Origin of the sequence: Mucilaginibacter angelicae (genome assembly GCF_042434235.1) — a bacterium.
Classification (GTDB): domain Bacteria; phylum Bacteroidota; class Bacteroidia; order Sphingobacteriales; family Sphingobacteriaceae; genus Mucilaginibacter; species Mucilaginibacter angelicae.
The window spans coordinates 1-57,671 of the sequence record NZ_JBHLTS010000007.1 but is presented as its reverse complement, the minus strand read 5'-3'; the positions used below and the strand labels follow the sequence as shown (position 1 = coordinate 57,671).

Here is a 57,671-nt window from a genome sequence, read left to right as displayed (position 1 = left end):
ACGGTTGAGTCATAAACAGTTTTAACGCGAACCCAGTAAGCGTACTCTTTTTTATTAGGGGCAGCAGTGGAATCAGTTACCGAAGTGTATTTACCTTTCAGTTTATTGTACTCACGCACCTCCTCGGTAGTTTGGGTAAAATCGGCTTTTCCGCCGGGGCCGCCTAAAAAGTTCCAGCCATGGATATCATCAATATAACCGTTATGATCGTCATCAATGCCGTTTCCCGGAATTTCTTTTTTATTTACCCATAACACAGTTTTCAGGTCGGTTTGCAGCGTATCGGCACCGCTATCGATAGTTGCAACAACAACGGGCTTGCTTTTTTTGCCTTGTACAAACAAATAAGCCTGCTTTAAACTGATGCCGTAAAAGCCGCTCTCCTTTAAATCAAGCAGGTGCCATGCTTTTGGCGGGGCAGGTTCGGCCGCGGGTATTTGCTGTGCCGATGCTGGTAAATTAATTAATAATGCTGCTGATAAAGTGGTTGCGCTTACGTACTTACAAAAATTGAACATGAACTCGTTTAAATATTAATGTGCCTTTATACGGGTAAAGACGTTGACAGATCGTTTTAGTTTAATTATTTTATTGTCTATTTTTTGCCTGAACTCGAATTTGTCGAATTCATGAATTAACAGAATGCTAAGCAAATTCTATAAATTCTTTAATTCGTTTAATTCCGGTTCAGACAAATCCGAAATCGAACATCCGAAATCCCAAATCCATCAGGGCGTTGCCTGCGGCCGGGCTATCCGCTCATACGCCTGCAGAGTCCACCCCGATACCCATCGGGGCATTAGCCACGTGGCCGGTATCCGCTGCTATCCCTAACGCTGTCTGAACCGGGATTTGGGTGGATTGTGGGGATGGACAGGATTTTATTTCTTGTCCTGCTTATAAAAATAAGACAAGCAAATCCCATAAATCTTAAAAATCCCCCCAAATCCCGGTTCAGAAATTTACAAATCAAACTTTATCCCCTGGGCTAAAGGCAACGTTTTTGAATAGTTAATAGTATTGGTTTGCCGCCTCATATAAACTTTCCACGCATCCGAGCCTGATTCACGGCCGCCGCCGGTTTCCTTTTCGCCGCCAAACGCACCGCCTATTTCAGCTCCGGAAGTGCCGATGTTAACATTGGCAATTCCACAATCAGAACCAGCGTATGATAAAAATTGTTCTGCCTCACGCAAATTATTGGTCATGATGGCTGATGATAACCCCTGCGGAACACCATTCTGCAAATCTATTGCTTCCTCAATAGTGCTGTATTTGATCAGGTAAAGGACAGGGGCAAAGGTTTCATGCTGCACTATCTTAAAGTGATTTTCAACCTCGGCAATACAGGGCTTTACATAACAGCCCGATTCATAGCCCGTACCTTCCAGCTTGCCGCCCTCAACCACAAAATTGCCGCCCTCGGCCTTGCATTTCTCAATCGAATCAAGGTATAAGGCAACCGCATCAGTATCAATGAGCGGCCCCATGTGGTTATGCTCATCAAGTGGGTTGCCTATCCTGATCTGCCCGTAAGCGCTAACCAGTTTTTGTTTAAATGCATCGTACACACTTTCATGAATAATGAGCCTGCGGGTACTGGTACAACGCTGACCGGCAGTGCCCACCGCGCCAAACACTGCGCCAATGAGCGACATATCTAAATCTGCATTTTCGCTGATGATAATGGAATTATTACCGCCAAGCTCCAGCAGGCTTTTGCCCAGCCTTGCGCCAACTGCCGCGCTCACTGCTTTGCCCATGCGGGTTGAACCGGTGGCAGATACTAACGGAACGCGTGTATCAGCCGCCATCAGTTCGCCAATGTTACGGTCGCCAATTACCAGGCATGAAACGCCATCTTCAATATTATTCTTTTTAAAAACGCCCTGTGCTATATGCTGACAGGCAATAGCGGTTAATGGCGTTTTTTCGGATGGTTTCCAGATACAAACATCACCGCAAACCCAGGCCAGCAGGGAGTTCCAGCTCCAAACCGCTACCGGGAAGTTAAATGCCGAAATAATACCAACAATCCCCAGCGGGTGATATTGCTCATACATGCGGTGTTCGGGCCTTTCGCTGTGCATGGTTAGGCCATACAGCTGGCGGCTCAGGCCTACGGCAAAATCAGCAATATCTATCATTTCCTGCACTTCGCCCAGGCCTTCCTGCAGGCTTTTGCCCATTTCGTATGATACCAAAGTGCCCAGGTCCTGCTTGGCGGCACGCAAGGCTTCACCAATCTGGCGTACTATTTCGCCGCGTTTGGGCCCCGGGGTTTTACGCCAGGTTTTAAATGCTTTGGCTGCTCGTTCAACCGCCTGGTTATAATCAGTTTCGGTTGCCAGGCGTACCGAAGCTATCTTTTTACCGTCAACCGGTGATGTTATATCTTTTACGGCGGCACCGGCGCTGCTGCCCCAGGTGCTGCCTGTACTAAAGGCATCGTTTATATCGTTTATATGTAAACGTTTTAGGATATCTGAAATATTAGGTTCCATAATTGTTACTTTTGCCAAAGGTAGAAATCTTTAAGGCAATTTTTTACCATCGTTCGTTCATTGGCCGTTTGATTAATTGGGGTTAATTATCAGCACATTGTATTTAACAGTTGTTAACAATGTTTGAATGTTGAAAACTAAATTGCATTTTGGATGCTTACTTATTGTAATTTGAACTCAATAAGTCTTTACAAGGCAATTTGTCAACCTAAAGCGGATGTTCTGCAAACAAAATTGAATGGAAGAAGAATTTGAATTTGGTTTTACCGAAGATCCAAAGTTTTCGGTAGAACGGTACGAGGAAATGATCAGAAATCAGGACTTGTACTTTTTTGATGCCCAGGCGTTTGAGAACATTATCGACTACTACATCGAAAAAAATGATCCGGCCAGGGCATTACAGGTAGCAGAGTACGCGAGAAACCAGCACCCTTTTGCGGCAATTTTCCTGATCAAACAGGCCCAACTGCTTGTGGTAAGCAACAAAGTTCCGGAGGCTTTTGCAGCCCTTGAAAAAGCTGCCATGCTTGAAGCATCTGACGCGGATATTTATATCATCCGTGGCAACCTGTACGAAAGCCTGGAACGTTATGCCGAGGCACTGGAAAACTACGAAAAGGCCCTTGACCTTGCCGAAGAGACCGACGAGATCCTGCTGCACATTGCCTACGTTTACCAAAACATGGGCGATTATGATACTGCCATAACCTACCTTAAGCTTTGCCTTAAGCAAAATATGGAAAACCAGGATGCCCTTTACGAGCTGGCTTTTTGCTACGACGTAATGGACAATCAGCAGGAAAGCGTGCAGTTTTACCAGCAATATATCGATAACGAGCCATACAGCTACGCGGCATGGTATAATTTAGGCAATGCCTATACCAAGCTGAGCCTGTTTGAAAAAGCTATTGATGCATATGACTATGCCATATTAATTAAGGACAGCTTTGCATCGGCCTATTTCAACAAAGGCAATGCGCTGGTTAACCTTGAAAAATATGCAGAAGCCATAGAAGTATACCGCCATACCTTTGAGTACGAGCAGCCCAATGCCGATACTTATTGCGCCATTGGCGAATGCTACGAAAAGCTGGAGCAGATGGACGATGCCCGCGCTTTCTACAAAAAATCGGTTAAAATGGATCCGAAGCTGGCCGATGCCTGGTTTGGGATTGGTGTTACGCTTGATTTTGAAGAACGCTATTTTGAGGCCCTGCACTTTTACAAAAAAGCGCTTGATCTGGATATTGCGAATGCCGATTACTGGTTTGCTATAGCCGATGCCGAATATAAGCTTGGTCATCTTACCGAGGCCGAGCAGGCTTACGAAAAAGTGGTTGAGCTAAACCCGCTTGATATTGACGCGTGGCTTGATTATTCGTCGATACTTTATGAGCAGCAAAAGCTTAATGAAGCTATCGAGATCATAGCACAGGCTATTAAAAACAACCCCGAAGCAGCTGAGCTTTACTACCGTATGGTAGCTTACCTGTTTGCCAAAGGCGAATACAACGAAGCCCTTAACAACCTGGAGTATGCTTTAGCAGCCGACCCGGAAAAACATTATATCCTGTTTGATTACCTCCCCCAATTGCAAAAGAACAAAGTAATTGTGGATATCATTAACAGGTATACTAAATAGATGTGCAAATAGGTACGATGTGCAGATTTCAGATGTGCAGATATGCAGATGAAAAAGCAGATGGCTTGATGATCCAATCAAGTTCATCTGCTTTTTTTGCTTTACCTTACTAAATATCTGTATAATTCTCAATCTGCACATCTGAAATCTGCACATCCGCACATCTATAATCTGCACATTCAAACTTTAAGATCATTTAACATTTGAAATTTGCACATCTGCACATTTGTTGCGACCTTTGTTTCATTAGAACTTTTAGTTATAGGCTATAACAAATACTTACAATGAACTACGCTATCAATCATCTTCCTGAACGTACAGCTAAACCGCGTGATAAAGGCATTACCATGGTTATGGATAAAGGCCTTAGTTTGCGCCAGGTTGAAGATTTCATTGAAGTTGGCGGTCCCTATACCGATATTGTAAAGCTGGGATGGGCTACATCATACGTTACCCCTAATCTCGATCAAAAATTAAAACTTTACCGCGAAGCCGGGATCCCGGTTTATTTTGGCGGTACCTTGTTCGAGGCTTTTATTGTACGTAACCAGTTTGATGACTACCGCCGCTTATTGGATAAATATCAGCTGGAACATTGCGAGGTATCTGACGGATCGATCACTATTGAGCATGATATTAAATGCAACTACATCAGCGAGCTGGCCAAACAGGTAACCGTAATATCTGAAGTAGGTTCAAAAGATGTTCAAAAAATCTTCGCCCCATATAAATGGATTAAACTGATGAATGCCGAAATTGAAGCCGGCTCATGGAAAGTTATTGCCGAAGCACGTGAAAGTGGCAACGTGGGCATCTATCGTGATTCGGGGGAGGTACGCCAGGGTTTGGTTGACGAGATCCTGACCCAGATTCCCGAAGGAACTATCATTTGGGAAGCCCCGCAAAAAGCACAGCAGGTTTGGTTTATTAAACTGATTGGCGCCAATGTAAGCTTAGGCAACATTGCCCCGGCCGATATCATCCCGCTGGAAACCCTGCGCCTCGGTATCCGCAGCGATACTTTCGACCATTTTTTAGAGATGTAATTGTTGACTGATCTTAATATAACAATTAACCAGGCCTCCGGAGTAATCCGGTGGCTTTTCTTTTTAGTTATAGCAACCCACCTCTCCACATTTTAGCGCAAGTCTTGTGTTGGGGACAATGAGCGCGGATGACTTGTGCTTCCGTGAAAGGTACCTCTCCGCCGCATTTTAGCGCAAGTCTTGTGTTGGGGACGGTGAGCGCGGATGACTTGTGCTTCGCTATGATGAATCCCGTTATACATTTACAATGTCTTGTCCTAAAGGCACAAGTCATCCCGACACTGCCAGCCACACAAGACTTGCGCCAGCAGGGGCTTTTCTTTTTAGTTATAGCAACCCACTCTCCACATTTTAGCGCAAGTCTTGTGTTGGGGACAATGAGCGCGGATGACTTGTGCTTCCGTGAAAGGTACCTCTCCGCCGCATTTTAGCGCAAGTCTTGTGTTGGGGACGGTGAGCGCGGATGACTTGTGCTTCGCTATGATGAATCCCGTTATACATTTACAATGTCTTGTCCTAAAGGCACAAGTCATCCCGACACTGCCAGCCACACAAGACTTGCGCCAGCAGGGATCCCAAAAGTATAGTACTTAGTTTTGAAGTATTAACAGATGATCTCAAGGATCCATCTCAACTAAATCTGTTCGTAGTCAATAAAAAAGCGACAAAATCTTAATTTCGAAATACAAGATCACATTCCGCCCCTTCAATTCTTAGTTATTAACACAGCAAGTAACTGAAAAACAGCAAATTTAAATCCTGTAAACCCCATCCGCCGCAATTACTGTTTACCCTGTGGAAAACTCCGGCTATTATGCTATTTAGCATACTAATAGATTTGAGTTAAAACCCCTGAACCTTTTTTAGTGTTGCAACTACTCAGTTAATTTTATCATAATCTGTACAAGCTATGGCTAAAAACATTACCAGGAAGGCGCCCGCAACAAGCGGGGGGAAGGGACTCAAAGCAGAACGCTATTTCAGCAAAGAAGGCACTAACGTTTATGACCTGTTTAAATATGAAAAACGATCGTCGGTTATCCGCAACCCTTCCGGCGATGCTGTGTTTGAGATGAACGATGTTGAGGTACCTGCGGGCTGGTCGCAGGTGGCTACTGATATCCTTGCTCAAAAATATTTTCGTAAAGCAGGCGTACCACAACCCGACGGCACAACCGGATCCGAAAAAAGCATTAAACAGGTTGCCCACCGCATGGCCAACTGCTGGAAAGACTGGGGCATGCGGTATGGTTATTTTGCCAGCCCAAAAGATGCTGAGATTTTTTATGATGAAATTGTTTACACTATAGTTGGACAACTGGCTGCGCCAAACTCCCCGCAGTGGTTCAATACCGGTCTGCATACCTCATACGGCATCACAGGCAAGCCGCAGGGGCATTATTATGTCGACCCGATAACAGAACAACTGAGCAAATCAACCTCGGCTTATGAACGCCCTCAGCCGCATGCCTGCTTTATCCTTTCTGTTGATGACGATTTGGTAAACGAGGGCGGCATCATGGACCTTTGGGTCCGCGAGGCCCGCATTTTTAAATACGGATCGGGCGTGGGTACAAATTTCTCTAAGATCCGCGGGGAGACTGAAAAATTATCTGGCGGTGGTTACTCATCAGGCCTGATGTCCTTCCTGAAAATTGGCGACAGAGCGGCTGGCGCCATCAAATCGGGCGGAACAACCCGCCGTGCAGCCAAAATGGTTTGTTTGGATCTCGACCATCCCGAAATTGAGGGCTTTGTGAATTGGAAAGTAGAGGAGGAAAAGAAAGTAGCTGCCCTGATAGCTGCCGGTTATTCATCCGACTATGAGGGCGAGGCCTACCGCACCGTATCCGGCCAAAATTCAAACAACTCGGTACGCATCCCCAACAGCTTTTTTACAGCGCTTAAAACAGGTTCAGCCTGGAATTTAACCAGCCGGATGAGCGGCAAAACGGTTAAGTCCATCTCATCACAAAAACTGTGGGACGATATCGCTTTTGCAGCCTGGGCCTGTGCCGATCCCGGCGTTCAGTTTGATAGCACCATTAATGAATGGCATACCTGCCCTGAGGGTGGCCGCATCAATGCGTCCAACCCGTGTTCGGAATACATGTTTTTGGATAACACGGCCTGTAACCTGGCGTCCATTAACCTTGCCCATTTCTTTAATCCGCAAACCCGCGTGTTTGATGTAAAAGGATTTGAGCATGCCTGCCGTATGTGGACTATCGTACTGGAAATTTCGGTATTGATGGCACAGTTCCCATCCAAAGAAGTAGCGCAGTTATCCTATGATTACCGCACGCTTGGTCTTGGTTACGCCAATTTGGGCTCGGCATTGATGGTAAATGGTATTCCTTATGACAGCGATGGAGCACGTGCTATAGGTGGCGCTATCACCGCTATCATGACCGGCACTGCCTATGCCACCTCGGCCGAAATGGCCCGTGAGCTGGGTGCTTTCAGTCGTTATACTGATAATAAAGGTCACATGATGCGGGTGATGCGCAATCACCGTTATGCGGCTTATAATTCTACTGAAAACTATGAGGGTTTAGAAATAGCCCCTCCGGGTATCGACCAAAAACATTGCCCTGATTACCTGCTTTCGGCCGCCTGCAATGCCTGGGACAAGGCAGTTGAGATGGGCGAAAAATATGGTTACCGCAACGCCCAAACCACTGTTATTGCCCCAACCGGCACCATCGGCCTGGTAATGGATTGCGATACTACCGGTATAGAACCTGACTTTGCGCTGGTGAAATTTAAAAAACTATCGGGAGGCGGTTACTTCAAAATTATTAATCAGGCGGTGCCCGAAGCTTTGCGCAATTTAGGTTACCGTGAACATGAGGTTACCGCTATAGTTAACTATGCCAAAGGGGCTGCAACTTTAAATGGGGCACCACATATCAATATAGATACCCTTAAAGCCAAAGGTTTTACCGATGATGAGCTGGAAAAATTGGATAAGGGATTGGTATCTGCCTTCGAGATCAGCTTTGCCTTCAATATCTGGTCGCTGGGCGAGGAATGTTTGAAACGGTTAGGCATCAAGCCTGAGCAATATAATGCGCCTGATTTTAATGTGCTGCGAACACTTGGCTTCAGCAAAAAACAGATTGCCGAGGCTAATGAGTACATCTGCGGCACCATGACCATTGAGGGTGCACCGTACCTGAAACAGCATCATTATCCTATTTTTGATTGCGCCAATAAATGCGGGGCAAAAGGAGAACGCTATATCCACGCCCATGGCCACATCAAAATGATGGCTGCCGCGCAGCCTTTTCTTTCGGGAGCTATTTCCAAAACCATTAACCTGCCAAACGAAGCCAAGGTTGACGAGATTAAAGATTGCTATGAGCTTTCGTGGAAACTGGGCTTAAAAGCCAATGCACTTTACCGGGATGGCTGTAAACTATCTCAACCGCTCTCAACCAAATCGGATGTTAAAGAAGAAGCCGACGAAAAACTGGATACCGTTGAAGAAGTATTGGGTGAAGCTGCCAACGTAAAACTAAGCGACCTTACCCCCGAGCAGGTTATTGAGGCCGCCATGGCCATCATGGAAAAATCGAAGGACACCAACTTTATGCGCCAGCTTTCGCGCGTGGTGCAAAAGAAACACCTGCCCTATAAACGCCGCGGTTTTACACAAAAAGCCAGTATCGACGGGCAAACCGTGTTTGTACGCACCGGCGAATATGAAGATGGTACTTTGGGCGAGATCTTTGTGGATATGCATAAAGAAGGGGCAACTTTCCGTTCGTTGATGAACTGTTTTGCCATTGCAGTTTCTATCGGCCTGCAATACGGCGTACCGCTTGAGGAGTATGTAGAAAAATTCACTTTTACCCGTTTTGAACCGGCCGGCATAGTCGTAGGCCATACCAATATCAAAAGTGCAACCTCCATTATCGACTATATTTTCAGGATGCTGGGCTACGAGTACCAGGACCGTACCGACCTTGTACATATCATAACAGATAAGAACGGTGTATTAGGAAATCCACAAATGGGCGATGAAGATTTTAATGTAGATGAAACCAATGTGTATCAGCCATCTACCCATAATCAGGTATCTTTGGATAATACTTCCAATGCTCAAAGAAAAGGTTTATCTTTCGATGTTAGTATGGGTGTGCAAAGCGACGCGCCAAGTTGTAACGTTTGCGGGCACACCACAGTACGTTCAGGCACTTGCTACAAATGCTTAAACTGCGGCAACTCAATGGGCTGCTCTTAATAAATACGGATTTTTTCAATCAGTTATAAATAGTTAATTATGTGACAGCCCCGTCCCTCAGACGGGGCTTGTTTGTTTTTAGATTGTGGCTATTTACGCCAGCGCTGTCCGTAGACTCCGTCTACGGACTATTATGCCTGTAGTTTGCAACTACAGAAAGCATTATTCATGCCTGTAGTTACAAACTACAGGCATAGTGATTCGAGGTCAGAGACCTCGAATAGCAGTGGGCTTTTTTATTTTTTGCAACATGATTTTTCAAGTATTGTCATAACAAATCAAAAACTCCCTCTTCAGGAGGGCAGGGGGCATTATTTTTATAACTTAGCTTTTATGAACTCTATCCTACACATATTAAATGGCGATGCCGCCTTAGATGGCTTTGATCAAACAGGGCTCGATGGCGATGTTATGGTTTGGCGCGAGGTATTTTCTGAAGGGCCCCTGCAGGAGGATATCCTGTCGGGCAGTTTCTGGAACGCCCGCCGCGCCTGGATCAGTAAAACATTTGATGGAAATGGGGATACTGATGAGTATCAGCATAAAGTATTGGATGAGCTTGGTAAACTGAACAGCCAGTATAAAGAGATTAACCTGTGGTTTGAGTTTGATTTGCATTGCCAGGTAAACCTGCTGGGTGTGCTGGAAATGCTATCGCTCAAAACCGATATGTCAGCCCCGGCCATTTATCTCATTTGCCTGGCCGATTGCGTTCAGTTCGATAATAAAAAAGGACTTGGCGAACTAACCGGCGAACAGTTTGAAGAACTATATGATGCCCGCGAACGCCTTAACGAGTGGGAACTTGGCCTTGCCTGCGATGCCTGGAAACTTTATGTAAATGGCAACCCCGCCGAGCTGGAAAAATGGCTTAATGAAAATACATTTTGGGGCGGGATCCCATTGCTTAAACCTGCATTAAAAGCCCACTTAAAACGCCTGGAAACCAATGCCGATGGCCTAAGCTATATCGAGCAAAAGCTACTGGACATTTACAATGGAGGTGCTAAAACCAAAATAGCTATTTACACCGCCTTTTGGAAAACCGAAAGCATATTTGGCATGGGCGATCTGGAGATTGATATCTACCTGGATAAATTAAAGGAAAAGGGGTTGATAGCGGTTTGAAACCTAAGTTCCCTCCCTTGGGAGGGGTGCGGTTGATTGTGTAGTGGCAGGGAGGGGTTTATACGCCCTGCCCATTAATAAGTAAAAGGAGATAAACCCCTCCCTACACCCTCCCAGGGGAGGGAATCGCACAAGCCCCTATCTTTTAAATCCTTACGGCACCGTGACCGCTATCGTAGGCGATCGCTCACTTTCATTCTTCATCCTGTCCAACGCCGTAACTACGTAGAAATAGGTTTTACCCTTAACAACGGTATTATCGTCATAGCCCAGCGCTGCATCATACTTGATCTTCAGGATATTTTTCGGGTTATCAATATTGATCTTTTCACCATCATTAAAGCGATAGATCACATAGCCATAAACCGGTTCTTCATCTTTAGCGAGGGTTGGCATAAGCCACCTCACTGATACACCTTTACCTGCAGCCCTGGCAGTAACCTGCTGGGGGGCATTGGGAGGTATCGAATCGCGCCATAACATTACCGGCGGCAGGGCCGGGTACTGGTAATAATTATCACGTAACGAATCGGTAAAACCAAGCGGGTTGCTGGTGAGCGAGTTGGAACTAAAATAAACGCTGCCCTGCACCCTCGGGTTATCCCGGATTAAACCTATCTGCTGGGGCAGCTGCCCCGGGTTTCTGAAAGCCTGTACCTTGCGCTCATTAATGCGGTAAGCGGCCTGCCCAATATACAGGTGCCTGCCATAGGTGTTATCACTCCACCAGCTTAATAGTTTTTGAAAATCAGCAGCGCGATTGCCTATCTGCCAGTAAAGTTGAGGGTTAATATAATCTATCCAGCCTTCCTTTATCCATTTGCGGGTATCGGCATAGTTTTCATAATATGACGAACCTCCGTTTGTTTCAGAACCCTCATCGTTTTGGGCTTTATTGGCCCAGATCCCAAAAGGACTGATCCCGAATTTAATGTTGGGATCATGCGCATGTACGCTATCGGCAATCATTTTTATCAGCAGATCAACGTTGTGGCGGCGCCAGTCTTTAATATTATCATAACCTTCGCCATACTGTTTAAAGGTTGCATCGTCGTTTATTTTTTGCCCGGCAATGGGGTATGGGTAAAAATAATCGTCCATATGCACGCCGTCTATATCGTAATTGTCCACCACATCCAGTATCACCTGTACAATATAGTCGCGCACTTCGGGCAAGCCGGGGTTAAATGTTTTTATCCCGCCATAGGTAAAAAACCACTCGGGTTTTATTTTGGTGATATGTTGCGGACTAAGTGCTGCAAAATTACCATCAAACGTTGCGCGGTAAGGGTTAAACCAGGCGTGCAGCTCCATGCCACGCTTATGCGCTTCGGTAATGGCAAACTCAAGCGGGTCGTAATTTGGGCTGGGGGCCTGCCCCTGTTTACCTGTTAAATATTTTGACCATGGTTCGCGGCTTTTAGCATAAAAAGCATCGGCAGCAGGCCTAACCTGCAGCATAACTGCATTAATCCCGGTTTCCTGGTGCGAATTTAAGATATCGATAAGCTCCTGTTTCTGCCTTTCAGATGGCGATTTGGAGTTGGTTGGCCAGTCGATATTAACCACCGTAGCTATCCATACCCCCCTGAATTCGCGCTTTGGCTGCATTTTTACATCAACCGGGGCCGGTACCAGTTCCGCCGGCTGCGCATTAACTGTTAAACTTGTAAACAGGATTATAATCAGGAGTATGAACCTTTGGTATATATGCATTAAATAGAATTATATTGAAAGCTGCAAAGATATAAACTCATAACGTAGCAGGTTTATTATGAAGTATAAAAATTGAAGCCTTATTGTGTTTTAAACATATTGTATTTATTTTAGCCCCACGCCTAACACAATTGATGTAATAATTTTTTGAAAAATCATATTTTTAGTGTTTTAACGTTGAATATGTTAACCATTAAGAATAAACACACCTGTATATACTTGCAGGAAAGCGCTTTACATCAATTAACAGTTGATATTTCGCCAAAAACTAAACACTATAGCTAAGCGTTTGTTATACCACTTGCTTAACTATGCTAAAACTTAACATTTAATTGCTATGGAAAACCAATCTGGGCAACAACAACCTAAGAAAAACTCAAACGTTATTTATTTTCTTATCGTAGTAGTACTTGCTTTATTGGGTACCGATGTGTACCTGTACCTGCAAAAAAACAACTCCGATAAAAAAATAGTTTACCAGCATGATGAGCAAACAAGGCTGCAAACAGAACTTGACAGTCTTGAATCGCAGGTTGAACAGGTCACTGCAGGTAAAACCAAGATGACCGCCGCGCTAACCGCCAAAAACGACTCGTTAAAGTCGACCATTAAAATTCTGAGGGCTAAACTGGCTAAAGGTAAGCTTACCGCACAGGAACTTGCCAAAGTACAGGAGGATGTAAAACAGCTCCGCTATTTTGTAACCAAGTACACCGCCGACATTGACGAGTTGAAAAAACAAAACACCAACCTCACCAATGAGCGGGACACTTTAAAAACTAACCTGGCAACGGTTGCCAAAAAGGTAGATACGCTCTCCAAACAGAACGAGGATCTCGGGGCCAAGGTTAAAGTAGCCCAGGCACTCAAGCTGGCAACATCAGATGTAGTAGCCTACAAAATCAGAGGAAGCGGTAAAGAGGTTGACGTTACCCGCGCAAACCCGGCTAAAAAGCTGAAGATCAATTTCACCGTAGCAAGCAATACTTTGGCAACAAAAGCCATGCACGATATCTATGTACGTGTGATTGACCCAACCGGCAACCTGATCACAGCACCCGATTCGGGTACTTTCAGCGCCGATGGCCAGGATTTGCAATACACCTACAAAACCTCAATTGATTTTAAAGACGATGGCACACAATACACCATCGACTGGATAAACCCAACCTTGCCATTCCAAAAGGGAACTTATACCATTATGCTTTATGCTGATGGCGGCACTATGGGTAAAACAGGTGTAACGCTTAAATAAGTACTGATTTTACTGAAAATAACAAAGGAGCCCGGTTTGCAGCAGCAAACTGGGCTTCTTCTTTTAATTATGCCGTTTTGAAAAAGCGCTTTAAAATCATGTCATTGCGAGCGATAGCGTGACTGAGTTTTAAAATCCGACGGGCTCTGAAGAAGAAATGACATTAACTTATTGTCATCCTGAGGAACGAAGGATCTTCTTCGCCCTGCATAGCGGCCCTGTATATTGCAGAAGATTCTTCGCTATAGCTCAGAATGACAAGTGTTTTTTAAATATGTCATGGGTAGCCCGTCGAAGCTCAGGGCCTTTTAGTAGTATCGCTCATCTTCATGCTGATGCTGGGCAGATGCACCGGCAGCAGCAAAAAACACGACGACAAGCATAATATATGCTTTCATAGTAGTGTAGGGTTATAAATTAAAAAAGTTGTACTCCAGCCTGATGAGGTACATGTTTTTAGTATTCCGCTGCATATCGTTATAGATAGGCGTACGGTACGAGAAATCAAGCCGGCAGGTACTGTTAAAGATGAGCTGCAGGGCAGGAGCAACATCCAGGTAGCTTTCCCCATGCCCCGGGTTTGTTTTGCCTAATAGCTCACAATATAAATTAAGGTTTACCTGCTTGTAATCGCGGTAATTGCGCGGCAGCAGCAAATAGCCTCCTGATAACGTATAGGCGGCAGCATTACGCACCCGCTCCTGGGGGACTTCATAATGGCCACTGTTATTAAACGCACGCAAATAGCTTACCGAACCCGAAAGCGCCAGCTTATGCAGCAGTTGAGTAAAAATCACACCACCCTGTGCACCGCTGTTATCACCCTCTAAAGTAATTTCCCTATTAACTATGGGGTTATTGATGCTTGACAGCTTGGCAAAAAATGCGCCCCTGAAATGCCGTTGAACGGTATCGATAGACAGAAACCGGTATTTGGCGTACACACTGCCCCCTTCAAAATGCTGATTGTTGCTGTAATAGTCAGACATGTAAACCGATCCGTGAACCATGAGGTGACGGCTAACGCCATACATGGCTTCAATGGTACTGCGATTTTTGTATGTAGGAGTAAAGTATCCCTGGTTTTCAACACGGATGCCCAATGAGCCGGTTGCCATATTGCTGGCAGGCTCTGTATTTACATACAATTCCTGCCCCAATACGGAGCGGGCCATTGCCATGAGGCAAACAGCCAATAATATCCTCTTCATAAAAAATAAAGTTAAATGAAGGGCTTAGATAGCTAAATGATAAATACGACCGCTTGCAGGGGCGGCGTCGGTAACCTGGCCAAGGTATTTTTTTGATACCGATTTTGGCGCAAAGCCATTATCAACTACGGTAAAGTTAACATCGCCGGTAAACGATCTATCGGCAGCGTTAAGCAGGCGATAAGTATCGCCCCCATAGTTGAAGGCATTTTCGGCAACTTTGGTATTAGCAAAATTGAAAGTGGCTTTTAAACTGTTAACAGAAAATCCCGAACCCTGAACCTTTTTGCTGATCTGCTCAAAATTTACAGGCACATCATTTTTAAAGGTAATAAGATAGGTATTGCGGATCAGATCGGTTTTGATATCGCCAACAAAAGGCAATGCGCGCAGCGCTTTTTCGGTTGATTTGGCACAAAGGGCACAGGTAAGGCCGCTAACCTGGAGTTCGGCTTTAGTGAATTGGGCTTTAGCTGCGGTTACAGAAAGCGAAAATATGATGAAGAATATTTTTAAAGATTTCATGTTGATCGTTTTAATAATTGTTAGATAATAAACTACTGATAAGGTTTACCTGGTTAACAATTAACGGATCAAATGCGGAAGATACAGTGGCGGATAAAGGTGGCAATGTCCTGTACAGGTGGGTCGGGCGGGCCACGGTCATAAAATTTGTCAGAAGAAGAAGATGGCAAAGCAGGGAAAAGACTATCAAACGACCAGCTTGGCAGTTCAAAACCAAACATCTTTGTTAAAAAGGATGTTGATTCGCCCTGGTGAGCGTCTTTAACCTTTACTTCAAGCTGCCTATCCTTGCAGCATTTCATTTTGCCGCCCTGTTTGTCCATTTTACAATTAACAGCCGGGGCATCAATTTTTACCGATGATACATAGTCGCCGCAAATATGGAAATTAAGAGCAAAGCCCAATACCGTAACCGTGTACAGCATAGTGAGTAATATTGCTCCTGATCTTTTTACCATTCCACAAAAATAGGTGATTAACTTGTTGATTACAAAATGTTTTTATCAGTTTGGGCAAGCCATAGTTTAACAAATGTGTAAATAGTGATTTTGGCTTATACAAAAAAGCCCCGGCTTTGCGCCGGGGACTTCTTTAAAACTATTAAATGATGTTATTATGCTCTTTTTTAGTTATTGAGCTTGCTTAGCTTGTTCTTTCATTTTATCGTTAGCCACAATAGTGATCTCCACCCTGCGGTTTTGAGCGCGGCCATCGGCAGTGGTATTATCGGCAATCGGTTCGCTTTCGCCTTTGCCGGTTACTGTCATGCGTGATGATGCTACATTACCTGCAGCCAGGTATGATTTTACAGCATCAGCCCTTTGTACCGAAAGCGTTTGGTTATAGGTATCAGAACCGGTATTATCGGTATGGCCAATGATGGTAATGTTAGTTTCCGGATTTTTTTGCAATGAAGCTGCAAGATTTTGCAGGTTGGTTTGCGCTGCCGGTTTCAGGTCGGACTTATTAGTATCAAACAAAATACCCGAATCAAACTTAACCAAAATACCTTCGCCTTCGCGGGTTACTGTAGCGCCTGGTACGGTTTGTTTAATTTCGGCAGCCTGTCTGTCCATATTGCGGCCAATAAAAGCGCCTGCAGTACCACCAACGGCACCACCTATAATAGCACCCAAAGCAGTATTACCTGCGGCCTTACCAATAAATGCACCTACTGTACCTCCTGCACCTGCGCCAATAGCCGCGCCTTTTTGTGTTTTTGTAAGTGAATTACATCCTGAGCCTAATATGCCTGCTGTAGCTAATGCTATGCCAAGGGTGGCTACTCTTAATTTAAGGGTTCTCATCGTACTTGTATAATTATGTTATATCGTACATTTTACAAAGCAGATGCCAAAACAGGGCTATGGCAGTTTTAAGAAGTACATTCCTTAAAAGAACATCATCAATCAATCACGGCAACATTTTTTTAATGATAAGTAAAGTTAATTTCAACGAAGTAAAGAATGCTGGATTCGGGGATTTTCCGGCACTGCCCGGTTTTTAGTACAAAGCGGCTGTAAAATTTTTGCTACAGTACAACTTGACATGTCTTTTTGCAGTTTTAGGAAACCACGATCAGTGTTGCCGGGAAAATGAGTTTAAAGGTGCTGCCTTTATCTTTTTCAGAAATTACATCAATTTCAATATCATGAAAACCTGCAATTGATTTTACAATGGGCAGGCCCAGCCCAAAACTGTCCTGCTGTAATGATTGCCTGAACTTTTTGAAACGATTAAAGATCAGCGGAATGGCATCTTCAGCAATACCGATACCTGTATCTGTAATACTGATCACATATTTATCAAACACAGCCACGCCGGTTACATTAATGCTGCCACCCTCCTTATTGTATTTGATGGCATTATTAATAAGGTTAAAGAACAGGTTAAAAAGTAAAAACTTGTTGATATTGACAAAATGCCAGTTATCGGGCATTGCCATTTCGTAGCTGATATTTTTATCCTGTAAACGAATGGAGATCTCGTCATAAACCTCCTGCAACAGTTCGGATACAGAAACTTTATCTTCTTTTAAAAACTGCTCGTTCTCAATCTGCGAAATAAGCAACAGCGTTTTGGTAATGCTTTTCAACCGGTTCAGGATCTTTTGCATTTCCAGCAACCTGCCTTTAAGCTCATCGTTTATATCTTCCTCCTCAAACATATTTTCAATTTTTGACTGGAGAATAGAGATCGGTGTCATAAGCTCATGCGATGCATTGGAAATAAATTCCCGCTCTTTATGAAACTTATCGGCAATAGTTTCGATCATGTTATGGATACTGATATCCAGGTGCTGAAAATCGGAGGTAGTGGTACGTACCTGCCGGTAGGTATGAAAATTAGGGAACTTTTGGCCTACAAGTTTGGTTTTTATAATGAGCCTCAATGGCTTAAGTACATAGGTTGAATACACCTGGTCGGCCAGTACGGTAAGCAGGATCATCCCCAGCAACACCTCGAAAGCTATATTTTGCAGGGGGATACTGGTTTCATCCAGGGTATCAACACTCTTGCCTATCTCCAGCAGGTAATTTTTGTTCTTAACCTTAAAGGTATGGCTCAATATGCGGTACTCTAAAGTATCCCCCTCACTAAAAAGGCGCTTGCCTCTTTTTATGGTATCCAGGAAATAATCAGGATCAACCTCATCCAAACTGATGTATTCTTCCTTAAGCGGCAGGTAGCTGCCATAAGCTTCGCCATTTTCGATGTAGGTTTCAATCCCCTTGTTTTTTACAATTTGCAGCAGCTTGTTCTTTTGTTTGATCAGCTTGCTGTCAACATAATTGCGACTGATATTTTTGATCAATACAGGAACAAGCAATACAAACAGTATCACGATAACCAGCTTGGAGATGGCGTTAAAAAGGGTAAGTTTTGTTCCTAATTTCAAATACTCAGGCGTTGATCTTTATTTTATAGCCCAAACCACGTACCGTTTCCAGCCAATCGGGCGGGGCATAGGCATTTAATTTTTTACGGATGTTTTTAATATGCGCGTCTATATAGTTACTGTCGTAATCATTATTCACCACGCTGCCCCAGATGTGCTCGCTAAGCTGCATGCGGGTAAGCGTACGGTTTTTATGTAAAATTAAATAGGCTATAAGGTCAAATTCCTTTTTGGTAATGGTATTTACAACGCTGTTATAGTAGGATATAGTGCGTGCAGTAAGGTCGATCAGGAAACCGCCCAGTTCAACAATGTTATTTTTAACCCCAAACTTACGCCTGATGATAGCCTGCATCCGGCTTTGCAGCTCAAGCAACGAAAAGGGCTTAGGCAGGTAATCGTCGGCGCCAAGGTCGAGGCCTTTAATCCGGTCATTAATTTCTGCGCGGGCAGTTAAGATAATACAGGCCGCATCCGAATTATTCTTTTTTGATTCCTTAAGCAGGTCAAGGCCATCATAATCGGGCAGGCCCAGGTCTATCAATATAAAATCATACAGGTTGGTGGCAATTTTTTCGGATGCAGAAGTGCCGTCAAAACAAACCTCGCAGATGTAGTTATAGTTTGAAAGAAAGATCTCCAGTTCGTGGGCAAGTGCTGTTTCGTCTTCTATTATTAAAACATTCATGTATTATGGTTAATAAAAAACGTAATAAAAAGTTAAATTATAAAACGACTCGCGCCGGTTGAGCAATACACCTTCTACGTTAACCGGGATAGAATACTTGTACGAAAACTCAAACGTATAATGCGGCCGGTTATAAGCTACCGGGATCTTGAAACTGTAATTAAGCATATTGAACCGGCGGTTGCGGCTGGCATAACGCGGATCATATTGAATAGAAATATTGGCAGCCTCATCCCTGAAATGATGATCGAGCGAATAACGCTGAACAAAATTCTGCGTACCCAGGATAAAATTAAAGGAGGGGTTAAAAGAAAGAAAATCCTGGTCGTCAAAAATGCTCCAGCTGCTTTCCCAGTATTTTGAATTGCTTACCGTTAAAAAAATATCGTTCGATTTGCCAAAAAGATAATCGAGCACAGCGCTTGTTTTCAGAAAATGCCAATCGTACGAGTTTTTAAAATTGATATCATTAGATGAGGCCGACTTGATAACCTGCGCGGCATCCCTGGCAAAAAAGAACCGGGTATAACTTGCCGAGCCCGAAAATGCTTTTGAAAATTTATAAAAGTAACCGCCGCCAACATCAACCTCATCAACGGGGGCATAACCCAAAACCTTAAATGCCGAACCATATAGAAAAATGCCGGATTTGGTATTATAGATCAGATCGGCTGTAACAAAAGGATATTTTACCGGGCCGGTACGACCAAAAAACAGCACATCGCTGCCATAACTTACCCCGGCCGAAATTGACCGTTTACGAATAATGGTGTCAGAATCGGCTACTAAGGTGTGCTTACCGGCAAAAAGGCGCAAATCAAAATCCGCAGCAAATACAGTACTGCTTGCAGCCACAAAAAATAGTAAGCAAAGGTATTTCATCAATATGGTAAATTGTTTAACCTGTTTAACTGCCATTTCTTCTCGGTATTTCGGGCGGGCGCTCCATGCCTTCGGGCCGGCGCTGCCTTTTTGGTTTGGGCTTAGGCGGCACAGCATCGTCATCAACAGTAGCCGGCTTAGCCTGCCGCTTTGCTTTGGCTATTTCCTTAATCTTTTTCTTTTCATCCTCCAGTTGCTTTTTAGTCTTGGTAGTATCGGCCGCTAATGAAGTATACGACAACATACCCGGCTTTTTGTTACCGGTATAGGCATGTGCATCAATGTTTTTTGTAAGGGCATTGGCAGATGATATACGTGTTGCAAATATCAATAACAGGACAATATACGCAAACCACTTTATCATTGAAGAGAGGAAAAGGTAAAAATAAGGCTCAAATAACGGTCAATTTAAATGTTTACACCCAAATGAGAAAGGTACAATAAATAACAATTCATTTGCACAGGCAATGTAAAAATGCCGATGCAAATGAATAATAACAGATCACAATTATGATGAAAGGTTTATGAATATGATTTACACGCTGTAAATTAAAGAGTTATATCTTTTGACGGATAAACCCGGTTTTGATCGTCGATAATAACACAAGCAACCTGGTTAAGCTGATTGATCATGTACAGGCCGGCATTAACACCAATGGAGAGTATTGGTGTAGCCAAAGCGTCGGCAAATTCGGCGGTAGGGCTAAGGATGCTTACACTTGTGATGCCGCTAACCGGGAAACCTTTTTTAGGGTTAAACACATTAGTGAATTTTTTATTACTGATGCTTGCATATTTTTCGGCATTAACCGAAGTAGCAAAAGCAAGGTTGCTAATCTCCAGATCGGCAAATGGCTGATTTTGCTGGGTAGCATCGGCATCGGCAACAGTCCATGGTTGCAGGTTTGACTGTAAGCCCCATGCAAGCAGGTCGCCGCCAAAGTTGATAACGCCGCTGCTTACGCCATTCATCTGCAATACATATTTGGCCCTATCGGCAGCATAACCTTTTCCGTTGGCACCAAAGCCTATGCGCATTCCTTTTTCTTTCAGAAAAACAGTTTGCTTTACAGCGTCAAGTACTATGTTTTTGTAGCTGGCGAGAGACAGTGTACGTTTGGCAGTTTTTACTGACGTATTTTCAACTTCAGCTTCGTTAGCTGTATCTGCCAGGTAGGTAATATCAAAAGCACCATAAGTAAGCTCAGATATTTGCAGCGCCCTGCTAATCAGCCTGAAAGTTTCGCCATCGGCCTTTACCGGGGCAATACCCGCATTACGGTTTATCTGGTTGATGCTGCTGTCATCGCTAAAAGCCGAAAGCAGTTTTTCAACCCGGTTAATTTCATCAATGGCAATGTCAATTTGCTCATCGGCCAGCAGGGGGTTGTTACCCACCACACTAATCTCAAATTTATCGCCCATTAAACGCATGTTACGTTTGTAGACTGTTAAATTATCGGTTAAAGTTTTTATAGCCAGCATAATATTTGTTTTAAGTATCTAAAAATGAACACACAATGTGTTGTAAATTACCTTACGCAGGTTAAAGTAAATACGCTACATCAATCCTTTACAAAAACTAAAGTAGCGGCGCTTTATGAAATTGAGATGAAAAAGGCCTTTTCATTAATGTAATTAACTGATTTTGACATTTTTTAACACTTTAATGATAAAAGGAGAGCAGGGTGCCCTGAACCAGCAACATCGGAGGGGAAAATTACAGCAATACTGTTAACCTATTATAGAAGTATAGCATCCCTTAGAAGCCGTTAAGAAATAAAAAGCGTCATTGCGAGGCACGAAGCAATCCCCGACTTTACAGGGCGAATCTGTATAGCTATTCTGCTCATTGGGGATTGCTTCGTACCTTATAATGACGTTCTGTTAATATACATTTCTCATTTTCCATAAAAAACAAACGCCCATAGCCCGGTAAAAACCAGGCTATGGGCGTTTCAATAATTTGAGTAAAAATTTATTCCAGCGTTATTTGCCTCCTTATGCTTTCTTCGAGCGAGATGAAGGTTTCGGTACGTTGAATACCTCTTACACCCTGGATCTGCTCGTTCAAAACTTCGCGCAGGTGAGTGGTATCATGACATACTATTTTAGCAAAAATACTCCACTCGCCGGTAGTGTAATGCAGTTCAACAATCTCTTTAATTGTTTTTAGCTGTTTCACAGCTTCATTATACTGTGATCCTTTTTCGAGATAAATACCAAGGAATGCGGTGATATCGTATCCTAATTTTTGCGGATCTACCTCAAGGCTGGCCCCTTTTATTACACCCATCTCCTCTAACTTTTTCATCCGCACGTGTATGGTTCCGCCAGAAACAATCAACTCTTTAGCTATCTCGGTATACGGAGTAGTAGCATTCTTCATTAATATTGACAAAATCTGAATGTCGAGATTATCAATTTCTAAATTTTGAGCTTTTCTGTGGGACATAAATTTGAATATCTATATTGAAATACAAGTTTAATTAAAATTCGATTAAAAATAAAATATTTTTGTTGAAATATTTGCAAGAAATGGTTAGTCCTATTAAATTTGTATCAAGCAAAAGGGAAATGCTTAGCTGTTCTTTAAACGATAAACAATGTTGGGTGGTGAAATTTTTGGCAGACACACCTCCTTGTCCCGGTGGCGGAGATTATGGAAAACCCGTAAGGGCTAACCACTCTGTGAAGGTTCGAATCCTTCCCCAACAGCAAGTTTAAGATACGAAATTTAAAGTGATAAGTAAAAAAACTTAGAACTGAAAGCTTCGGGCTTGAAACTTACTATACTGTAGGATGGTGAAATTTTTGGCAGACACACCTCCTTGTCGCGGTGGCGGAGAAATTGGGAAACTTTTAGCAATAGAAATAACCACTCCGTGAAGGTTCGACTCCTTCTCCTACAGCTCTTCTCATAATTTAGGTTTATAATTGGTTAGTAAAGGCCCCTGCCCATCAGGGGCTTTGCTGTTTTTATAGGTTTTTTTACACTGTATTTCGGGCAAAAAATATTGTAAATTAGCATACCAGGCCAATCCTCATGACACCATCCGAATATATCCAGGAACAACTTACCGAAAAACAAGCGTTATTAACAGGTATACACAATGCCATTACCGGCAACGACGCTTCAGTTATACCCGTGATTGGAAGCATGATGGGGAAACAAATGATCCTTTATAATGAGCGTTGTTATATGAAATACGGGCTCTCGGTTGTTAAAAACCATATGTCGCTGCATTGTATGCCCATTTACATGAACCCGGTGCTCCATAGCAAATACGCCGCATTATTGCCAGCAGCTAAATTTCAAAAGGGCTGCATCAACTTCAGCAACTCCAACGAGGTTCCTCTTGAAATAATTTCCGCACTTATTACTGATTGCTCCGGGATCAGCATTGCCGATATGCTCGAAAACCGAAAGAAGAAATAATCTTTTCCGTATCCGGGGCGCAGCAAAAACCGTCAATCTTACATTAAAAAATATTGTGTCATTTTTACACATTGGGTATTGTTTCGTAAAGATTTAGTTATAAATTTGGTAGGCAACAATTTATTACAATCGATTGAGTAGATTGCGGCACAAACCCTAAATTCATCAACATTTAAAACCAATTAACCCAAAACCCACAATAAGCCGATATGAAAAAAATCGTCCTGATGGTTCTTGTGGCATTTAGCTGCATTTACTTATCCTGTAACAAAACACGCCCCAACAAGCCACGGGTACTTATCTTTTCAAAAACCATGGGCTTTCACCATGCATCTATCGATGCCGGTATTGTAGCCATTAAAAAGCTTGGCGCCGAAAATGGGTTCGACGTGGATACTACAAAAAACTCGGCCATGTTTAATGAGGACACCCTTAAAAAATACTCAACCATTATTTTTTTAAGTACCACCGCCGATGTGCTTGATTACAGGCAGGAAGCAGCTTTTGAACGCTATATACAAGCCGGAGGGGGATATGTAGGTATCCACGCCGCCGCTGATACCGAATACGACTGGGGTTGGTACGGCCGTTTAGTTGGCGCCTGGTTTTATGACCATCCCGGCATCCATGATAAAAACCCTAATGTACAGCCTGGCACCTATAATATAGTTGATGCCAATAACGATGCTACTAAAGATCTGCCTAAGGTATGGAAACGTACCGACGAGTTTTACAGTTTCCGCAAGCCATTGGCCGAAGATGTTCATGTACTGATCACCCTTGACGAAAGTACCTATAAAGGTGGCAAACGTATGGGATTGCACCCAGCTACCTGGTTTCATGACTTTGACGGCGGTCGCGCATTCTACACAGCCATGGGCCATACCGACGAGAGTTATAAAGAAGCAGGTTATCTGAAAATGCTGCTTGCCGGTATCAAATACGCCATAGGCGAAAATAAAGAACTGAATTACGGAAAGGCCAAAACCCAATTGCCGCCAGACGAAGACCGCTTCAAAAAGACGCAATTATCAACCGGTGAGTTTTTTGAGCCTACCGAAATGACCATATTGCCGAACTTCGATATTATGGTGATCCAGCGCCGCGGCGAGATCATGCTGTACAAGCACGATACCCAAAAGGTAAAACAGGTTGGCTTTTTTGATGTATACTGGAAAGCCCACGTACCCAATGTAAATGCCGAGGAAGGGATGCTTGGCCTGGCTAAAGACCCCGATTTTGCCAATAACAACTGGATCTATATATACTATAGTCCTGCCGATAGTTCGGTAAACCGCCTTTCGAGGTTTACTTTTAAAAATGACACACTGGATAAAAAAACTGAGAAAGTTATTTTGGAGGTAAAAGCCCAGCGCGAGATCTGCTGCCATACAGGCGGTTCGATAGCCTTTGGTCCGGGGCCTGATAAAACCCTGTTTTTCTCGGCTGGTGATAACTCAACTCCGTTTGATGAAAAAGGACAGAAATATGTAAGCAGCGGTTATGCCCCTTTAGATGAAAGGCCTGGTCATTTACAGTTTGACGCACGCCGTTCGGCCGGTAATACCAATGATCTTCGCGGTAAAATTATGCGGATCAACCTTAAGGATGATGGCACCTATGAAATTCCGGAAGGCAACCTGTTCCCGAAAGGCACACCAAAAACCCGCCCCGAAATTTATGTAATGGGCGACAGGAACCCGTACCGGATCTCGGTAGATCAAAAGAACGGCTACCTGTACTGGGGTGAAGTTGGCCCTGATGCACATAATGACAGTCTTGACAACCGTGGTCCAATGGGTTATGACGAGGTTAACCAGGCTAAAAAAGCAGGTAACTTTGGCTGGCCGTATTTTGTAGGCGATAACAAACCCTACCACCTTTATGATTATGGCACAGGCAAATCGGGTCCGGCGTTTGACCCTAAACACCCGGTTAATAACTCACGAAACAACACCGGCTTAACCGATCTTCCACCGGCGCAACCGGCCTTTATCTGGTACCCTTACGGCCCATCGGCCGATTTCCCGCAGGTTGGTACAGGTGGCAGGAATGCCATGGCCGGCCCGGTTTATTATACCGATATGTTTCCGGAAGATACCCGTTTGCCCGATTACTACAACGGCAAGTTTTTGACGTACGACTGGATGCGCGGCTGGATAAAAGCCGTTTCTCTGACACCTGAAGGCGATTTTGATAAGATGGAGCCTTTCTTCCCTAAACTGAAGGTAAACTCCATGATTGATATGGAAGTTGGCCCCGATGGCAGGCTTTACGGTTTGGAATATGGCAGCGGCTGGTTCTCTCATAACCCCGATGCCGGTTTATTCCGCATTGACTTTATCTCAGGCAACCGTCCGCCGGAAATTTCATCGTTCAAGGCTAATAAAACATCAGGCGTATTGCCGTTTACCGTTAAACTTGTAGCTAAAGCTACCGATCCGGAAAAAGACAACATTTCTTATACCTGGAACCTGGGCAATGGCGTAACCAAAGAAACCACCACGCCATCGCTTGATTATACCTATACAACAGCAGGTGATTTCAAAATCACTGTTGAAACAAAAGACGATAAAGGTGCATCCAGCAAAAGTATGCCGCTCAGCGTTTATGCAGGTAATGAACAGCCAACGGTTAGCATCAATATTACCGGCGGTAACAAATCATTCTATCTGCCGGGCGTACCGTTCAAATACTCGGTTAACGTAACCGACGGACCGGATACCAAAGCTGTTGATCCGAAACGCATTTATGTAGGATTGGATTATATCGAAGGCTTCGACAAAGCACAATCGGCCACACAGCATGAACAGGGCGAGCCCGAAAATCGCGGCAAAACCCTCATGTTAACTATGGATTGCAAAAGCTGCCATAAGGAAGACGGCAAATCAATAGGGCCGTCATTTGTACAGGTTGCGGCTAAATATAAAAAAGACCCTAATGCTATGGCCAAGCTTACCCAAAAGGTAATAAAAGGCGGTGCTGGTGTTTGGGGCGAAACAGCAATGTCGGCCCACCCTAACATTAAACAAGGCGATGTTGACCAGATCATTAATTGGGTACTTTCGCTTGATAACAGCAATCAAAAACCATCATTAGCGGCCTCGGGTACCATTTTACCTGCACCGCCCGAAAAACAACAGTCGGCAGCGCTGGTGTTATCAGCCAAATACACCGATGATGGCGGTAACGATATTAAAAAATTAACCGGCAGCAATATTGTATCATTAAACAGCAGTACTTACCAGTTTAAAGGCACCGAAAAATTCAACGGCTTCACCGCCTTTAAATACAATGGCATGAACCTGATGATCTACCCGGGCACTGAAGGCTGGTTTGCACTGGATAACATCGATCTTACAGGTGTAAGATCCATCAACCTTACCAATTTCTGGCAGGGGCCACCAACAGCGCCGCTTAATTTTGAGTTGAGGCTCGATTCAGAAACAGGCACACTTGCAGGCAAAGGCAGTATGCCGGTACCGGCCAAAGATGTCAAAGGCGGCGCTATTCATCTTGTACTTACACCGGTAACCGATGGCAAAATGCACAAGCTGTTCTTTGTTTACAAACCGGCAAGCAAAGCCGCTATGACAGCCGGGGTGACATCGGTGGTGTTTAGTGCTAAGTAATTAAATACAAATGCCCTAAACCACCCGTCATTGCGAGGAACGAAGCAATCCCCAAGAAGCAGAGAGGCTATGCAAGTCGCCTGTATAGTTCGCGATTGCTTCGTTCCTCGCAATGACGAGTGGGTAATGTACAACGGCCTGGCAGGTTAACCTGCCAGGCCGTTGTACGTTTCCCAAAGTTCGTGTCCTCACGAACTTTATCAAACTTAAAAAATCTTAAACCCTACACTCAGCGCCCAAAGGTTCTGGCGTTTGGCAAAGCTGTCACTTACTTTTGTTAAACCACCTTCATAACGCAAGTCGGCAGTGATAGAGCCGATATCAACACCTGCACCGGCCTGGAAACCAATGTTGCTTTTGTTAAAATCGTTGAATGCATTACCCACATTATCACCCAGGCTTGTACTATGATCAAGCTGATAAGTGTAAATCGGGCCTGCCATAATCCGGAAATTCAGGTCTTTTTCGCCAAATGATTTGCCTATAAGCAATGGCACATTGAGGTTAGTAAACCTTACTTTACCACTAAACGCGGTGTTATTATCGTTCGATTCAAATTTACCGCCGGTACCGCTCAAGTAAAGCTCTGGCTGTAAGTAAAGACTGTTGCCGAGGCGGGCAAATAAACCCGCCTGGTAGCCGGTGAGGTTTTTATCGTTAAAATTATCGGAGCCGATTTTTGAAAAATTGACACCACCTTTTACACCTAAAGAAAACTGTGCTTTGGCGCTGATGCTTACAGCAATCAGTAATGCCGCACTTAATAGATACTTTTTCATGATTTTCAATGTTAAATGTAAAGCCGTAAACGCACATCATCCTTTAAAATTGTATACGGCTTTGCGTTATTAATTTAGTTTATAACCCGGCTTATATTTAAGCCGTATTAGGCATTATCAATACACGCGCCAAACAATTAACAGTAGCAACTTGGTATTTTTTATATTTTTGCTGAAAATAAATTAAACATGGCTGAAATCAGTATTACAAACAAGGACTGGGAACGCGTAAAAATTAAAATTCAACGTAAATACAACCACCTTACAGACGAGCAGTTGAAATACAGCGAAGGGCAGGAAGAAAGCCTGATTACCAAACTGATGGACCTGGTAAACCGCGACCGTAAGTATGTGGTTTTCACCTTACAAAAGGCTTTGGTTAATATTGATAATAACCGCCTGTAAAATAGACACTACGGTTATACAAACTGGAAAGCTTTTTTGTATTTTTATTTTTTTTCGAGGATAAATGATGAAACAGGGTTTAGTGTTCAAAAAAGGATACAAAAGGGCAGGCTTAGTTGCAGGTATTGCATTACTGGCCGCGGGCATAGTGGGTTTTAATGACGACCTGTTCCAGATCTCGAAGAACCTTGATGTTTTTGCCTCGGTTTATAAAGAGGTTAATATCAATTATGTTGATGATATCAATTCGGGCAAGCTGGTAAAAACCGGTGTTGACGCCATGCTCGATGGCCTTGACCCTTACACCGAGTTTGTGCCCGAATCGGAAATTGAAGATTATAAGCTACATTACGTAAGCACCCAGTATGGCGGCATAGGCGCCAGTATCTTTGTACGTAACAGCAAAGTATTTGTATCGGAAGTTTTTGCCGGCTTCCCCGCCCAAAAGGGAGATGTACACCCCGGCGATCAGCTCCTGAAGATCAACGATGTTGACCTTAATGGCAAAGATAATGACCAGGTAAGCCAGCTGCTTAAAGGCTCAAAGGGGGCAGCCATAAAACTGTTCATTAAACGCGACAATACCCCTCAGCCTTTTGAAAAAAACCTGGTACGTGATGAGATCAAACAACCCAACGTATCATATTTTGGTATGGTTAATGGCAACATGGGTTACATCAAGCTGGATAAATTCCTTGAAAACTCTGCAGCCGAAGTTACCAACGCACTTACCGAACTAAAAAAGAAAAACCCTAACGGCATCATCCTCGATCTTCGCTCAAATGGCGGCGGCATATTACAGGAGGCCGTAAAAATAGTGAACCTTTTTGTACAGAAGGACGTGGAGATCGTATCGCAAAAAGGGAAAATAAAAGAAAAAAACTTTACTTACAGCACCATCAGCGCACCGCTTGAGCCAGATTTGCCTTTAGTGGTATTGGTTAACAGCCATTCGGCATCGGCAAGTGAAATTGTTGCAGGCTCCTTGCAGGACCTTGACCGAGCAGTAATCATCGGTCAGCGTAGTTATGGCAAGGGCCTGGTACAGCAAACGTTCAATTTACCGTACAACAGCCTGGTGAAAATTACCATTGCCAAATACTACGTACCATCAGGCCGTTGTATCCAGGAGCTTGATTATACCCACCGTAAAGATGATGGCAGCGTGGTAAAAGTAGCCGATTCGCTTATCCACGAGTTTAAAACAAAAAACGGTCGCTCTGTTTATGATGGCAGCGGCATTTATCCGGACTTGTTTATCAAACAGGAAAAATTTGCTAATGTTACCCAGGCATTGGTAGGCAAGCTGCTGATATTTGATTACGCAACCGTTTACCGCGATAAACATGCTAAAATTGCCGATGCCCGTTCATTTACGCTGTCAGACGGCGAATACAATGATTTTATAAAATACCTGGCCGATAAAAATTACAGCTATACTACCGCATCGGAAAAATTATTGACCCGTTTAAAGGTTGAAGCCACTAAGGATAAACAATTCAATGATATCCAGGGCGAGTACGAAGGTTTGAAAACCAAATTGATAGCCAGCAAAAAGAATGATCTTATTCAGCATAAAGACGAGATAAAGCAAGTGCTTGAAAATGAAATAGCTTCACGCTATTACTACGAAAAAGGCCGCTACGAAACCAACTTTAAATACGATAAGGAGCTTGCCCAGGCTGTAAAAACCATGCAGGATAAAGCCCAGCTGGCATCCATCCTTAAAGGCGAAGGCAGCTATAAAGTTATCGGAAAACCTGTACTTGCCATGGCGGGTAAAAAAGCAGCCGATAAAGATAGCGACGACGAATAAGCTGAATATCAATCAGTTTACACACAGCCAAACCATTGTAACCAATTAGTTACCCGTTACAACATATAATGGCTTAAACTTTTATGCGCTGTTATTGTCATACCTACAAACAAAACAATAACACCACATGAAAAAGATAATATTAACAGCTGCCATTTTATTAAGCAGCTTAACCGTAAAAATAGCCAGCGCCCAAATAAGCCTGAGCATTAACATAGGCAGCCAGCCCGAATGGGGCCCTGTAGGCTATGACCATGCAGATTATTACTACCTGCCCGATATTGATTCTTATTACGATATCAATGCCCATCAGTATGTTTATTTTGACAACAATGTTTGGGTTCACGGCGCTGTTTTGCCTCCTCGTTTTGGCAGCTATGATGTTTACCACAGTTATAAAGTAGTAGTTAACGAGCGTACCCCATGGGTTCGTAACGATGTTTACAAACGCAAGTACGCTTCATACCGCGGCCGTCATGACCAGGCTGTAATTCGCGATAGTCATGATGAAAAATACCGTAACCATTATGTTGAACGCAAAACCGTACGCAGGGTTGATGTAGTAAAGCACAAGTCAAAAGGTGATAACCACGGTCATGATGGTCACAAGGACCAGGGCCATGATCACCGCGATTAAGTTTTTGTATTGTTATAATTTTGAGTGTTTTTATGAAGGACTGTCCCCCAAAAAGGACAGTCCTTTTTTCTGTAAATCCCCCTTACATCTCCACTGAGGGCATAGTTGCCCTTCGGCACAAAAGTTGCCGCATTATGTCACATTTGGGTTAACTTTTATAGTTTGTTTACTTAGGTTTAGCTATAAACAAACATTATATTCGTTACTTAGTTAACCGATTTATTGTTAAACGATTTAAATCAATTTTACACTATGAAATACCGAATATCCATTTTGGCGCTGCTTGTAGTAGCAGTATTAGGCCAAAGCTGTGTAAGCAGCAAAAAGTACAAAGAACTGGATGCTAATTACACCCAATTGCAAAACAGCACCCGCGACCTGAGTGTAAAATACCAAACCAGCGAGCAGGCCCTTGCCGTTGCCAATAGCCGCAACAAAAGCCTTGAAGAGCAAATTGATCAGCAAAAGGCAAACGTAACCGCCTTGCAGGATGCTTTGAACAAGTGTTTAAACTCAAGCAGCCAGGGTAATGTTAACATCTCTAAACTGGTTGACGAGATCAACAGCTCAAACCGTTACATTCAGCAATTAGTTAACGCTAAAAACAAAAGCGACTCGCTTAATATGGTGTTAACCAACAACCTTACCCGCTCATTAACCCCGCAGGAAACCCAGGATGTTGATGTGAAGGTATTGAAAGGCGTAGTTTACATCTCATTGTCGGATAATATGCTGTACAAATCAGGCAGCTATGAAGTATCTGACAAGGCTGGCGCAACTTTAAGCAAAATAGCCAAGATCATCATGGACTATAGCACTTATGATGTACTGATTGAAGGTAATACCGATAATGTGCCTATCTCGCAGAAAAACATCCGCAACAACTGGGATTTAAGTGCTTTACGTGCATCATCAGTGGTGCAGGCGCTGCAAACCACTTACCAGGTTGATCCTAAACGTTTAACTGCCGGCGGCCGTGGCGAGTACAATCCTATTGCGGATAATTCAACCCCATCGGGCAAAGCACAAAACAGGCGCACACAAATCATCATAACACCAAAACTTGATCAGTTTATGGACCTGATAGGCAAAGCACCAGCCGATCAGCCAACTCCTAAACAATAATTTTAGTTTAGCTGTCTGTTAATATTCAAAGCCACCCTAACAGAGAGGGTGGCTTTTTTTGTACACAGCTATTTTCCGTATGTTTTTACAGACAGTATGCAGATGCTAAGCACAATTGCCATTACTCACTCACGGTTTTATTTATTCCTCCAATTATTAATTAATGATCATAAAATACAGCTTTTTTAATTAAGAACATTATTCATTTAATTAAGACGGAAAATAGCCTGGTATATCTGCATTCCTATTAATTAATTATACTTCGGTACACTAAGGCTATGTTGACAATGGCATCTGTTTTGAATAAATGAGATAACAAGGTATTGAAACAGGTTAAACCATGGGCTTTAACTATAGTCATACCTATATAACTTATTACACACTTTATGAAAAAGATCATTTTATCGGCAGTTATATTATTAAGCTGCTTCACTGCAAAAATAGCTTCGGCACAGGTAAGTATTGGCTTGGGGATCAACATAGGCAGCCAGCCCGATTGGGGCCCTGTAGGCTATGATCATGTTGATTATTATTATATGCCCGATGTTGACGCTTACTATGATGTACCAACCCATAATTATGTTTATTATGAAAACAACGTTTGGGTACATCGCAGGTTTTTACCTGCAAGGTACCGTGGATATAATATGTACAATGGCTACAAAGTAGTTGTTAACGAGCGTAATCCATGGATGCGCCACGCATATTACAGGGATCATTATGCTGGCTATCGCGGTCGTCATGATCAGGTAATCATCCGTAACAGCCACGATGCCCGGTATGCGAATCACTGGAATGGAGGTAATCGTTACGCGAATCGCACAGTTTATCATGGAAACAACGGCTGGCATGGTGGCAACCCCAACAGGGGCGGAGGGCACGGTGGCGGTGACCACGGTCACGGCGGCGGCGAACATGGCGGTGGCGAACATGGCCATGGTGGTGGTCACGGACACCATTAATAAAAATATTTCATATAGCAAGACAGGCTTCCTGAAAAGGAGGCCTGTTTTGTTTTCAGTGGACATTTACTGTCAATTAGTAACGTTCAACGTTTAATAAGCGTCCTGCTTTTGCTTATGTTTGTATTTTATCAAATTCGTTACTGATGTACACGCTCTCGGAAGAAAACTATTTAAAAGCTATTTATCGCCTTGCATCGCAGGGGAAGGATTTTAAAATAACGCCTACCGCCATCGCCGAATCATTGAACAACAACCCGGCTTCGGTGGTAGATATGATCCGTAAGCTTACCGAAAAATTACTGATTGAATATGATAAAAAAAATGGTGTAAGGTTAACCCAGCAAGGTTTAAAGGATGCTACATTAATTGTACGCCGTCATCGCCTTTGGGAAGTTTTTTTGCTGGAGAAATTGGGTTATCACTGGGATGAGATCCATGATATAGCCGAAGAGCTGGAACATATTAACGATGCCACCCTTGCCGACAGGCTTGATAAATTCCTGGGGTTCCCCGAATATGACCCTCATGGCGATCCTATCCCTAAAGCCAATGGCAAAGTACCTAAGCCATATTCCGTGAGCCTGTCCGAACTTAAACCCGGCTCCCAAAGCCAGGTTGCCGCTGTACGCGATACCAGCAGCTCGTTTCTGCAATACCTCCAAAAATTGAACATAGGCATCGGCACCAAAATTCAACTGATTGAAAAAATCCCGTACGATAATTCGCTGGTGATAAAAATTGAAAACCGGGAGGATACCACCGTTTCGCAAAAGTTTGGAGAAAATATTTTGGTGGACTAAAACCGGTATTGCTCATCAATAGCAAGCGGACAGTTGAATGATATGGGGGTATTATGCGCTAATTTCAACAAACCTTTATCCTTCAAATACTTCATCCATTCACTCGCCCGTTCTAAACTATTACAACCATATAAATTTCCTGAATTACAAAGTTTTTTCGGGAATCTGAGCGTGGTGCTAAATTTAAGCTCAAGCAACTTGATCAATGCATAAATCTCGTTATCATGAGTAGCCCCGCCGCCACCCACAAAGGCATTAACAACATCAAACTTTAAAAGCTCATAAATTTTGTCATAGTCCAAAATATGTTTTTTGGCATTCATATAATCGCTACCAGCCCAACTAAGATACCAGGCATAAACGCCTGACTGGGTGTGGCTTTTGTAAACCTTAATAAATTGGCTGCGTAAAATTGGGTCATCAAAATCATACGATATGAAGCCAAAATCGCGGTCCATAAAGGTATACTTGCTATTACGCCACTTAAATTTGTAAGGCTCTAAAAGCTGAAAAGCAAGCTCGATTTGGTCATAATTTATAGTTGAAAAAAGTTTTGCCACCGCATTATCCCGGTCGAGGCTGTCTTTAACACGAAGAATAACTTGCTGGTATTGTTTAGATAAATCGTAAACCACAGTATCGTAATTACCGCCATTAAATCTGCGGTCAAATACCGGTGTTGCCGGTTTTTGTACTCCTATTTTTAAGGCAATTTCCGTTTGCCTGGTTATGTCTTCATCAGTTGAAACTATTCTTTTTAATAAATTAATAGCCGTACTATCGCTGTCTATAAATTTTTTAATAAAATTATTGCTGATACCAATAATGCCTATATTTTGATACAGTCCCGCTTTTTTAAGGTATAGTTTAAGTTGATTTTGATCATGAACAATCTTATACCAGTTTTTTGAATAAAATTTATCAAGTATTCGTCCGGCCGAATAGGTAAGGTCAAAATCACGTTCGTTAATAAGGCACCAATATTCAAAGGCCGTTATCTCATTAACATCAATATTATTAATAACCTTATCCTCAATCGCATACCTCTCCTTAAAGCTTAACTTGCTGTTTTTTAGTTTTGTAATATATTGACGCAGTTTTTCTGACCCCAAAAAATCAACATGATTATTTTTGCAATAATCAGTTAATACAACCATCTGGCTCAAAAACCGATAGGGAAATGTTGGCAAAACCCAATTGAAACTGATATCTGCCTTATTATAGTCATTTGCCATAGCCTTTACTTTGGCAACATTGCCTTGTGTCAGACTAATAAAAGCATTTATCGCAACCGAATCTGTTTTAGCATTAAGTAGCTGAAATAAAACAGTTTCTTTATCAGGTTTCTGGATCACAGCAGTCTTATTTCGGAATATGCCCAGGCTATCATCCCATTTATAGGAGGTATAATTTTTTGCAAAATAGATCAGCAGATTAAGCCTTGAATCGGGTTCAAAATCTTTATCTATATGAAAAGACATTTTGCCATACCCGTCTTCAACCCCGATTTCGGTACCGGTTAAAAGCTGAATGAGGTTTATATACTCATCTGTGTTTGATTGATAGGAGTCAAAACGCGAGCGGTTAGCATAAAGCAGTGAGACTATATTAAACAAAGCAGCCGGATCTTTATAGCGGATGAGTTGATTGATATTATTGTGTTTTACAAGTTCGCTATTTAATAATGCGCCTGCATTTTGTTTTAATTCCGCTTTACGATTTTGCGTAAGTTCCCTGATCTCGTATTTCGCTTCCCGCTTATCTAAAGGCGTTATCAAATAAGCATAGGCATCATATGAAAAGCTGATTTTATCAATATTCCTCATCAGGAATGTTAAAAAATCTTTGGCTGTTGTCTTTGTATCAACAGTAAATTCATTGCGTAAAAAAATGCAGTTTTCGTTAATAAGCCTCCTTGCTATTTCGCTTTGCTTTGTATGCAAAATGTGATAACCCAAAGACTCGGTCATTGTGCTGTTGCTATCCAGGTATTGGGCAACTCTGAACAAAGCCTGTTTATCACCCCGATCAAGGTTTACACGGATAGTATCAAGCCGGCTGCCTTTATACATGGCTCCCCATTCTATTTTAGTTTTCCTCTTTACCGTATCGGTATTAAGAGCCTGACCAAAGCAATATTGAAATAAAAAGAGAAGAGCAATTGCGATTTTTAAGGTTTTCAAGGCAATTTGTAAGCTATAAGTATAACATAAACATACCTGTTTTTTAGTTAAGAGCTCAAAACAAAAAAGCCAAAGGTCTAAAGCTTTTTAAACGTTTTACCTTCGGCTTTTATTTTTATTGCTTTATGCTTTCAGCCTTCGGCTTTAAGCTCAATTACGGTTTCCCCGTTACCCTTGATGATTCGGCAAGTTCGGCGTCAACATCTACGTCAAAATATAAGCGGTAGATCTCCCACTCATTTTTGGGTTTGTAAAACATAAAGGTGATCCGGGCTGGCTGGCCTTCGTGTTTAAGCAGGTAGCTGTATAGTACCAGGCTGTTTGAGGCCTTGCGCTGCATGATAAGGTCCTTACCCAAATACTTGCCTATAACGCTCCGCATGGAGTCTATCTTAACAATAAGCCCGGTAAGCCGGGTTGAATCCATCAGCTTATTGCTTTTAAAAATATCAATCACCGCACGGGCCGTGCTTTGCTTATCGTATTCTTTAAAAAACTTATCAATAAAGGTTTGTACACCGGCTACTGGTGCCGCTGCAGGCGCTGCGGCCACGGTGGCGGGTTGGGTTTGTGCCGAAGCAACATTGCCAATAAATACCAGGGCCGATACTATAAAAAATAACGGTTTAAATGCTTTAAAGTAGGTGTAACGCATGTTTACAAAAGTTAATTTTTAAAAGTAGGTATTTTTTACAAAAACACAAGCAATCATCATTAAGTAGGCTTTCAAAATGGCTTTACATTAATAAAACCTGGTGCTCAGGATGCCCTGCTGTTTTGAAAATTGACAACAATAATTTATATTTCAACTGCCGTTGCCTGACACAATTATTAACTATGAACAAACCGTTTGTCGTCCTTCTTATTGGCCTGCTAATTACCTGCGCATTTTATGCACACGGACAAGCCATCGATTATGAAAAAATGGGTGATTCACTTGTTAACGCTAAAAATTACGACAAAGCTGCCGAAAGCTATTCAAAGGCTATCAATGCCAATAAACGCAATAAAGCTTTGCTTCCCAAACTATATGACAATCATGCCCAATGCCAGATTGAGCTTAAAAATTTTACCGATGCCGTTGATGATGACAACGAAGCCATTAAAATTGACTCATTATATGCCGATGCATATTGGAACAGGGCTGCGGCATATTTTTTTAGCGGACACGTTAGGGAATCCATTGCCGATTATTCAAAAGCTATATTACTTTTTCCGGGCGATAAGCTGCGATTATCATTACTGTATGACAACATTGGGGTAAACGAAATTGCCTTGCAAAATTATGAACTGGCCATTGATAATTTTAATAGTTCCATAACTGCTAACGGGCAAAATGGCGCGGCCTACTGGCACCGGGCAATTGCTTATAATGCTCTCGGCAATTATCAACAAGCGGTTGATGATTATAGCACGGCAACCTTTTTTTTCCAGGATAACCTTGCCTTACTTGCCAAAATATACAACAGCCGTGCGTTGGCCCGCGAAAAAATTAATAAAAGCTGGGATGCCATTAATGACCTGAGCATGGCCATTCAGCTAAAACCGTCAGACCCTGATCTTTACTGGCGCCGGGGGCTTGCTTATGAAAAACATGGCGACTATCAACTTGCTATTGACGACTACAAACACCTCATACCAATATATATAAATGACAAACTAAATGCAGCATTACTTTATGAAAATTGTGCTGTTAACGAAAACAACCTGCATCAAACAGCAAAGGCTTTTAGCGATGTTAATAAAGCCATTGAATTGTTTCCGCAACGCGGGCATTTATACTGGATAAGAGGCGTGGCGTATGGCGACTCGGGCGAGTGCGCACGGGCCATTGATGATTACAATAAAGCGCTCCCTTTTTATAAGAACGATAAAACAACCCTGGCTATATTTTATAACAACATAGCGGCCAATGAATTCATTATCAATCAAAACAAAAAAGCCCTAAACCACTGTAATGCTGCCATTGAGCTATTGCCTATATTTTGGCAACCTGTATTTACGAGGGCAAGGCTATACCTTAAATTAAATGAAAAAGAACTTGCCCTGAAAGATTTTAACAAGGTTATGGCCCTTGACCCTACTAAACAATCTGCCGAATATGTTTTTGCACAGTTTTACACCGGTAATGCGGGGTTAGCAGTTAGTACTATGCAAAAGAAATTCCTGGCATCGTCAAACATTGATCTCCCGGCCGATTATTATACCATGGCCTGCCTCCTTTCGCTGATGAACCGGGCGGCCGAATCAAACATTTACTTAAAAAAGGCCCTTGATCTGGGTTATTTAAAAAAGTTTGTCGCCCTTGATGATCGTCTTGATAATATCCGCAAAACAGATGATTACATAGCCATTATGACTGAGCCCACAATTAAAAAAGCTGCGGGGCAATAAATCAGCTCTATCTATCGCTTTTTCAAAAACTCAGTTCTGAGCACAATGCTCATCCCGTCAACTTTGCAGTCAACCTCTTCATCATTATCCGTTAGGCGGATCTTTTTTACCAGTGTGCCCTGTTTAAGCGTAACGCCACCACCTTTTACCTTCAGGCTTTTGATCAGTGTAACCGAATCGCCATCCTTCAGGATATTACCGTTGCTGTCTTTTACTATTAACTCGTCCATTATTGCAGAAAAATAAAGAGCCCGGTATTTTCATATCGGGCCCAATTGATATTTTATTAAAAAAACGATTACTTGGTAACGTACATTACTTCTTTAACCGCTTTGATCACCCTTTCAGGGTTTGGCAGGTATTCCTGGATCAAAGTTGGAGCGTAAGGAAGCGGAACGTCGCCGCCCATGATACGCAGGATCGGCGCGTCAAGATAATCGAAAGCGTCTTTTTGTACTTTGAATGCAACCTCGGTAGCAATTGAACCTAAAGGCCAGCTTTCTTCAATAATTACCAGGCGGTTTGTTTTCTTTACCGACTCAATGACTGTAGCATAATCGATAGGGCGTACAGTACGTAAGTCGATAACTTCGGCATGGATACCTTCTTTTTCAAGCTCGGCAGCAGCAGCGATAACCACTTTCATGATCTTGCCAAAGCCAACTAAAGTAACATCGGCACCTTCTTTAACAATTTTTGCTTTACCTAAGGGGATATAGTAAGTTTCTTCAGGCACTTCACCTTTATCGCCATACATTACTTCCGACTCCATGAAAATAACCGGGTCAGGATCAAGGATAGCTGATTTTAGTAAGCCTTTAGCGTCGTACGGGTTTGATGGTACAACCACTTTTAAACCCGGGCAGTTGGCATACCAGTTTTCAAAGCACTGGCTGTGCTGTGAACTAAGCATACCCGCGTTACCGGTTGGGCCACGAAAAACAATTGGCACCGAAAACTGGCCGCCGCTCATTGACATCATCTTGGCAGCGCCGTTGATAATCTGGTCGATAGCAACCAGTGAAAAGTTGAAAGTCATGAACTCAATGATAGGGCGTAAGCCGTTCATTGCCGAGCCGATGCCGATACCGGCAAAGCCCAATTCAGAGATAGGCGTATCTATAACACGTTTTGCGCCAAACTCGTCCAGCATTCCCTGGCTTACTTTGTACGCGCCGTTATATTCGGCAACCTCTTCACCCATCAGGTATATATTCTCGTCGCTGCGCATTTCTTCGACCATGGCCTCTCTTAGCGCTTCTCTGAATTGTATTTCTCTCATTATAGTAAAATGATGTTTTTTTGCGAACGCAAATATAAACACTAATGTGTTAAATGCAATTAACCGTGGTATTGGATTGATTTTTAATACATATATTTTACATTTTCATCAATCCCCAGGGGGGTAAAACCTCAAACCGAACAAAAAAACACAAATAAATACTACATTAGTTCCTAAACCTTACGCTAATGAAATTCCTGTCGTTAAAAAACCTGGTACAAAGTGCAGTAAATACCATTAAACGCTACCCCTTTGAAACATTTTTTGCTTTGGCGGGCACTATAGCTGCCACCGCCAAAATTGAGCTTGACAACCTTAACCGCGTAAGCGAAAACTGGTGTATGCGTGCCATTATGATAGCTAACCTGGGGTTTCTATTAAGCCTTTCGGCTACATTATACACTCAAAGCAAAAGCTGGGAGGCTGGAAAAAAGATCCTGGTAAAAATAGCTGCAGCGGTGATCGCTATGCTGTTGATTTTTATGATCAATCCACCCGAAAGACAAGCTGATTATACCCGTTTTTTTCTGCTTAGTTTGGCATTTCACTTAATGGTAGCCTTTGCGGCCTTTACAAACAAAGGACAAATACAAGGATTTTGGCAGTTTAATAAAACGCTCTTTTTGCGCTTTTTGGCATGCATGCTGTACGGTGTGGTATTGTTTGCCGGGCTTGCCGCGGCAATTGGGGCCACCAATTTCCTGTTTAATTTTAAGTTTGAGGCAGACACCTACCAGGTGTTGTGGGTGTGGATAACAGGGATGTTTACTACTACCTTCTTTTTAGCGGGGGTACCAACAGATATCCCGGCACTTAATGAAGATGAGGGTTATCCCAAAGGCCTCAAAATTTTTACCCAGTATGTGCTCATCCCGCTATCAACAGTATACGTGATCATTTTACTGGCCTATGAAATCAAGATCCTTATTGAATGGAAACTCCCTAAAGGCCTTGTATCAAACCTGATATTGGGCTATGCCGTTTTCGGTATATTATCGCTACTGCTGGTATATCCCATCCGCGAGCAAAACGAAAACAAATGGCTCAAAACCTATACCCGTAGTTTCTACTTTTTGCTGATCCCTTTACAGATACTGCTGTTTGTGGCCGTAGGTACACGCGTTTTTAGCTATGGTATTACCGAATTCAGGTATTTTTTAATTGTGCTTGCTTTATGGCTGCTATTCATTTCGCTTTACTTCCTGCTGTTTAAAAAGCAAAATATTAAGATCATTCCAATATCACTCTGCATATTAACGCTGTTTAGCATCTACGGGCCGCAAAGCGCGTTTACCATGAGTATGTATTCGCAAAGGGGTATGGTCGTCAACTTTTTTAAAAAGCACAATGGATTTAAAGATGGTAAACTGGCACCTGTAGACAGTACAAAAATCAATATGCACGAGGGCAGTTTGGGGGCAAGCCGGCTTAAATATTTCATTTTCCGTTACGACCTGAAAGAACTACAGCCTTATTTTAAAAGAGACCTTAATGGTATAACAGATTCGTTAGCCCGCATAAAAGACGAAGCCACCAATCTACCTGTTGACAGGGAAGAATTGAGACTTATGAAATATCAATGGGCGAAAAAACAACTTAGCCTTGGGCGTTTTAATGACTACTACTATCCGGGAGCAGATGAAAGTGACGAAATGCCACAGGACCGCACTTATATTTTTAGCCAGAATGATAATGTCACCGTGATTAAAGGATATGATATCGAGCTTGCGACTGATCAGAATGCAGATACCGTTATTAATAATTACAATGGCATCAGGATAACTCAAATTCATTCCAACAGCACGGACAGTTATATTTTAAGCCTTAACAATGAAACCCTAAAATTTGATCCGCTGGAATTGGTGAATAAAATGATGGCAGATACTACGAAGATGGAAAAATATCACGACCCAAAGGGCAAAGACAATCATTACACGCCTAAAGTCTATAACTTGCCTTCAGGCCTTATGCAAATAACCAAAGAGACACCTGGCTACACTATAGTATTTCAATTCAGCAGCATTTACTTTGAGCGTTCTAAAAAAGGCGGGGCCGATATATCAAACGTAAGCGGAAAATATCTGATCAAAATAAAATAAACAGCCGATCTATATTTTAATCCGGATGTTGATCTTATCCAAAAGCCCGGTGAGCCATACCATTACAAAGGCAAACACAATACATTTAATTAGCCCCCCGATGCCCTGGCTCAGGTATTCGGGGTAGCCTATCCTGCTCATTTCGTATATGGGATAAAACAGGAAAGGCACTATATAACAGGTAAAAGTGTTGGTGCCTGCAGGCTCTATCACCTTAAACCAGTTGTATTTGTTTTTAACATCAACCAGGAAAATAAAGAAGGCATACACCACCAGGCTTATCCCGGTACAAATGAGCACCCATGAAGGGGTATCGCGCTCTTTGGAAATGCCCCCGCTAAAATAGCGCACTATAAAGCCCAGGTTAAATAAAATTATCGCTATCAGGATCATGGCTACCCAAAGCATTTTCATTTCGTTGTTAGCCTTAAGGCGCATATACAACACCGAAATAAACACCCCCGCCATGGTGAACGACTGCATGGCACCGTTACCTGCTATCCAGATATAGCCCTGCAGCCGGTCAATAAAATTAAGAAAGCCAAAGTGAACGTCGAGGTTAAAGAATATGAAGAACACCCATGCCGCCAGCTGCACCCACAAATGCCCGTCGGAATAATAATAAATGAGCGCGCACAGCATGTACGACCAGCCTATCAAACCTAAAATGCCCCACCAGGTAAAATGTAGCCAGGTATGCCCGGGGTCGCTGGTACGGTAAAGGGCAGCCATGCCGGCAAGCAGCAATATGCCAAAGCCCTGTAATAAATAACGCTTTAGAGGCGATGTATCCTTGCTGTAATCTAAAAAAATGAAGAAGAAGCTGAAGGTTACCAGGCTTTCCCAAACAGGCTTGGGCAATAGGGTAGTAGCCTCGTTATAGGTTTCCATATTGGCATGGAAAAACCCTATAAAAATGAGCGCGAACGAGCGGCTTACAATCCGCGATAGTAATTTGAAGTTATCACCCTGCTTTAACCTGTTCTGAAATGCGAATGGAATTGAAAGACCAACGATAAACAAAAATGCAGGGAAAATAGTATCGGCCAAACCCAGCGCATCAACATTTGAGCCCGCGTGTTTAAGCCATGTTGGGGTATTCGGAATGCCATCCAGGTCATTCACAAATATCATGAGGAACATTGTTACAGCACGGAAAGCATCAATTGAACGTATACGACTCAGAAAATTACTCATTCAGACATGTAAATGCACATAGCGGCGTAAATGTTTTAATTTAACGGCAATTAAATTGAAACATTACTATTACATGCCCTTTTTTAATCCCTGTCGCGGCTCAGCTTGCTAAATAAAAGCGGATTTTCATTAAGTTCGAGCCCTTCCCTGCGGTTCTTTACAATGTGAATAGCGGTAAATAATGCTTCGCGGAAAGAGATTTCAGAGGCCTGATTTTTACCTGCTATATCATATGCTGTGCCATGATCGGGCGAGGTACGTACAAAGTTTAAACCGGCGGTAAAGTTAACACCCGATTCAAAAGCAATCTGTTTAAAAGGGATGAGGCCCTGGTCGTGATACATGGCCAGTACGGCATCAAACTGCAGGTAGGTACCATTGGCAAAAAAGCCATCGGCCGAGTACGGGCCGAATGCCAGGATATTGTTTGAGCGGGCTTCTTCAATGGCTGGTATAATGATATCTTTTTCTTCGTTGCCGATAAGGCCGTTATCGCCGGCATGCGGGTTAAGCCCCAACACGGCTATCTTTGGCTTCCGCACCCAGAAATCATTTTGCAGGCTGCTGTTCATCAGCTTCAGCTTGGCTAATATTTTTTCGGCCGTGATACTTTCGGCAATTTTTGATACCGGGATATGACCGGTAACCACGCCAACGCGTAAAGTATCGCTCACTAAAAACATCAGCGATTCGGCTGCACCATCATATTGCTGCAAATATTCGGTATGGCCCGGAAAGTTAAACTGCTCACTCTGGATATTATCCTTGTTGATAGGAGCGGTAACAAGGGCATCAATATAACCTTCTTTCAGGTCATACACAGCGCGCTCCAATGATTTGAAAGCGTATTTGCCGCCTGCTTCGGTAACCTGGCCCAGCTCTATCTTTACATCCTCTTCCCAGCAATTGATCATATTTGGCTTGCGGAAATGCGTTTGCGAAGGATCATTGATCACTAAAAAATTAAGCTCATTAACATGGGTTGCACGACGGTGAAACGAAGCCACCTTAGTATGCCCGTAAACAATAGGCGTACAATAATCATAAATTTTGCTGTCGGCCAAAGTTTTAATAATTATCTCTAACCCGATACCGTTTACATCGCCAATGCTGATCCCAATTTTTAATTTATCGCTCATTTTTATATGTTGATTTCACTGATTAATCTGTGATTTCACCGATTAGCCAGGTGATTACACAAAATTTTAACCGTGATGATTACTAATGGTTTATAAAAGCTTAGTGCCCAAGGCAAACCTTTTACCTTTAACCTTTCGCCTTTAACCTATCTTTACACCTGCAAATAAAAGATTTTAAGCTTATAGTTCCTGATAAAAGCACAAATATGATTTAATTTGCTCAAATATTTGATTAATAATGACATTGGTAAGGGCAAAAAAACATTTAGGGCAACATTTTCTTACTGATAAAAACATCGCAGCAAAGATAGTTGACAGTCTGAAACCCGAAGGGCGTTTCGGTCATGTACTTGAGGTGGGGCCGGGTATGGGCGTACTGTCTGATTTCCTGCTGCAAAAAACCGAGTACGAAACATCACTTATCGATATCGATACCGAATCGTACGATTTCCTGAAGAAGAAATATCCCCAGTTAGGCACGCGCCTTATCAATGCCGATTTCCTGGAGCTTGATTTTAAAAGCATTTTCCCCGAAAACTTTGCCATCATCGGTAATTTCCCTTATAACATTTCATCCCAAATACTATTTAAAGTGCTGGATAACCGTCAGCAGGTGGTTGAGGTAGTAGGTATGTTTCAGAAAGAGGTTGCCGAACGCTGCGCCGAAAAACCGGGCAGCAAGGAATATGGCATACTGAGCGTGTTTTTACAGGCCTATTATAAAGTAGAATATTTATTTACCGTAAAGGCAGGTGTATTTAATCCACCACCAAAAGTACTCTCGGCAGTGATCAGGCTTACCCGCAACAATAAGCAAACGCTTGATTGTGATGAAAAACTATTTTGGCAGATAGTAAAAGCAGGTTTTAATCAGCGCCGCAAAACCCTGCGCAATGCCATTTCACCACTCATTAACAAAGAGAAGCTAACCGATGAACCTATGCTTGACCTCCGTGCAGAAAGATTAAGCGTGGATGATTTTGTAAAGCTCACCAACCTGGTATCAGCAGCCAGGTAAGTTTTTAAATTATTTTTTGATGGTGGGGCCGTTACGTCAACTAATAAAAACTATTGTCATTTCGACTGAGCATGAGGAGGGCATGAGAACCGGGGGCGAAAGAGAAATCTTATGCGCCCTGTAGAATGCATGATCGTTTTGCAAGGCTTATAAGATTTCTCCTCACCGCGCCCGCACATTACCAGACCGGCTCGTCGAAATGACAATTGGCTTTATTCATTAGCAAGATACACAGTTGCCTCTCGCATATTTTCTCCAAAGAAGCCCCCGGAATCTCTCTCCATGCTCTATTTATATGCCATTTTCACCCCAGGCCTGACCAATGGCTTAAAGCATTCTACCAACTCCCCAAAAATCCCGACCAACTCCCGAAACAGGGGTAAATAGTGTCTTTTAAGGGTTTGCAGAGCGCTTTCAGGGCTTTGTCTATTTATATCAACGGCTGGTATAACACTTTTTAGCGATCAAAATATATGTTGTTCATTTGATCATTGAAAATAACAACACAACATATTTAAAACATTAAAACCTTACGATCATGAAAACCTCAATAAAATTATCAGCCTTATTTGTATTATTAACTGCAGGTGTATTTGCTACTACAGTAGCCAAAGCCGACGAAGGTAAAATCGATGTTACGCCTAAAGCCAAAGAAGTTGTAACCTTTAAAGCACTTGATCATGACCGCGGTATCAAAGTAGATTTTCTAAAATCAGAAAACGGAAAGTCAATTGTAAAAGTTTACAATAAAGACAATGAACTTTTATTGAAAGACCTGGTGCCAAGCAAAACTGACGTAAGCAAAGGCTATGTGCTAACCGGTTTGGAAGATGGTGAATACACCATGGAAATTTACACAAACAACCAGGTGGTTAAAAAATCAATCCACGTTTACCAGGATGGTGATCAAAAATCCTTCTATATCGCTCAGTAATAAAATTACTCTCCACCATATAAAGAAGGCCGGGTTCAATGAACCTGGCCTTTGTTTTAAAACCTTATTTTAAAGCTAAACTTTTTACTGCAAACTGCCAGCCGATAACTGCCAACTGTTAATGCTTGTTTTTCTGCTGCAAACTGCCAACCGTAAACTGCAAACTGATCAATGCTTGTTCCCAAAACCAAACTCCCTATACGAGTTAGGTGCATCGTCGGTATTGCTGAAAGCAAAAGTAAAAGTAGTGCTCCAGCTTTCATAATCGGCCTTTTTATCCTGCGATGGTTCAACATGGGTTGAGCTGATCATATAAACCCCTTCGCGGCTCAGTTTAAAAAACACTAACCCGTTACTGTCGCTTAATAATTTCTGCGGAACGATAGTGCCATTCAGGGTGCGTACATACTGTATCACCACAGCATCCTTCATCGGCTTGCCTCTAAAAAGCACCTGGGCGGTAACATCATCGCCATAGCTTGATTTATAGGGATTTTGCTGAATCACAATTTCATATTCTTCGCCCAGTGGCTTATCAAAGTCCTTACCGTTGGCCTTATCAACAGAAATAAGGGCTTTGGTTGACTGGTGATACTTTTCAACAAAATATTGCTGACTGCTGGCCCGGGCTTCTTCGGCCATTTTATCAAGGCCTTCGCTTTCAAGCGCCCTGATAAATTTATTTCTTTCTGATTCCGTTTGGTCTTCCCTTACCAACTCAAAAAGTGCAAGGCCCGAGTTTTGCAGCTCGTAGGTAAGCAGGCTGCTATCGGCCGGATTACTGCTTTTTGAAAGATCCGTTTTTTTTGAACCTTCGTACAGCATAAATTTGGTTGCTTTTGCTGTGGCGTACTTAAATTCATTTTCGGGCTTAAATTCATTGCCGCTCAATAAATGCAGGTTCAGCTTATCGCCTTTGTGAACGTAAAAATTATGTGGCAATAAGAAAAAGTCCTGCGAGCTGGCCGCAAAACCGATCATGAGCAGTAATATAATGATGAAAATAGAAGTGCGCTTCATAGTTTTTAGATAGGATTACCAAACATACAAAGTTTTAAAAACTTCAGTAGTTTTACGTTATGATTTTTGACAGGAAAAACCTCGATAATGATACTTTGCTGGCATTTTATAAAAAATTGCTGTTTCCGCGCATGGTTGAAGAGAAGATGCTGATCCTGCTGAGGCAGGGGCGCATTGGCAAATGGTTTTCGGGTATTGGCCAGGAAGCCATAGCAGTTGGCAGTGCCCTGGCCATGAATAACGACGAATATATTTTGCCTATGCACCGCAACCTGGGTGTTTTTACATCAAGGGGGATCCCGCTTTCCAGGTTAATGGCGCAATGGCAGGGCAAACCTTCGGGCTTTACCAAGGGGCGCGACCGCTCCTTCCACTTCGGCACACAGGAATATAAGATCATCGGGATGATCTCGCACCTTGGTCCGCAGCTTGCCCTGGCCGATGGGATTGCCCTCGCCGATGTGTTATCGGGCAAAAAAAAATCAACCCTTGTTTTTACCGGCGAGGGCGCTACCAGTGAAGGCGATTTTCACGAAGCGCTTAACATAGCTTCTGTTTGGAAATTGCCGGTGATATTTTTGATCGAAAATAATGGCTACGCCCTTTCTACCCCAACCAGCGAGCAATATAACTGTCGCGAGTTGGTTGATAAGGCTATAGGCTACGGCATGGAAGGCCGCCGCATTGACGGCAATAACCTGCTTGAAGTTTATAACACCATAACTACACTTAATAAAGCCATTCGTGAAAACCCGCGCCCTGTTTTATTGGAATGCATGACCTTCAGGATGCGCGGCCATGAAGAAGCATCGGGCACTAAATACGTACCCAATAATTTGTTTGAGTGGTGGGCAGGGAAAGACCCGGTAGCAAACTTTGAAAAATACCTCCTTGCCGAAGGGGTTTTGCTTAAAGATATGATCCCGGTTATCCGTAAGGAATTTGCGGCCCTTATTGAAACCGAAATTGAAAAGGCTTACGCCGAAGTTGATATAGTACCTGATGTGGCTACCGAAGTAGGGGATATGTATAAACCTTACAGTTTCCCGGCCGTAAAACCGCAAACATCCACCGTTACCAATAAGCGCTATATAGATGCCATTAGCGACGGGCTTAAACAAGCCATGCGTAAACATCCCAACCTGATAATTATGGGGCAGGACATTGCCGAATATGGCGGCGCTTTTAAAATAACACAAGGCTTTGTAGAAGAGTTTGGTAAAGCCCGTGTACGCAATACGCCAATTTGCGAATCGGCCATTGTAGGGGCAGGTATGGGCCTTGCGCTTAACGGTTATAAGGCCGTTGTTGAAATGCAGTTTGCCGATTTTGTTACCTGCGGCTTTAACCAGGTTATTAATAACCTTGCCAAAACGCACTATCGCTGGGCGCAGGGTGTTGATGTGGTAATCCGCATGCCCGCAGGCGCAGGTACTGGTGCAGGGCCGTTCCACTCACAAAGCAACGAAGCCTGGTTTACCAAAACCCCTGGCTTAAAAGTTGTTTACCCGGCATTCCCGGCAGATGCCAAAGGCCTGCTGCTTGCCGCCATTGACGACCCCAACCCTGTAATTTATTTTGAGCACAAATACCTGTACCGCAGCATCAGCGCCGATGTGCCCGATAATGATGTAATGATAGAGATTGGCAAAGCCAAAGTGCTTAAGCAAGGCGAAAAAGCCAGCATCATTACATTTGGCCTCGGTGTGCACTGGGCGCTGGAATATGCCGATAAACATCCCGATCAATCCATAGAGGTTATTGATCTGCGCAGCCTGCAACCCTGGGACCATGAAGCGGTAGAAGTTAGTGTTAAAAAAACAGGCCGTGCGCTGATATTGCATGAAGATACGCTAACCAGCGGTTTCGGTGCTGAGATTGCCGCTCATTTGGCCGAACATTGCTTTAAATACCTTGATGCTCCGGTGTTGCGTTGCGGTAGCCTGGATACAGCTATCCCGATGAATAAAGCCCTTGAAGACCAGTTTTTGGCTAAGGCGAGATTGGAGGAGAGTATGGCGAGGTTGCTGGCTTATTAGTGATAAAGGGAACTATTCTCAAAAAACGTCATTGCGAGGAACGAAGCAATCCCCGAGATAAAGAGCAGCTTTGCAAGTCTCCCTGTAAAGTTGGGGATTGCTTCGTTCCTCGCAATGACGCGACGGATATGTCTTTTAAACAGCTTCGTGGTTATCAGGCTCACTACTGGTCGAAGTTTAGCGATAGCGTAACTTCGTCCTAAAACAATGGAAGCATCCTGCGCAACTACTTGCGCTCGTTTTATTGACTTGCGCTCGTTTTTAACGAGTGCTTAATGTGGTTTGGCGTTTGTAACGCCATTTTCGACGCTTACGTTAAAAACGTAAGCCCATTTTAAGCACTCATCACAGATGAGCGCAAGTTGCAACTTCGCCCAGTAATAGTTTAATAAATCCCCTCAATTCAAAAACACCTCATCCAAAAACACCCAGCCCGGTTTGCCTTTGGCCGGATGCCATGCCGGTACGCTTTTAAGTGGTTTGGTAATCAGTTTGATGCATGATACCTGTTGGGCTGATTTTAATTTACATTCCAGCGGGATCAACGCGAACTTATCCGTTTTATAAGGAGTTTTGGTTTTCACACTGCTTAACAGCCTCAGATGATCTTGATCGGCACCGCCCCAAACTTCAACTTCGGCCGGTAAAAAAATCTGCGGACCGGTATTGCGCATTACATTAAGGCTAACCGAATGCAGATCAATTGGTTTATTGAACCACATCATAACCGCCATGTCTTTTTGTGAGGCCAGCCATTTGCCGTTACCGAAATTGTCGCCGCCTAACTCTTTATCAATAATAGTTTTAGCGCCTTCGCCCTTGTATTTATCATCAGGGTATTTGATAAAGCTGATGCTATCGGGTGTGTCGGTACATTTGTAAACATTAAACTGCACGGTATCGCTGCCCAGCCATCCGGCTTTAAATGCCCTTGCTTTTATCACTGTACTTTGGGTAAATACAATGCCGGGCTTGTAGGTGGTTGAATGAATACTGTCAGGTACCGAGCCGTCTGTAGTATAACGGATGTCCGCCCCTTTTATAGGGTTGCTAAGCAGCAAAGCATAACTCTGCTTAAATATAACCGCCGTGTTTTTTAACTGCGGGTTAGTAAGCTTAAGCGCTTTGCCGTCATCCTTAAAACCGGTTAACAGGCTAAGCTTTGGATTTTGTTTTTGGAGCGATTGTAGATCGGCCGGGTTCAGGCCGCTGTCCCATACGGCCAGCTCATTGAGGCTTTTGATGGCGGTGAGTTGTTTTACATCGGCTATGTTTAGCTTAACCCCTGCCAATGAAATACTTTTGAGGTATTTTAAACCTGCTAATTCTTTTAAGCCTTTTCCGGTAACATCGCTGAAGTTGAGGTTTAACCTGCGTAAGTTTTCAAACTTGGCAATGGTTTTCAGGTCGGCATCCTTTACGGGCATCTTGTTCAGATCGAGCGATACCACCTGTTTTTTCACAGAGCTTAATTCATCCAGCACTTTTACATTATAAGTGCTTTTATTATAGATATTAACCGCCAGCGCCGGCGATTCATTGGCCAGCGGATAAACCGCCCTGTAATTATTGTTCAGCTTTTTAACCTCCTTTTCATCAGCTGCCGAAAAATCGTAGACCTCTTCTGCGTTTTCAGCGGGTTTTAAGCGGGTAGCCGCTATCATCCTTAATGAATCGGCCGGGGGCAGGTCTATCACTTTTTTGCTGAAACCGGCTTTGTTTTTTATCCACAGGTAAAGCAGCATTTTTTCATCGTCAGTTAGCTGCGTTTTGCCGGTTGGGGGCATGTGTTTCTTTTCGGTTTCGGGCAGATGTACGCGCTGTAGCAGCAGGCTCATGGCAGGGTCGCCGGCTATAAACAGTTTACCGGTTTTTCCGCCTTTTAATATTGCTGCCGAATCGGTAAGCATCAAACCGCCCTTCATTTTATCGGGGTTGTGGCAGCTTTGGCATTTTACCTCAAATATGGGGCGGATCACGTCATTGTAAACCAGTGCCCGGTCTATAGGTACTGTATTTTTGCTTCTATCCATCACAGGGGCCAAAACAAAATCCTGCCCGTGGGTAAGGTTGCCGCCAAGGTGCCCGGCAACAATCAAACAAAAAACAGTGATAATAGCTCCGGCTTTAGCCAATGTAACCGTATATTTTGAAGTATGGCGGATAAGGTACACCCCATACCCGGCAAAGGCAACGCTTACACCAAACCATTTATGCCACTGTAAAGTATCCCCCTCATAGCCCGGTTCCCTCGACAGGAACAGGCCCATGATTACCGTTATTGACGATAGTAAAGCGCCCAGCAGCAGCAGGTAGCTTGTAAAATTTTGATACAGCTTTTCCTCCGCAAATTCGGCCCGGTAACGGAAAAATTCCATCACCATGGCCAGCATCAGTATCACGATAGGAAAATGCAGAATGAGCGGGTGCATACGGCCAACAGGCTGCAGCCAGCGCGGCACTATTAAGCTGTCGCCGGCTATAAGCAGTACTACAATAAAAATATTAAGGGCAAATAATGTCCCCTCTGCAAAACCTTTATGGCTGCTTTTCATATACCCGGCTATCGTATTTTATTAAACCCTTGTAAATTTATAAGGGTACACCTTGCCCGATGCCCATTGTGCTACGTACAAATTTTCGTCGTTATCCACACAAACATCATGCGGGTTCAGGAAAATCTTTTCGGCCTGTGCCATGGGTTGCAGTACGCCATCAGTATATACCGGTTCGGTACCGCCAAGGTTTGATACTACTTTATTGTTCTTATCCAAAATGGTGGTGAAGCCGGTATTTTCCTTGCTCAGATCGGGCGAGCGAAGTACAGCGGCATACAGGTGATCGCCTTTTATTACCGGGCGGCAAACGCATGCGCCGGGCAGCTTAATCACCTCCTGCAGTTTACCATCCATACTAAAGCGTTTAAAACAGTTGCGGGTGCGGTCGGTAATTAACAATGTTGGTGTACTATACCGCCTGTCGATCACGATGCCGTGGGCGTTATCCAAATGTTCATCACCCTTACCTTTACCACCAAAGAAGCCTTTCAACTTACCATCCTTATCGTAATGGGTAATGTATTGTGCACCGTAACCATCGGCAATAAAAATATCCCCATTACTGTCAATGGTGGTTTCTGTGGGTACAAACTCCTCAGCCTTTTTATAAACGCCTGTTTCAAGGGGCACATCAATGGTCATTAAAATGCGACCATCGAGCGTAGTTTTGTAAACCTGGTGTTTTACGGTATCGGTAATAAACAGTACTTCGGTGCCGTTTTCATTAAACAGGGTTAAACCATGTGCGCCGGGAAAATCATGCCCCCAGGTACTTAGCAGCTTGCCCGATTTATTGTAGATGAGCACATTATTCTTGGTTTCGTTGGTAAGCAGCAAAATGCGGCCTTTTGAATCCTGCACCATCTCATGGCAATCGTTCACCGGGTTTTTCTGCGAATCGGCCTTGCTCCAGTTTTTATCCATCCGGTAGCGCATATTACCATGGCCATAAATTGGGCCGTCATCTTTTGCTAACATGTCCTTGGCTATAAAAAAGCCTGCTGATAAAACTGAAGTGTGCTTAATAAATTCTCTTCTTTCCATACCGTTGATTTTTATGATTGCGTTGATTTCGCTGATATTATTTCTTCTGATTACACCGATTGCTGGGTGATTACACCGATTTTTTTTGATTCCTTGTCCATCCCGTCATTGCGAGGAACGCAGCAATCGCGAACTTTACAGGGCGGGTTTGCTCAGCCGCTCTGCCTCTTGGGGATTGCTTCGTACCTCGCAATGACGGGTTTAATATATATTGTTTACGATCTTACGCTATAATCCCCTTCACCACATTCCCCGCCACATCGGTTAGCCTGTACCGCCTGCCCTGGCTTTTAAAGGTCAGTTTTTTATGGTCGATGCCAAGCTGGTTGAGGATGGTGGCATGAAAGTCATGCACATGCACAGGGTCTTTCACAATGTTGTAGCCAAAATCATCCGTTTCGCCGTAAACTATGCCTGGTTTGATACCGCCGCCGGCCATCCAGATGCTGAAGCAGCGCGGATGATGATCGCGACCGTAATTGGCCTTTTCCAGTTTACCCTGACTGTAATTGGTGCGACCGAACTCGCCGCCCCAAATTACCAGCGTTTCATCCAGCAGGCCGCGTTGTTTCAGGTCGGTAACCAGTGCTGCCGATGCCTGGTCAACATCCTTTGCCTGCCCGGCCATTTCCTGCGGCAGGTTGCTGTGCTGATCCCAGCCCTGGTGATAGAGCTGTACGAAACGCACCCCGTTTTCGGAAAGTTTACGTGCCAGCAGGCAGTTTGCAGCATAGGTGCCGGGAATTAAGCATTCGGGCCCGTACATCTTCACAATATCGTCCGACTCCTTGCTTACATCCATAATTTCGGGCACGGCGGTTTGCATGCGGTAGGCCATTTCATATTGCTGTACCTTAGTGTTTATTTCCGGGTCGCCAAACTCTTTGTAGTTCATGTCATTGAGCTCGGCCAGTTTATCCAGCATTTTGCGTCGCTCATGACGGTTTAATCCTTCGGGGTCATTGAGGTACAGAATGGGGTTTTCGCCGCTGCTGAACTGTACACCCTGGTAAATGGAATCTAAAAAACCATTGCTCCACAGTTTGGAATAAACCCCCTGCCCGTTTCCTTTTCCTTTAGAGAGTAGCACAGTAAAGGCGGGCAGGTTTTTATTCTCACTGCCGAGGCCATAGCTCACCCACGAACCCATACTTGGGCGGTTGCCTTGTTGTGCCCCGGTTTGGAAAAAAGTAAGCGCCGGGTCATGGTTAATGGCATCAGTGTTCATAGAACGGATAATGCAGATATCATCGGCAATTTTGCCTATGTGCGGGAACATATCGCTGATCCAGGCGCGTGATTCGCCGTATTGTTTAAAATCATAAAACGAGCCTACCAGCGGGAATGAAGCCTGTTTGGCCGTCATACCGGTAAGGATCTGGTTACCGCGCACCGATGCAGGTAGCTCCTGTCCCATCATCTCGCGCAGTTTGGGCTTGTAATCAAATGATTCCAGCTGCGATGGTGCACCATCCTGGAACAGGTAGATCACCCGTTTGGCTTTTGGCGCAAAGTTGGGGATGCCGGGAATAAAATCAGCTTCAGCCTCATCACCTTTTCCGCTAAAAAGATCGGGAATGAGCAATGAACCCAGGGCCACGCTGCCAATGCCCAGGCTCAGCCTTGAAAGGAACCTACGCCGGTTGATATTAAGCCTGTTCTCTAAAAAATCTTTTTCCATGTGCTCAGGTTTTTGTTATTGCTTCTTCCAAATTATACATGGTATCCACTACCTTCATCATAGCTGCCAGGGTTACCTTATCCAAATTGTCCGGCACCGGCGACTCGCCAACGGTGAGCAGCTTTTCGGCATCGGCTTTTTTCATGCTTTTTAATTCATCAGCATAGTATGAGGTTAAAATAGCCAGCTCTTTTTCCTGCGGATGCCGGCACAGGATCAGCCTGAAAGCTTTGGTGATCTTTTCTGTCGATGTGGTTTTGTCCTGCAAAAGCTTGGCGGCCAAAACGCGTGCGCTCTCTAATACTGTTGGGTCATTTAACATCACTAAAGCCTGCAATGGCGTGTTGGTACGCAGGCGTTTTACCTCGCACTGGTCGCGGTTGCTGGCGTCAAAAATGCCTAATGATGCAGGAGGAACGGTACGCTTAATCAGTGTATACATTCCCCTGCGGTACAGGTTAGGGCCATGCACCTGTTTATAATTGGCTAAAATGCCCCTGCCTGATGTGGCGTTTTCCCAAAGACCGGGCGGCTGATAAGGGTTAACACTCGGGCCGCCGATGGTTGGATTAAGCAGGCCACTGCTGGCCAGTACCAAATCACGCACAAATTCGGCAGGTAAACGCCCCCGTGGGCCGCGGGCTAACAAGGTATTGTCAGGATCGGTTTTTAACTTTTCGGGCGTTGCAGCTGCCGATTGCCGGTAAGTGGCCGACATCACGATCTGTTTTACTAACCGCTTGATATTCCAGCCATGATCGCGGAAATCAACAGCGAGCCAGTCCAGCAGTTGGGGGTGCGATGGCAGATCTCCCTGCATGCCAAAATCGCCCGAACTTTTTACAATGCCTTTGCCAAAAAACTCCTGCCATATCTGGTTTACAAATACACGGGCGGTAAGCGGGTTATTTTTATTGAACAGCCATTCGGCCAGGCCTAAGCGGTTTTTAGGATAGTTATTGGTGAACGGTAATATCGATTTTGGGGTACCGGCTTCAACCTCATCGCCATGGGCGTCATAGTTACCGCGTTTGAGGATATAGGTTGGCCGCACCTTGTCGCTATCCGTCATGATAGATACGATGAGCTTATCAGTATCGCGCTTGTTCACAAAGGTCAGGATCTTTTTAACATCCTCATTACTGATCTGCATCATCGGATTTTTGGCGTAGGTTTCGGGCCCGCCCACCGTTGATTGCAGCCCTACCTCCTTTACATTGTTAAAAAAGGCGTAAACCTGGTAGTATTCTTTTTGCGAAAAAGGATCGTACTTATGATCATGGCAGTGGGCGCATTCAAGCGTAACGCCCAGCATGGCTTTGCCGAAGGTGTTAGTGCGGTCGGTTACGTAGCTTACACGGTATTCTTCGTCAATTACGCCGCCTTCTTCGGTTATTTTATGATTACGGTTAAAGCCCGTGGCCAGCAATTGTTCTTTAGTGGCATTGGGGAGCTTATCGCCAGCCAGCTGCCAGGTTATGAATTTATCATAGGGCAGATTTTCGTTATAGGCATGGATCACCCAATCGCGCCATGGCCATTGCGTGCGGTAGTTATCGTCCTGGTACCCGTGCGAGTCGGCGTAGCGGGCAACATCCAGCCAATGCAGCGCCATTTTTTCGCCGTATTGCGGGGCAGCCATCAGCTTGTCTACCATTTTTTCGTAGGCATTGGGGCTTTTATCGGCTAAAAACTCATCCATCAGGGCAAGGGATGGCGGCAGGCCGGTAAGATCAAGCGAGATGCGCTTCAACAGGCGTTCCTTATCTGCCTCGGGATTGGGTGCTATATCCGCCTGCTCCATTTTTTGCAATACGAAATTATCGATAGCATTTTTAGGCCAGGCTGTGTTTTTTACCAGCGGAACCGGGTAATTTCGGGGCGCCACAAAAGCCCAGTGCTTTTCATATTTAGCGCCCTGTTTTATCCATTTATGGATCAGCCCAACCTCATAAGGAGAGAGCCTTTTCAGGTTTGATGATGCCGGGGGCATTTGTTCGGTGGTATCTTTGGTGGAGATGCGGCGATAAACCTCGGATTGCATAGGCTCACCGGGGACAAGCGCATGCGATGACGGATTATCTTTTAAAGCATTATAGGCACTTTCGGCAATGTCCAATCGCAAATCTGCTTCGCGATGAGATGCATCGGGGCCGTGGCATTTAAAGCATTTATCCGAAAGTATGGGCCGGATATTGAAGTTGTAGCTGATGGTATCGGGCACCTGTTCTTCGGCCCCTCCGCCCGATGAATGGCAGGAATAAAGCGTGTACAGCATACAGATGGCTATTGTAAGCCAAACATAATACAACTTCCGGTACATTGGTTTAAAAATGGTTAAACAGAGATTAAAGTTATATAATTTATACTACAATTTGCAAATACATATTTATGCACCAAATCGATTTGCCGGGCTCAATATAGTACGAAAAAGTTAATGTTCATACATTTTGTACAAATGTTTCAACATATGCATTGAAGGGAGGCATTATTGAAAGAGATAAGCCGGAAATAACGTACAAATAATAAATTGACCAGCCTGCTAACCTTTACTTTTTTTCATCGTAAAAAGGAAAGTTAAAGCCGTACATTTATACCGATATGGTTCTGAATAACCGGTTTCATTATCACCCCAGTAATTGAAATTTATATCTGAATGAAATTAAAATTAAGGCTATTGCTGCTATTTTTATTGATAGTAACAACCGGTTTTGGTTTTTACGTATACCAACGCTACTCTTTTGAGAAAAGGCATCCTTTTGTGCCCGAAAAGAAACATAAAAATGATACTTTAAGAGTGGGGATCATTGGAGATAGCTGGGCTACCGGCATAACCATTGATACCATTATAAAAGATGAATTTTCAAAACGGGGTATTACTAATGAAGTGATCTCTTTTGGACAGCCCGAAGCCAAAACCAAACAGATTTATGATAACCTGTACGCCAACCCCGAACAGCCATATTCCAGCAATGAGATATTGCATCATAACTTAGACTATTGCATTATTTTGGCTGGTACCAGCGATGCGGAGGGCGAAATGGGTGCCAAATTTTACGCCTATTATTGCTCGCTGATCATTAGCGATCTGGCCCGGAACAATATCGAGCCGGTTTTTGTAACCATGCCGGAGTTTGGTTTTAAAGAAGAAACCGACAGTCTTGATATCCTGAAGAAAGTACGCAATGAGGTTTCGTCGCTGTTGATTGACAATGGCAACACCCGGAGCCTGGATGGATATCGCAAACAGGCAAACGAAATGCTGAAAGAAACCCGCCTGAAAGATTCGACCATTGTGGTGCCGTTCAATTTAGTGTGCGACGATTACGAAAAACACAAGATTTTATACCGTAATACCGGCCACCTTTCAACTGCCGGTAAACAAAAAATGGGCAGGCTGATAGTGGAATATATTTTAGAAAAAGAAAAAGCCGCCAAAAGAAAGTCGCTTAACACAAATATTGTTCAGATTGAGCCGGCAAAAAAGAATAAAAGGGCCTGATTGTTTTAATCACACTTAGGAAGCTTTTTTTAACTCCCTTCCTGGGGAGCTACTGTGCTAAGTAAAAGAAAATGTCATTTCGATTGAGCAGGGGCGGGTTAAGTGGTGGAACGAAAGAGAAATCTCCTATGATGAAAATAAGCTACAGAAAGGCTAATATTCTTGAAAAGCGGGCTAATAGACTACTATAAAGTTATAATTTATAAATGATTAAGCAAAGCGAGGCCATGTTTTCTTA

44 protein-coding genes and 1 tRNA gene (1 of these 45 running past the window's edge) are annotated in these 57,671 nt (G+C 43.4%); 20 read left to right on the top strand and 25 right to left on the bottom strand.

Features of this window, described 5'->3' with window-relative positions:
* Together ACFFGT_RS03865 and amaB are read right to left on the bottom strand one after the other, a co-directional pair.
* Positions 1 to 518, bottom strand: the 5' end (the start) of a protein-coding gene (locus ACFFGT_RS03865) for a S8 family serine peptidase (RefSeq protein ID WP_377021190.1). It extends 1,135 nt beyond the left edge of the window; only the first 518 of its 1,653 coding nucleotides appear in the window; its start codon is at positions 516 to 518; the stop codon falls past the left edge of the window.
* 444 nt (positions 519 to 962) lie between these two features.
* Entirely contained in the window at positions 963 to 2,504 is a 1,542-nt protein-coding gene (gene amaB, locus ACFFGT_RS03860; protein ID WP_377021189.1) for an L-piperidine-6-carboxylate dehydrogenase, read from the bottom strand.
* A gap of 238 nt (positions 2,505 to 2,742) precedes the next feature.
* Between amaB and ACFFGT_RS03855 the strand changes: the two genes are divergently transcribed.
* The 4 genes from ACFFGT_RS03855 to ACFFGT_RS03840 all read left to right on the top strand — a co-directional run bounded on the left by ACFFGT_RS03855 (position 2,743) and on the right by ACFFGT_RS03840 (position 10,569).
* On the top strand, positions 2,743 to 4,146 hold the full coding sequence (locus tag ACFFGT_RS03855) for a tetratricopeptide repeat protein (RefSeq protein WP_377021188.1): 1,404 nt from the start codon (positions 2,743 to 2,745) through the stop codon (positions 4,144 to 4,146).
* A gap of 284 nt (positions 4,147 to 4,430) precedes the next feature.
* Positions 4,431 to 5,192, top strand: coding sequence for a phosphosulfolactate synthase (locus ACFFGT_RS03850; RefSeq protein WP_377021187.1), 762 nt, complete (start codon positions 4,431 to 4,433; stop codon positions 5,190 to 5,192).
* A gap of 910 nt (positions 5,193 to 6,102) precedes the next feature.
* Complete coding sequence (locus ACFFGT_RS03845) at positions 6,103 to 9,441, top strand: vitamin B12-dependent ribonucleotide reductase (protein WP_377021186.1); 3,339 nt, start codon at positions 6,103 to 6,105, stop codon at positions 9,439 to 9,441.
* 333 nt (positions 9,442 to 9,774) lie between these two features.
* Positions 9,775 to 10,569, top strand: coding sequence for a DUF1835 domain-containing protein (locus tag ACFFGT_RS03840; RefSeq protein ID WP_377021185.1), 795 nt, complete (start codon positions 9,775 to 9,777; stop codon positions 10,567 to 10,569).
* Positions 10,570 to 10,722: 153 nt separating this feature from the next.
* On the opposite strand, the gene ACFFGT_RS03835 is transcribed toward ACFFGT_RS03840, so the two are convergent.
* Entirely contained in the window at positions 10,723 to 12,285 is a 1,563-nt protein-coding gene (locus tag ACFFGT_RS03835; RefSeq protein ID WP_377021184.1) for a glycoside hydrolase family 10-like protein, read from the bottom strand.
* 337 nt (positions 12,286 to 12,622) lie between these two features.
* On the opposite strand from ACFFGT_RS03835, the gene ACFFGT_RS03830 reads away from it, so the two are divergent.
* Positions 12,623 to 13,540 carry a DUF8428 domain-containing protein gene (locus ACFFGT_RS03830; protein WP_377021183.1) on the top strand — a complete coding sequence of 306 codons (918 nt, stop codon included), beginning with the start codon at positions 12,623 to 12,625 and terminating at the stop codon, positions 13,538 to 13,540.
* A gap of 410 nt (positions 13,541 to 13,950) precedes the next feature.
* Here the strand turns inward: ACFFGT_RS03830 and ACFFGT_RS03825 are convergent, their stop codons facing one another.
* The 10 genes from ACFFGT_RS03825 to ACFFGT_RS03780 all read right to left on the bottom strand — a co-directional run bounded on the left by ACFFGT_RS03825 (position 13,951) and on the right by ACFFGT_RS03780 (position 22,200).
* Entirely contained in the window at positions 13,951 to 14,751 is an 801-nt protein-coding gene (locus tag ACFFGT_RS03825; protein WP_377021182.1) for a hypothetical protein, read from the bottom strand.
* A 24-nt stretch (positions 14,752 to 14,775) separates the two neighbouring features.
* Positions 14,776 to 15,276, bottom strand: a complete 501-nt coding sequence (locus ACFFGT_RS03820) for a heavy-metal-associated domain-containing protein (protein WP_377021181.1) — start codon at positions 15,274 to 15,276, stop codon at positions 14,776 to 14,778.
* A 68-nt stretch (positions 15,277 to 15,344) separates the two neighbouring features.
* Complete coding sequence (locus ACFFGT_RS03815) at positions 15,345 to 15,734, bottom strand: HYC_CC_PP family protein (protein WP_377021180.1); 390 nt, start codon at positions 15,732 to 15,734, stop codon at positions 15,345 to 15,347.
* A 171-nt stretch (positions 15,735 to 15,905) separates the two neighbouring features.
* Positions 15,906 to 16,583, bottom strand: coding sequence for a YiaD family glycine zipper/OmpA-like lipoprotein (locus tag ACFFGT_RS03810; RefSeq protein WP_377021179.1), 678 nt, complete (start codon positions 16,581 to 16,583; stop codon positions 15,906 to 15,908).
* Positions 16,584 to 16,840: 257 nt separating this feature from the next.
* Complete coding sequence (locus tag ACFFGT_RS03805) at positions 16,841 to 18,175, bottom strand: sensor histidine kinase (RefSeq protein ID WP_377021178.1); 1,335 nt, start codon at positions 18,173 to 18,175, stop codon at positions 16,841 to 16,843.
* A gap of 4 nt (positions 18,176 to 18,179) precedes the next feature.
* Entirely contained in the window at positions 18,180 to 18,863 is a 684-nt protein-coding gene (locus ACFFGT_RS03800; protein WP_377021177.1) for a response regulator transcription factor, read from the bottom strand.
* A gap of 9 nt (positions 18,864 to 18,872) precedes the next feature.
* Positions 18,873 to 19,781 (bottom strand): hypothetical protein, encoded by a 909-nt coding sequence (locus ACFFGT_RS03795; RefSeq protein ID WP_377021176.1) that lies wholly within the window; start codon positions 19,779 to 19,781, stop codon positions 18,873 to 18,875.
* Entirely contained in the window at positions 19,771 to 20,109 is a 339-nt protein-coding gene (locus ACFFGT_RS03790; protein ID WP_377021175.1) for a hypothetical protein, read from the bottom strand. The genes ACFFGT_RS03795 and ACFFGT_RS03790 overlap by 11 nt, the downstream gene beginning before the upstream one ends.
* 185 nt (positions 20,110 to 20,294) lie before the next feature.
* Complete coding sequence (locus ACFFGT_RS03785; RefSeq protein WP_377021174.1) at positions 20,295 to 21,230, bottom strand: FAD:protein FMN transferase; 936 nt, start codon at positions 21,228 to 21,230, stop codon at positions 20,295 to 20,297.
* Between the two features lie 493 nt (positions 21,231 to 21,723).
* The gene (locus ACFFGT_RS03780; RefSeq protein ID WP_090532141.1) at positions 21,724 to 22,200 is read right to left on the bottom strand and encodes an Lrp/AsnC ligand binding domain-containing protein; all 477 of its coding nucleotides are present in this window, start codon (positions 22,198 to 22,200) and stop codon (positions 21,724 to 21,726) included.
* Positions 22,201 to 22,352: 152 nt separating this feature from the next.
* On the opposite strand from ACFFGT_RS03780, the gene ACFFGT_RS03775 reads away from it, so the two are divergent.
* From ACFFGT_RS03775 to ACFFGT_RS03765, 3 genes are all read left to right on the top strand, one after another.
* Positions 22,353 to 22,463, top strand: a tRNA-Asp gene (locus tag ACFFGT_RS03775).
* 328 nt (positions 22,464 to 22,791) lie between these two features.
* The gene (locus tag ACFFGT_RS03770; protein ID WP_377021173.1) at positions 22,792 to 23,184 is read left to right on the top strand and encodes a hypothetical protein; all 393 of its coding nucleotides are present in this window, start codon (positions 22,792 to 22,794) and stop codon (positions 23,182 to 23,184) included.
* Between the two features lie 209 nt (positions 23,185 to 23,393).
* On the top strand, positions 23,394 to 26,816 hold the full coding sequence (locus tag ACFFGT_RS03765; RefSeq protein ID WP_377021172.1) for a ThuA domain-containing protein: 3,423 nt from the start codon (positions 23,394 to 23,396) through the stop codon (positions 26,814 to 26,816).
* A gap of 206 nt (positions 26,817 to 27,022) precedes the next feature.
* On the opposite strand, the gene ACFFGT_RS03760 is transcribed toward ACFFGT_RS03765, so the two are convergent.
* Entirely contained in the window at positions 27,023 to 27,595 is a 573-nt protein-coding gene (locus ACFFGT_RS03760; protein WP_377021171.1) for a porin family protein, read from the bottom strand.
* Between the two features lie 189 nt (positions 27,596 to 27,784).
* On the opposite strand from ACFFGT_RS03760, the gene ACFFGT_RS03755 reads away from it, so the two are divergent.
* The 6 genes from ACFFGT_RS03755 (at position 27,785) to ACFFGT_RS03730 (ending at position 33,343) form a co-directional block, all read left to right on the top strand.
* On the top strand, positions 27,785 to 28,000 hold the full coding sequence (locus tag ACFFGT_RS03755) for a hypothetical protein (RefSeq protein WP_377021170.1): 216 nt from the start codon (positions 27,785 to 27,787) through the stop codon (positions 27,998 to 28,000).
* A gap of 64 nt (positions 28,001 to 28,064) precedes the next feature.
* Positions 28,065 to 29,816 carry a S41 family peptidase gene (locus tag ACFFGT_RS03750; protein ID WP_377021169.1) on the top strand — a complete coding sequence of 584 codons (1,752 nt, stop codon included), beginning with the start codon at positions 28,065 to 28,067 and terminating at the stop codon, positions 29,814 to 29,816.
* A gap of 127 nt (positions 29,817 to 29,943) precedes the next feature.
* Complete coding sequence (locus tag ACFFGT_RS03745; protein WP_377021168.1) at positions 29,944 to 30,453, top strand: hypothetical protein; 510 nt, start codon at positions 29,944 to 29,946, stop codon at positions 30,451 to 30,453.
* A 252-nt stretch (positions 30,454 to 30,705) separates the two neighbouring features.
* Positions 30,706 to 31,578, top strand: coding sequence for an OmpA family protein (locus ACFFGT_RS03740; RefSeq protein ID WP_377021167.1), 873 nt, complete (start codon positions 30,706 to 30,708; stop codon positions 31,576 to 31,578).
* 386 nt (positions 31,579 to 31,964) lie between these two features.
* Positions 31,965 to 32,540 carry a hypothetical protein gene (locus ACFFGT_RS03735; RefSeq protein ID WP_377021166.1) on the top strand — a complete coding sequence of 192 codons (576 nt, stop codon included), beginning with the start codon at positions 31,965 to 31,967 and terminating at the stop codon, positions 32,538 to 32,540.
* 146 nt (positions 32,541 to 32,686) lie between these two features.
* Complete coding sequence (locus tag ACFFGT_RS03730; protein WP_377021165.1) at positions 32,687 to 33,343, top strand: metal-dependent transcriptional regulator; 657 nt, start codon at positions 32,687 to 32,689, stop codon at positions 33,341 to 33,343.
* Here the strand turns inward: ACFFGT_RS03730 and ACFFGT_RS03725 are convergent.
* Together ACFFGT_RS03725 and ACFFGT_RS03720 are read right to left on the bottom strand one after the other, a co-directional pair.
* Positions 33,340 to 35,526 carry a hypothetical protein gene (locus tag ACFFGT_RS03725; RefSeq protein WP_377021164.1) on the bottom strand — a complete coding sequence of 729 codons (2,187 nt, stop codon included), beginning with the start codon at positions 35,524 to 35,526 and terminating at the stop codon, positions 33,340 to 33,342. The two genes, ACFFGT_RS03730 and ACFFGT_RS03725, sit on opposite strands and share 4 nt — an antisense overlap.
* Positions 35,527 to 35,680: 154 nt before the next feature.
* Positions 35,681 to 36,181, bottom strand: a complete 501-nt coding sequence (locus ACFFGT_RS03720; RefSeq protein ID WP_377021163.1) for a hypothetical protein — start codon at positions 36,179 to 36,181, stop codon at positions 35,681 to 35,683.
* 182 nt (positions 36,182 to 36,363) lie between these two features.
* On the opposite strand from ACFFGT_RS03720, the gene ACFFGT_RS03715 reads away from it, so the two are divergent.
* Entirely contained in the window at positions 36,364 to 37,920 is a 1,557-nt protein-coding gene (locus ACFFGT_RS03715) for a tetratricopeptide repeat protein (protein WP_377021162.1), read from the top strand.
* 11 nt (positions 37,921 to 37,931) lie between these two features.
* Here ACFFGT_RS03715 and ACFFGT_RS03710 read toward each other — a convergent pair whose 3' ends face one another.
* Both ACFFGT_RS03710 and ACFFGT_RS03705 read right to left on the bottom strand, forming a co-directional pair.
* Complete coding sequence (locus tag ACFFGT_RS03710; protein WP_112574631.1) at positions 37,932 to 38,150, bottom strand: zinc ribbon domain-containing protein YjdM; 219 nt, start codon at positions 38,148 to 38,150, stop codon at positions 37,932 to 37,934.
* Between the two features lie 68 nt (positions 38,151 to 38,218).
* The gene (locus ACFFGT_RS03705) at positions 38,219 to 39,202 is read right to left on the bottom strand and encodes a pyruvate dehydrogenase complex E1 component subunit beta (RefSeq protein ID WP_377021161.1); all 984 of its coding nucleotides are present in this window, start codon (positions 39,200 to 39,202) and stop codon (positions 38,219 to 38,221) included.
* A gap of 188 nt (positions 39,203 to 39,390) precedes the next feature.
* Between ACFFGT_RS03705 and ACFFGT_RS03700 the strand changes: the two genes are divergently transcribed.
* Entirely contained in the window at positions 39,391 to 41,301 is a 1,911-nt protein-coding gene (locus ACFFGT_RS03700) for a DUF4153 domain-containing protein (RefSeq protein ID WP_377021160.1), read from the top strand.
* Positions 41,302 to 41,310: 9 nt separating this feature from the next.
* Here the strand turns inward: ACFFGT_RS03700 and ACFFGT_RS03695 are convergent, their stop codons facing one another.
* Both ACFFGT_RS03695 and pdxA read right to left on the bottom strand, forming a co-directional pair.
* Complete coding sequence (locus tag ACFFGT_RS03695) at positions 41,311 to 42,498, bottom strand: DUF5009 domain-containing protein (protein WP_377021159.1); 1,188 nt, start codon at positions 42,496 to 42,498, stop codon at positions 41,311 to 41,313.
* Between the two features lie 83 nt (positions 42,499 to 42,581).
* The gene (gene pdxA / locus ACFFGT_RS03690; RefSeq protein ID WP_377021158.1) at positions 42,582 to 43,637 is read right to left on the bottom strand and encodes a 4-hydroxythreonine-4-phosphate dehydrogenase PdxA; all 1,056 of its coding nucleotides are present in this window, start codon (positions 43,635 to 43,637) and stop codon (positions 42,582 to 42,584) included.
* Between the two features lie 238 nt (positions 43,638 to 43,875).
* Here pdxA and rsmA point away from each other — a divergent pair, with 238 nt between their 5' ends.
* Positions 43,876 to 44,655: a 16S rRNA (adenine(1518)-N(6)/adenine(1519)-N(6))-dimethyltransferase RsmA gene (gene rsmA / locus ACFFGT_RS03685; RefSeq protein WP_377021157.1), complete on the top strand. Its 780-nt coding sequence runs from the start codon at positions 43,876 to 43,878 to the stop codon at positions 44,653 to 44,655.
* A 538-nt stretch (positions 44,656 to 45,193) separates the two neighbouring features.
* Positions 45,194 to 45,589, top strand: coding sequence for a hypothetical protein (locus tag ACFFGT_RS03680; protein ID WP_377021156.1), 396 nt, complete (start codon positions 45,194 to 45,196; stop codon positions 45,587 to 45,589).
* A gap of 168 nt (positions 45,590 to 45,757) precedes the next feature.
* Here the strand turns inward: ACFFGT_RS03680 and ACFFGT_RS03675 are convergent, their stop codons facing one another.
* Positions 45,758 to 46,609: a DUF4198 domain-containing protein gene (locus ACFFGT_RS03675; RefSeq protein WP_377021155.1), complete on the bottom strand. Its 852-nt coding sequence runs from the start codon at positions 46,607 to 46,609 to the stop codon at positions 45,758 to 45,760.
* Between the two features lie 59 nt (positions 46,610 to 46,668).
* On the opposite strand from ACFFGT_RS03675, the gene ACFFGT_RS03670 reads away from it, so the two are divergent.
* On the top strand, positions 46,669 to 48,648 hold the full coding sequence (locus ACFFGT_RS03670; RefSeq protein WP_377021154.1) for an alpha-ketoacid dehydrogenase subunit alpha/beta: 1,980 nt from the start codon (positions 46,669 to 46,671) through the stop codon (positions 48,646 to 48,648).
* Positions 48,649 to 49,046: 398 nt separating this feature from the next.
* Here ACFFGT_RS03670 and ACFFGT_RS03665 read toward each other — a convergent pair whose 3' ends face one another.
* The 4 genes from ACFFGT_RS03665 to ACFFGT_RS03650 form a co-directional block, all read right to left on the bottom strand.
* The gene (locus ACFFGT_RS03665; protein ID WP_377021153.1) at positions 49,047 to 51,203 is read right to left on the bottom strand and encodes an FN3 associated domain-containing protein; all 2,157 of its coding nucleotides are present in this window, start codon (positions 51,201 to 51,203) and stop codon (positions 49,047 to 49,049) included.
* Positions 51,204 to 51,224: 21 nt separating this feature from the next.
* Positions 51,225 to 52,250 carry an NHL repeat-containing protein gene (locus tag ACFFGT_RS03660; protein ID WP_377021152.1) on the bottom strand — a complete coding sequence of 342 codons (1,026 nt, stop codon included), beginning with the start codon at positions 52,248 to 52,250 and terminating at the stop codon, positions 51,225 to 51,227.
* A gap of 223 nt (positions 52,251 to 52,473) precedes the next feature.
* Complete coding sequence (locus ACFFGT_RS03655; RefSeq protein WP_377021151.1) at positions 52,474 to 53,931, bottom strand: DUF1501 domain-containing protein; 1,458 nt, start codon at positions 53,929 to 53,931, stop codon at positions 52,474 to 52,476.
* A gap of 4 nt (positions 53,932 to 53,935) precedes the next feature.
* Positions 53,936 to 56,254, bottom strand: a complete 2,319-nt coding sequence (locus ACFFGT_RS03650) for a PSD1 and planctomycete cytochrome C domain-containing protein (protein WP_377021150.1) — start codon at positions 56,252 to 56,254, stop codon at positions 53,936 to 53,938.
* 333 nt (positions 56,255 to 56,587) lie between these two features.
* Between ACFFGT_RS03650 and ACFFGT_RS03645 the strand changes: the two genes are divergently transcribed.
* Positions 56,588 to 57,433: an SGNH/GDSL hydrolase family protein gene (locus tag ACFFGT_RS03645; protein WP_377021149.1), complete on the top strand. Its 846-nt coding sequence runs from the start codon at positions 56,588 to 56,590 to the stop codon at positions 57,431 to 57,433.
* The last annotated feature ends 238 nt before the right edge of the window (positions 57,434 to 57,671 follow it).

What these genes read in the sequence shown, in the direction of transcription:
- amaB (WP_377021189.1), bottom strand. Translation starts at nt 2,504, where the DNA reads ATGGAACCTAATATTTCAGATATCCTAAAACGTTTACATATAAACGAT.
- ACFFGT_RS03855 (WP_377021188.1), top strand. Translation starts at nt 2,743, where the DNA reads ATGGAAGAAGAATTTGAATTTGGTTTTACCGAAGATCCAAAGTTTTCG.
- ACFFGT_RS03850 (WP_377021187.1), top strand. Translation starts at nt 4,431, where the DNA reads ATGAACTACGCTATCAATCATCTTCCTGAACGTACAGCTAAACCGCGT.
- ACFFGT_RS03845 (WP_377021186.1), top strand. Translation starts at nt 6,103, where the DNA reads ATGGCTAAAAACATTACCAGGAAGGCGCCCGCAACAAGCGGGGGGAAG.
- ACFFGT_RS03840 (WP_377021185.1), top strand. Translation starts at nt 9,775, where the DNA reads ATGAACTCTATCCTACACATATTAAATGGCGATGCCGCCTTAGATGGC.
- ACFFGT_RS03835 (WP_377021184.1), bottom strand. Translation starts at nt 12,285, where the DNA reads ATGCATATATACCAAAGGTTCATACTCCTGATTATAATCCTGTTTACA.
- ACFFGT_RS03830 (WP_377021183.1), top strand. Translation starts at nt 12,623, where the DNA reads ATGGAAAACCAATCTGGGCAACAACAACCTAAGAAAAACTCAAACGTT.
- ACFFGT_RS03825 (WP_377021182.1), bottom strand. Translation starts at nt 14,751, where the DNA reads ATGAAGAGGATATTATTGGCTGTTTGCCTCATGGCAATGGCCCGCTCC.
- ACFFGT_RS03820 (WP_377021181.1), bottom strand. Translation starts at nt 15,276, where the DNA reads ATGAAATCTTTAAAAATATTCTTCATCATATTTTCGCTTTCTGTAACC.
- ACFFGT_RS03815 (WP_377021180.1), bottom strand. Translation starts at nt 15,734, where the DNA reads ATGGTAAAAAGATCAGGAGCAATATTACTCACTATGCTGTACACGGTT.
- ACFFGT_RS03810 (WP_377021179.1), bottom strand. Translation starts at nt 16,583, where the DNA reads ATGAGAACCCTTAAATTAAGAGTAGCCACCCTTGGCATAGCATTAGCT.
- ACFFGT_RS03800 (WP_377021177.1), bottom strand. Translation starts at nt 18,863, where the DNA reads ATGAATGTTTTAATAATAGAAGACGAAACAGCACTTGCCCACGAACTG.
- ACFFGT_RS03795 (WP_377021176.1), bottom strand. Translation starts at nt 19,781, where the DNA reads ATGGCAGTTAAACAGGTTAAACAATTTACCATATTGATGAAATACCTT.
- ACFFGT_RS03790 (WP_377021175.1), bottom strand. Translation starts at nt 20,109, where the DNA reads ATGATAAAGTGGTTTGCGTATATTGTCCTGTTATTGATATTTGCAACA.
- ACFFGT_RS03785 (WP_377021174.1), bottom strand. Translation starts at nt 21,230, where the DNA reads ATGCTGGCTATAAAAACTTTAACCGATAATTTAACAGTCTACAAACGT.
- ACFFGT_RS03780 (WP_090532141.1), bottom strand. Translation starts at nt 22,200, where the DNA reads ATGTCCCACAGAAAAGCTCAAAATTTAGAAATTGATAATCTCGACATT.
- ACFFGT_RS03770 (WP_377021173.1), top strand. Translation starts at nt 22,792, where the DNA reads ATGACACCATCCGAATATATCCAGGAACAACTTACCGAAAAACAAGCG.
- ACFFGT_RS03765 (WP_377021172.1), top strand. Translation starts at nt 23,394, where the DNA reads ATGAAAAAAATCGTCCTGATGGTTCTTGTGGCATTTAGCTGCATTTAC.
- ACFFGT_RS03760 (WP_377021171.1), bottom strand. Translation starts at nt 27,595, where the DNA reads ATGAAAAAGTATCTATTAAGTGCGGCATTACTGATTGCTGTAAGCATC.
- ACFFGT_RS03755 (WP_377021170.1), top strand. Translation starts at nt 27,785, where the DNA reads ATGGCTGAAATCAGTATTACAAACAAGGACTGGGAACGCGTAAAAATT.
- ACFFGT_RS03750 (WP_377021169.1), top strand. Translation starts at nt 28,065, where the DNA reads ATGATGAAACAGGGTTTAGTGTTCAAAAAAGGATACAAAAGGGCAGGC.
- ACFFGT_RS03745 (WP_377021168.1), top strand. Translation starts at nt 29,944, where the DNA reads ATGAAAAAGATAATATTAACAGCTGCCATTTTATTAAGCAGCTTAACC.
- ACFFGT_RS03740 (WP_377021167.1), top strand. Translation starts at nt 30,706, where the DNA reads ATGAAATACCGAATATCCATTTTGGCGCTGCTTGTAGTAGCAGTATTA.
- ACFFGT_RS03735 (WP_377021166.1), top strand. Translation starts at nt 31,965, where the DNA reads ATGAAAAAGATCATTTTATCGGCAGTTATATTATTAAGCTGCTTCACT.
- ACFFGT_RS03730 (WP_377021165.1), top strand. Translation starts at nt 32,687, where the DNA reads ATGTACACGCTCTCGGAAGAAAACTATTTAAAAGCTATTTATCGCCTT.
- ACFFGT_RS03720 (WP_377021163.1), bottom strand. Translation starts at nt 36,181, where the DNA reads ATGCGTTACACCTACTTTAAAGCATTTAAACCGTTATTTTTTATAGTA.
- ACFFGT_RS03715 (WP_377021162.1), top strand. Translation starts at nt 36,364, where the DNA reads ATGAACAAACCGTTTGTCGTCCTTCTTATTGGCCTGCTAATTACCTGC.
- ACFFGT_RS03710 (WP_112574631.1), bottom strand. Translation starts at nt 38,150, where the DNA reads ATGGACGAGTTAATAGTAAAAGACAGCAACGGTAATATCCTGAAGGAT.
- ACFFGT_RS03705 (WP_377021161.1), bottom strand. Translation starts at nt 39,202, where the DNA reads ATGAGAGAAATACAATTCAGAGAAGCGCTAAGAGAGGCCATGGTCGAA.
- ACFFGT_RS03700 (WP_377021160.1), top strand. Translation starts at nt 39,391, where the DNA reads ATGAAATTCCTGTCGTTAAAAAACCTGGTACAAAGTGCAGTAAATACC.
- ACFFGT_RS03695 (WP_377021159.1), bottom strand. Translation starts at nt 42,498, where the DNA reads ATGAGTAATTTTCTGAGTCGTATACGTTCAATTGATGCTTTCCGTGCT.
- pdxA (WP_377021158.1), bottom strand. Translation starts at nt 43,637, where the DNA reads ATGAGCGATAAATTAAAAATTGGGATCAGCATTGGCGATGTAAACGGT.
- rsmA (WP_377021157.1), top strand. Translation starts at nt 43,876, where the DNA reads ATGACATTGGTAAGGGCAAAAAAACATTTAGGGCAACATTTTCTTACT.
- ACFFGT_RS03680 (WP_377021156.1), top strand. Translation starts at nt 45,194, where the DNA reads ATGAAAACCTCAATAAAATTATCAGCCTTATTTGTATTATTAACTGCA.
- ACFFGT_RS03675 (WP_377021155.1), bottom strand. Translation starts at nt 46,609, where the DNA reads ATGAAGCGCACTTCTATTTTCATCATTATATTACTGCTCATGATCGGT.
- ACFFGT_RS03670 (WP_377021154.1), top strand. Translation starts at nt 46,669, where the DNA reads ATGATTTTTGACAGGAAAAACCTCGATAATGATACTTTGCTGGCATTT.
- ACFFGT_RS03665 (WP_377021153.1), bottom strand. Translation starts at nt 51,203, where the DNA reads ATGAAAAGCAGCCATAAAGGTTTTGCAGAGGGGACATTATTTGCCCTT.
- ACFFGT_RS03660 (WP_377021152.1), bottom strand. Translation starts at nt 52,250, where the DNA reads ATGGAAAGAAGAGAATTTATTAAGCACACTTCAGTTTTATCAGCAGGC.
- ACFFGT_RS03655 (WP_377021151.1), bottom strand. Translation starts at nt 53,931, where the DNA reads ATGGAAAAAGATTTTTTAGAGAACAGGCTTAATATCAACCGGCGTAGG.
- ACFFGT_RS03650 (WP_377021150.1), bottom strand. Translation starts at nt 56,254, where the DNA reads ATGTACCGGAAGTTGTATTATGTTTGGCTTACAATAGCCATCTGTATG.
- ACFFGT_RS03645 (WP_377021149.1), top strand. Translation starts at nt 56,588, where the DNA reads ATGAAATTAAAATTAAGGCTATTGCTGCTATTTTTATTGATAGTAACA.